The sequence below is a fragment of the Pseudoalteromonas aquimarina genome, from assembly GCF_049257255.1.
In the GTDB taxonomy this organism is placed as follows: Bacteria; Pseudomonadota; Gammaproteobacteria; order Enterobacterales; family Alteromonadaceae; genus Pseudoalteromonas.
On sequence record NZ_JBMMUG010000003.1, the window covers coordinates 1 to 57671 of the forward strand.

The 57671-nt window shown below is 39.5% G+C and carries 57 protein-coding genes and 1 pseudogene (1 of these 58 running past the window's edge); 46 read left to right on the forward strand and 12 right to left on the reverse strand.

Translation table 11 applies throughout. The annotated features are described in order from the left end of the window. Positions 1-6079, reverse strand: a 6079-nt coding sequence (locus AAEU29_RS07920; RefSeq protein ID WP_421972812.1) for a DUF4214 domain-containing protein, incomplete at its 3' end; no start/stop codon positions are given. A 684-nt stretch (positions 6080-6763) separates the two neighbouring features. Between AAEU29_RS07920 and AAEU29_RS07925 the strand changes: the two genes are divergently transcribed. Then, complete coding sequence (locus AAEU29_RS07925; protein ID WP_421972813.1) at positions 6764-7756, forward strand: YncE family protein; 993 nt, start codon at positions 6764-6766, stop codon at positions 7754-7756. Positions 7757-7833: 77 nt separating this feature from the next. Here AAEU29_RS07925 and AAEU29_RS07930 read toward each other — a convergent pair whose 3' ends face one another. Then, positions 7834-8400, reverse strand: coding sequence for an excalibur calcium-binding domain-containing protein (locus tag AAEU29_RS07930; protein WP_421972814.1), 567 nt, complete (start codon positions 8398-8400; stop codon positions 7834-7836). Positions 8401-8682: 282 nt separating this feature from the next. Here AAEU29_RS07930 and AAEU29_RS07935 point away from each other — a divergent pair, with 282 nt between their 5' ends. The 5 genes from AAEU29_RS07935 (at position 8683) to AAEU29_RS07955 (ending at position 15955) form a co-directional block, all read left to right on the forward strand. Next, positions 8683-9939: an efflux RND transporter periplasmic adaptor subunit gene (locus AAEU29_RS07935; RefSeq protein ID WP_421972815.1), complete on the forward strand. Its 1257-nt coding sequence runs from the start codon at positions 8683-8685 to the stop codon at positions 9937-9939. Between the two features lie 10 nt (positions 9940-9949). Beyond that, complete coding sequence (locus AAEU29_RS07940; protein WP_421972816.1) at positions 9950-10690, forward strand: ABC transporter ATP-binding protein; 741 nt, start codon at positions 9950-9952, stop codon at positions 10688-10690. Next, entirely contained in the window at positions 10687-13119 is a 2433-nt protein-coding gene (locus AAEU29_RS07945; RefSeq protein ID WP_421972817.1) for an ABC transporter permease, read from the forward strand. The genes AAEU29_RS07940 and AAEU29_RS07945 overlap by 4 nt, the downstream gene beginning before the upstream one ends. Before the next feature lie 245 nt (positions 13120-13364). Then, a complete protein-coding gene (locus AAEU29_RS07950) occupies positions 13365-14690 on the forward strand; it encodes a sigma-54-dependent transcriptional regulator (protein WP_421972818.1) in 1326 nt (441 codons plus the stop codon). Then, entirely contained in the window at positions 14690-15955 is a 1266-nt protein-coding gene (locus AAEU29_RS07955) for a sensor histidine kinase (RefSeq protein ID WP_421972819.1), read from the forward strand. The genes AAEU29_RS07950 and AAEU29_RS07955 overlap by 1 nt, the downstream gene beginning before the upstream one ends. Positions 15956-15960: 5 nt before the next feature. Here the strand turns inward: AAEU29_RS07955 and AAEU29_RS07960 are convergent, their stop codons facing one another. Beyond that, positions 15961-16809, reverse strand: coding sequence for a LytTR family DNA-binding domain-containing protein (locus AAEU29_RS07960; protein ID WP_421972820.1), 849 nt, complete (start codon positions 16807-16809; stop codon positions 15961-15963). Positions 16810-16954: 145 nt separating this feature from the next. On the opposite strand from AAEU29_RS07960, the gene AAEU29_RS07965 reads away from it, so the two are divergent. The 14 genes from AAEU29_RS07965 to AAEU29_RS08030 all read left to right on the forward strand — a co-directional run bounded on the left by AAEU29_RS07965 (position 16955) and on the right by AAEU29_RS08030 (position 28011). After that, positions 16955-17374: a DUF2141 domain-containing protein gene (locus AAEU29_RS07965; RefSeq protein ID WP_421972821.1), complete on the forward strand. Its 420-nt coding sequence runs from the start codon at positions 16955-16957 to the stop codon at positions 17372-17374. Positions 17375-17385: 11 nt separating this feature from the next. Continuing rightward, the gene (locus tag AAEU29_RS07970) at positions 17386-18906 is read left to right on the forward strand and encodes a carotenoid oxygenase family protein (protein ID WP_421972822.1); all 1521 of its coding nucleotides are present in this window, start codon (positions 17386-17388) and stop codon (positions 18904-18906) included. A 79-nt stretch (positions 18907-18985) separates the two neighbouring features. Further along, positions 18986-19714: an SIMPL domain-containing protein gene (locus tag AAEU29_RS07975; RefSeq protein WP_421972823.1), complete on the forward strand. Its 729-nt coding sequence runs from the start codon at positions 18986-18988 to the stop codon at positions 19712-19714. A 79-nt stretch (positions 19715-19793) separates the two neighbouring features. Beyond that, entirely contained in the window at positions 19794-20099 is a 306-nt protein-coding gene (locus AAEU29_RS07980) for a Fis family transcriptional regulator (RefSeq protein WP_421972824.1), read from the forward strand. Between the two features lie 31 nt (positions 20100-20130). Continuing rightward, on the forward strand, positions 20131-20529 hold the full coding sequence (locus AAEU29_RS07985) for a hypothetical protein (RefSeq protein WP_421972825.1): 399 nt from the start codon (positions 20131-20133) through the stop codon (positions 20527-20529). A 31-nt stretch (positions 20530-20560) separates the two neighbouring features. Further along, positions 20561-21100 (forward strand): isochorismatase family protein, encoded by a 540-nt coding sequence (locus AAEU29_RS07990; RefSeq protein WP_421972826.1) that lies wholly within the window; start codon positions 20561-20563, stop codon positions 21098-21100. A gap of 63 nt (positions 21101-21163) precedes the next feature. After that, positions 21164-21394 (forward strand): DUF2798 domain-containing protein, encoded by a 231-nt coding sequence (locus AAEU29_RS07995; RefSeq protein WP_421972827.1) that lies wholly within the window; start codon positions 21164-21166, stop codon positions 21392-21394. A 118-nt stretch (positions 21395-21512) separates the two neighbouring features. Beyond that, positions 21513-24212, forward strand: coding sequence for an Ig-like domain-containing protein (locus AAEU29_RS08000; protein WP_421972828.1), 2700 nt, complete (start codon positions 21513-21515; stop codon positions 24210-24212). A 1-nt stretch (position 24213) separates the two neighbouring features. Then, on the forward strand, positions 24214-24681 hold the full coding sequence (locus AAEU29_RS08005) for a hypothetical protein (protein ID WP_421972829.1): 468 nt from the start codon (positions 24214-24216) through the stop codon (positions 24679-24681). A gap of 28 nt (positions 24682-24709) precedes the next feature. Beyond that, positions 24710-25144: a YtoQ family protein gene (locus AAEU29_RS08010; protein WP_421972830.1), complete on the forward strand. Its 435-nt coding sequence runs from the start codon at positions 24710-24712 to the stop codon at positions 25142-25144. Then, positions 25141-26226 (forward strand): alkene reductase, encoded by a 1086-nt coding sequence (locus tag AAEU29_RS08015; protein WP_421972831.1) that lies wholly within the window; start codon positions 25141-25143, stop codon positions 26224-26226. The genes AAEU29_RS08010 and AAEU29_RS08015 overlap by 4 nt, the downstream gene beginning before the upstream one ends. A 65-nt stretch (positions 26227-26291) precedes the next feature. Continuing rightward, positions 26292-26768: a hypothetical protein gene (locus AAEU29_RS08020; protein ID WP_421972832.1), complete on the forward strand. Its 477-nt coding sequence runs from the start codon at positions 26292-26294 to the stop codon at positions 26766-26768. Further along, on the forward strand, positions 26769-27311 hold the full coding sequence (locus tag AAEU29_RS08025; RefSeq protein ID WP_421972833.1) for a GNAT family N-acetyltransferase: 543 nt from the start codon (positions 26769-26771) through the stop codon (positions 27309-27311). Between the two features lie 4 nt (positions 27312-27315). Further along, positions 27316-28011 carry an aspartate/glutamate racemase family protein gene (locus AAEU29_RS08030; RefSeq protein ID WP_421972834.1) on the forward strand — a complete coding sequence of 232 codons (696 nt, stop codon included), beginning with the start codon at positions 27316-27318 and terminating at the stop codon, positions 28009-28011. Between the two features lie 36 nt (positions 28012-28047). On the opposite strand, the gene AAEU29_RS08035 is transcribed toward AAEU29_RS08030, so the two are convergent. After that, a complete protein-coding gene (locus tag AAEU29_RS08035) occupies positions 28048-28638 on the reverse strand; it encodes a carboxymuconolactone decarboxylase family protein (RefSeq protein ID WP_421972835.1) in 591 nt (196 codons plus the stop codon). Positions 28639-29033: 395 nt separating this feature from the next. Between AAEU29_RS08035 and AAEU29_RS08040 the strand changes: the two genes are divergently transcribed. Beyond that, positions 29034-30668: a trypsin-like serine protease gene (locus tag AAEU29_RS08040; protein ID WP_421972836.1), complete on the forward strand. Its 1635-nt coding sequence runs from the start codon at positions 29034-29036 to the stop codon at positions 30666-30668. 46 nt (positions 30669-30714) lie between these two features. Here the strand turns inward: AAEU29_RS08040 and AAEU29_RS08045 are convergent, their stop codons facing one another. Continuing rightward, the gene (locus AAEU29_RS08045) at positions 30715-31920 is read right to left on the reverse strand and encodes a hypothetical protein (protein ID WP_421972837.1); all 1206 of its coding nucleotides are present in this window, start codon (positions 31918-31920) and stop codon (positions 30715-30717) included. Positions 31921-32116: 196 nt separating this feature from the next. Here AAEU29_RS08045 and AAEU29_RS08050 point away from each other — a divergent pair, with 196 nt between their 5' ends. From AAEU29_RS08050 to AAEU29_RS08150, 21 genes and pseudogenes are all read left to right on the forward strand, one after another. Next, positions 32117-32698, forward strand: coding sequence for a MarR family winged helix-turn-helix transcriptional regulator (locus AAEU29_RS08050; protein ID WP_421972838.1), 582 nt, complete (start codon positions 32117-32119; stop codon positions 32696-32698). Between the two features lie 304 nt (positions 32699-33002). After that, the gene (locus AAEU29_RS08055; RefSeq protein WP_421972839.1) at positions 33003-33359 is read left to right on the forward strand and encodes a zinc ribbon domain-containing protein; all 357 of its coding nucleotides are present in this window, start codon (positions 33003-33005) and stop codon (positions 33357-33359) included. 40 nt (positions 33360-33399) lie between these two features. Next, complete coding sequence (locus AAEU29_RS08060; protein WP_421972840.1) at positions 33400-33801, forward strand: hypothetical protein; 402 nt, start codon at positions 33400-33402, stop codon at positions 33799-33801. Between the two features lie 245 nt (positions 33802-34046). Next, positions 34047-34493: an RDD family protein gene (locus AAEU29_RS08065; protein ID WP_421972841.1), complete on the forward strand. Its 447-nt coding sequence runs from the start codon at positions 34047-34049 to the stop codon at positions 34491-34493. A 78-nt stretch (positions 34494-34571) separates the two neighbouring features. Further along, positions 34572-34904, forward strand: a complete 333-nt coding sequence (locus AAEU29_RS08070) for a hypothetical protein (RefSeq protein ID WP_421972842.1) — start codon at positions 34572-34574, stop codon at positions 34902-34904. 99 nt (positions 34905-35003) lie between these two features. Continuing rightward, positions 35004-35462: a hypothetical protein gene (locus tag AAEU29_RS08075; RefSeq protein WP_421972843.1), complete on the forward strand. Its 459-nt coding sequence runs from the start codon at positions 35004-35006 to the stop codon at positions 35460-35462. Between the two features lie 110 nt (positions 35463-35572). Beyond that, positions 35573-36058: a P-loop nucleotide/nucleoside kinase family protein gene (locus AAEU29_RS08080; protein ID WP_421972844.1), complete on the forward strand. Its 486-nt coding sequence runs from the start codon at positions 35573-35575 to the stop codon at positions 36056-36058. An 857-nt stretch (positions 36059-36915) separates the two neighbouring features. Further along, positions 36916-37203 (forward strand): annotated as a pseudogene (locus AAEU29_RS08085) (DUF2750 domain-containing protein); the annotation flags it as partial. Positions 37204-37325: 122 nt separating this feature from the next. Then, the gene (locus AAEU29_RS08090) at positions 37326-37904 is read left to right on the forward strand and encodes a hypothetical protein (protein WP_421972845.1); all 579 of its coding nucleotides are present in this window, start codon (positions 37326-37328) and stop codon (positions 37902-37904) included. A 57-nt stretch (positions 37905-37961) separates the two neighbouring features. Continuing rightward, positions 37962-38333: a hypothetical protein gene (locus AAEU29_RS08095; protein WP_421972846.1), complete on the forward strand. Its 372-nt coding sequence runs from the start codon at positions 37962-37964 to the stop codon at positions 38331-38333. A 44-nt stretch (positions 38334-38377) separates the two neighbouring features. Continuing rightward, on the forward strand, positions 38378-38764 hold the full coding sequence (locus AAEU29_RS08100) for a hypothetical protein (RefSeq protein WP_421972847.1): 387 nt from the start codon (positions 38378-38380) through the stop codon (positions 38762-38764). A gap of 85 nt (positions 38765-38849) precedes the next feature. Further along, complete coding sequence (locus tag AAEU29_RS08105) at positions 38850-39218, forward strand: ribonuclease E inhibitor RraB (RefSeq protein ID WP_421972848.1); 369 nt, start codon at positions 38850-38852, stop codon at positions 39216-39218. A gap of 136 nt (positions 39219-39354) precedes the next feature. After that, positions 39355-39771: a hypothetical protein gene (locus AAEU29_RS08110; protein WP_421972849.1), complete on the forward strand. Its 417-nt coding sequence runs from the start codon at positions 39355-39357 to the stop codon at positions 39769-39771. Between the two features lie 91 nt (positions 39772-39862). Then, on the forward strand, positions 39863-40480 hold the full coding sequence (locus tag AAEU29_RS08115) for a class I SAM-dependent methyltransferase (protein ID WP_421972850.1): 618 nt from the start codon (positions 39863-39865) through the stop codon (positions 40478-40480). A 286-nt stretch (positions 40481-40766) separates the two neighbouring features. Beyond that, positions 40767-42950 (forward strand): OsmC domain/YcaO domain-containing protein, encoded by a 2184-nt coding sequence (locus tag AAEU29_RS08120; RefSeq protein WP_421972851.1) that lies wholly within the window; start codon positions 40767-40769, stop codon positions 42948-42950. Between the two features lie 228 nt (positions 42951-43178). Next, positions 43179-44792 (forward strand): diacylglycerol kinase family protein, encoded by a 1614-nt coding sequence (locus AAEU29_RS08125; protein ID WP_421972852.1) that lies wholly within the window; start codon positions 43179-43181, stop codon positions 44790-44792. Positions 44793-44829: 37 nt separating this feature from the next. Then, positions 44830-46215 carry a sigma-54-dependent transcriptional regulator gene (locus AAEU29_RS08130; protein ID WP_421972853.1) on the forward strand — a complete coding sequence of 462 codons (1386 nt, stop codon included), beginning with the start codon at positions 44830-44832 and terminating at the stop codon, positions 46213-46215. A 15-nt stretch (positions 46216-46230) separates the two neighbouring features. Then, positions 46231-46437: a histidine kinase gene (locus AAEU29_RS08135; protein ID WP_421972854.1), complete on the forward strand. Its 207-nt coding sequence runs from the start codon at positions 46231-46233 to the stop codon at positions 46435-46437. Positions 46438-46442: 5 nt separating this feature from the next. Further along, on the forward strand, positions 46443-47933 hold the full coding sequence (locus AAEU29_RS08140) for a sensor histidine kinase (RefSeq protein WP_421972855.1): 1491 nt from the start codon (positions 46443-46445) through the stop codon (positions 47931-47933). Then, the gene (locus AAEU29_RS08145) at positions 47926-48372 is read left to right on the forward strand and encodes a response regulator (protein WP_421972856.1); all 447 of its coding nucleotides are present in this window, start codon (positions 47926-47928) and stop codon (positions 48370-48372) included. Before AAEU29_RS08140 ends, AAEU29_RS08145 begins: the two co-directional genes overlap by 8 nt. Before the next feature lie 9 nt (positions 48373-48381). Beyond that, positions 48382-50331 (forward strand): response regulator, encoded by a 1950-nt coding sequence (locus AAEU29_RS08150; protein WP_421972857.1) that lies wholly within the window; start codon positions 48382-48384, stop codon positions 50329-50331. 181 nt (positions 50332-50512) lie between these two features. On the opposite strand, the gene AAEU29_RS08155 is transcribed toward AAEU29_RS08150, so the two are convergent. The 6 genes from AAEU29_RS08155 to AAEU29_RS08180 all read right to left on the reverse strand — a co-directional run bounded on the left by AAEU29_RS08155 (position 50513) and on the right by AAEU29_RS08180 (position 54748). After that, positions 50513-50743, reverse strand: coding sequence for a hypothetical protein (locus AAEU29_RS08155; RefSeq protein ID WP_421972858.1), 231 nt, complete (start codon positions 50741-50743; stop codon positions 50513-50515). Positions 50744-50777: 34 nt separating this feature from the next. Continuing rightward, on the reverse strand, positions 50778-51416 hold the full coding sequence (locus AAEU29_RS08160) for a hypothetical protein (protein ID WP_421972859.1): 639 nt from the start codon (positions 51414-51416) through the stop codon (positions 50778-50780). A gap of 54 nt (positions 51417-51470) precedes the next feature. Next, positions 51471-52199 (reverse strand): hypothetical protein, encoded by a 729-nt coding sequence (locus AAEU29_RS08165; protein WP_421972860.1) that lies wholly within the window; start codon positions 52197-52199, stop codon positions 51471-51473. A 153-nt stretch (positions 52200-52352) separates the two neighbouring features. Continuing rightward, on the reverse strand, positions 52353-53459 hold the full coding sequence (locus AAEU29_RS08170; protein WP_421972861.1) for an EAL domain-containing protein: 1107 nt from the start codon (positions 53457-53459) through the stop codon (positions 52353-52355). Between the two features lie 147 nt (positions 53460-53606). Beyond that, entirely contained in the window at positions 53607-53963 is a 357-nt protein-coding gene (locus AAEU29_RS08175) for a nuclear transport factor 2 family protein (protein WP_421972862.1), read from the reverse strand. Positions 53964-54178: 215 nt separating this feature from the next. Continuing rightward, positions 54179-54748 carry a BON domain-containing protein gene (locus tag AAEU29_RS08180; RefSeq protein ID WP_421972863.1) on the reverse strand — a complete coding sequence of 190 codons (570 nt, stop codon included), beginning with the start codon at positions 54746-54748 and terminating at the stop codon, positions 54179-54181. Positions 54749-55014: 266 nt separating this feature from the next. On the opposite strand from AAEU29_RS08180, the gene AAEU29_RS08185 reads away from it, so the two are divergent. The 4 genes from AAEU29_RS08185 (at position 55015) to AAEU29_RS08200 (ending at position 56946) form a co-directional block, all read left to right on the forward strand. After that, positions 55015-55908 carry a mechanosensitive ion channel family protein gene (locus AAEU29_RS08185; RefSeq protein ID WP_421972864.1) on the forward strand — a complete coding sequence of 298 codons (894 nt, stop codon included), beginning with the start codon at positions 55015-55017 and terminating at the stop codon, positions 55906-55908. 139 nt (positions 55909-56047) lie between these two features. Further along, positions 56048-56494, forward strand: coding sequence for a PA2169 family four-helix-bundle protein (locus tag AAEU29_RS08190; RefSeq protein WP_421972865.1), 447 nt, complete (start codon positions 56048-56050; stop codon positions 56492-56494). 35 nt (positions 56495-56529) lie between these two features. Continuing rightward, complete coding sequence (locus AAEU29_RS08195) at positions 56530-56700, forward strand: DUF1328 domain-containing protein (protein WP_421972866.1); 171 nt, start codon at positions 56530-56532, stop codon at positions 56698-56700. A gap of 54 nt (positions 56701-56754) precedes the next feature. Then, positions 56755-56946, forward strand: a complete 192-nt coding sequence (locus AAEU29_RS08200; RefSeq protein WP_421972867.1) for a hypothetical protein — start codon at positions 56755-56757, stop codon at positions 56944-56946. A gap of 88 nt (positions 56947-57034) precedes the next feature. Here AAEU29_RS08200 and AAEU29_RS08205 read toward each other — a convergent pair whose 3' ends face one another. Beyond that, positions 57035-57671, reverse strand: partial view of a hypothetical protein gene (locus tag AAEU29_RS08205; RefSeq protein WP_421972868.1) — the 3' portion only. Its footprint extends 62 nt past the window's final position; the window shows 637 of its 699 coding nt (coding positions 63-699); the start codon falls outside the window, past its right edge; its stop codon occupies positions 57035-57037.

The window sequence follows — 57671 nt, forward strand, 5'->3', positions numbered from 1 at the left end:
TTCCTACAGCATTCGCTTTCGTAACTAAGCCATCAATAGACCAGAACTCTGATGATAAATCACGGTAAGCCTGTCTTACAAAATCACTGTCACTGTTTACTGGGTCATTATTCGAAATCTGACCATCACTGCCTTCAACAAATTCAACAATGTCTGGAATTTCATCACCGTCAGTATCCACTTTCATATCAATACTTGTTTGGTGGCGTAAGTAGTATGCACGATTACCTAACAAGGTTTTAACATACGACATTAGCCCGTTTGCATCATTTTTATACCACGTTGTATAGGTTGTCACTTCACTTTCTGTTAATGCGCGTTTATTTAAAATTAAGCTTAATACACGCACCCGCTGCTCTGAGTCCTTCTCCGTCGATGGCGTCGTGGTATATTCCGCTGAGTTTATAAAGTTCAGCATTAATTGCGCACGGCTAATTGTTGCTGCATCTAAACGACCTGCCCAATAAGCTAATCCATTCGTATTAGGATCTCGCCCTAATACGTTTTGATAGACTAAGGTAACAAAAGCCTCACTGCTTAAGTCATTACCATAGCGGTTAGTAAACTCCGTTGAATTAACAAAATTGGTTACCATTGCTAATTGGGTCATTCGCCCCGTGCTTAAAACTTCTCGATAAAAGGTTGCCCCTGATAGGTTTACTTCTCTATCCAGCACCGCTTTATAGGTTCTACCGATAAAGCCCATCAAAGCAAAGTCTGAGTTAGAATCTAATAATAAGTCATGATAGAGCGCTGCTGGGCTCAACGTTCCAGCTTCAACTTCTGCAATTTTGTTGTCTAACTCGGTGTTACCAGCACCTAAATCTTTTAAATATGCTACTGGAAAATGCCTATAAGACATCGTATCTACATAAGCCTGTAGCACTAAATCCCGACTTATGTTTAGAACATCATTATCTTTGATTTCAACATTCTTAGATTCCAAAAATTCCAATACTAGAGGTCGACCGTCATTGTCTGAATCTGTCCAAGCATCTGAGTGGTTACTCTTGTTTAAACCAAGATATTGTTCTAAGTCATCAGACCAGCCATCTCTGTCGGTATCATTATTCGTAAGAGGATAGCTATCATGACCATCCGGTACACCATCATCATCCGAATCAGGCTTTGTTGGATTTGTTCCAAGCTCTAAATGCTCAACTCCATCAAGTAAACCATCACCATCCGAATCAGGGTTATATAAATTTGTACCTAAGCTTCTCTCAAGAAAATCTGATAATCCATCCCCATCCGAGTCTAAATTTGGCGTTATTTGGACACGCTGAGACCAATTACTACATATATACTCATCACATGCTTTTAAATACACTGACACTGTATTTGTTATATTTGAAAGTTGAATGTTGAGACTACTTGTTGTTGCAGCTAGGACTCCATTTCCTCCATTGGGCGGCGCAATAAAAACCTTGTAATGTGTAGCATCTGTTACTGCATTCCAAGATAATGCAATTTTTCCTGTTGCTTCTAACGCTTGAATTGAGGTAATTGAAGGACTACTAAGCGAGTAATGTAGGGACCTTTCTTCAACATCTGAATCAGTACAGAGCCCATTAGCAGAACAATAATTTACAAGTATCCTAAATGCACCCAAATGGTCATTTGAAATCAACGTTGAATAGCCAATTGATTCCGGTTTCAGCTCAGATTTAGCAAGACTTTTTTCGAAAACTACTTCTTGCTTAACCTGAGAGAAAGCTTTAATTTTTACTAAATCAAAATCATCTCTTCTTAAATTTAGACGAAAATCAACCTTATTGTCTTGATAAGCATACATTTGTTCTTGAAAGTATGTAGGTCTAATATGTGAAGCGGATAATGGCTCTCTAGCCTTAATAGAAAAGTCATTAAACAGCACTCGACCATTATCATCTGATCCAAATTTAAAATATTTAAAATATTTGTCTAATTCAGCATCAACAACACCTTGATAAACCAACTCATCATCAACAAAAAGACTAAATTGACCATTTTCAAAGTGAGTGATTTTTACCTTATGCCATGTCTCATGACGCAAACTATCAATTGGTATAATCGTTTTATTCAAAATATTCAGATTAAATGAATCAACTAAATAACTATCTCCAGACAAAGAGCCACAATTATTTGAGTAATTTGTTGGTGGAGATACATATGCAATTTTAAATAATGTCGCCGATGACAAAGTTGTGAAATTTGGCATATCACTATTAATCGCAAATATATCATTACATCCTAGAGAAGAAATGGCAGAGATTGGAATATATAAATTAAAACCTATTTCAACCCCTTTGCCAGTGTAAAACTTTTGATTAACTCGCAAATTTTTAAATGAAAATGCATTATTTTTACCAGCATAGCTGTCATATTTAGCATTAACATTAGAAGGCGCTGCATTGGCCACATCTTCAATCCTATCTGTGTAAGCGGAAAGGCCAACTCCGTTAATCGAAATAACATCAGAGCAAGTATTTGTATTTTGAATACATTGCATTACATTAAATTTAACTGTGGTGTTTTGATAGCTTGGATTCAGCGATAAATGTATGGAGTTGCCATAATTTCGCAGTACTTTTTCCATCAAGCTACCATCAAGAGGAGAGATGTAAGAAACACGATATTCTAACCAATCGATTTTTCTAGCTGGCTTTAGCTTAATCACCTTAATTTCGTCATTTGAAGCAAGCATTTCAGGAGGAGGTAACTCACTTGGATAAGCTTCTAAATAAAAACGCCTAGGTGATGAAAATAACTCGCAAGCATTGTTTGATGAACAACTTTCTACCCAAAAATAATATTTCTGCCCGCGAATAGGATTGGCAAAATGGAAATAATAACTGCCTTCATCAACTGGTTGTTTTACACCGTCAACAGAAGTAGATACTAACACCTTATAGTTGAAGGTGTTATTTGGTCTATCTATTTGTATATTAACAGTGTTATTGTAGTCGCTATAACTAAGACTATTAATTGAAGCTAGATTAAACGTTGAGTTTTCTGGTGTTTTACCAGAGTAAAATAGTTCAGGCTCACTCCATTCAGAACACCCTTTCGCTGTACAAGCACGAACAACATAATAAACCGACTTGTTATACTCTTGGTTCATTTCAAAGTTAGGGGGTGTTCGCCTTTCACGCGAATATGAAGAGCCAACAGCACTAGTGCGATCTCCTATTTCATAATAATCAGCACCTGTAACAGCCTGCACATTGACAGTTAATCGAACATCTTTGTCATTTTGAGTAGAAGATATACTCGTTATCGTTGGTGCTTGTGGCACCATATCTGATGAAGATGTTGTTCCTGTAATTACATCACTTAATGGACCACAACCAATATAATTACACCACTGTGCTCGCACATTTATTTGGGTCCCTTCTCTTAACCAATCAATAGAAAAATTAAGCACTGAACTTGTTGAATAAATTGAACGTTCTATTGTTTTAAATAAAACGAAGTCACCTTGTTCATTCTCAGTAAAAATTTTTAAATATTTAGATTCAACACTTGAAATATCGAGCGCTCTGAAGTCTATTTTATTAAAATAGTAGTCATTATCTGCCTCTAAATTTGGCACATCGGAAGGTGGTACCAGGTTTTCAGAATTAAGGCGCATAACTTTAGTAATGACACCACTTTCAACATAATGTCCATGTTGCTTTGCCCGCAACTGAAATTGCGTTTCAGCCCCCATATTAACTGGCACAATGAACGCATTTTCAGAACTTTTTAATGTTCTCTTTTTGCTGCCGTTAACAAATATTTCTACTTCACTAAAATCATACTCTGATAAATCCCATGTAAGTTTTGCTTGTGACGATGCCTCAATAAGCTCAACATTAAAGTTGAAATCAATGCCCAAATGGGATGTATTTACATTAAAAACAATCTCAGATTCATCACAACTTTCTCGGTTACACACTTCTAAACTGTAATAAACTACTGAAGCATCATCAGGCAAAGCATCTTCATATAAATGAGTCTTATCGCTCCCATCATTTGTAAAGGAATGGATAAGTTGCTTTTTTGCAAATGGAGCAAAACGCTTAAAAAGACGTGCCTCAGTGCCTAAACGGAGATTCCTTTTGGTTATGACAACATTTTGGCCTTTTTGAACAATATTAAAATCGACATTAATTGTACCAAAATAGTAAAGCGTTAAAGCGCCTGAATAATTTGCGATCTCTTCGCCATGTTGATTAAAGGCTTTAACATACAATGTCTTTACATCGCCGGTGCTGTTAGAATATTTTGCAAAATTTTTCCAAGCAAATTCTGTTGAAGTTGTTGTAGCTAAGAGCTGTTCTTTATGCATTACGTGATAATAGGCTGCGCCCTCGGCTTTTAACCAGGAAACATCAATTTTATCAAGATGATAATTGTATTTTACATTTAGTTGGTTAAGTTGTTTTGTTACATCAATTTCAAGCCAATCAGAATACTCATCACACAGGTTAAATGCACATGGTTGCACCTTCATGTATACATAATTATTTTGATTTCTAACGTAGTAATTAGTTGAATTATCCCCAGATACAGAATTTAGAACATTACCATCATAATCAATACTTTGAATTTTATATTCAGTCACACCTTCAATGGGATGCCATTGAAATTTATTACTACCAATATAATCAATACTCGTGATATTGCCCGTTGGTAATAGCGCTTTATTTTCAGTTACTTGACCTGAATTACAAATAAAATAACGGTTACATTGTTTAATCGTTATTTGATAGTAATCGTCCGTTTCAGGTTTAAAAGTATATTTGCTTTCAGATGGACGAACCCTAGTGATAAGTCGCGATTCTTGTTCTGATTCTTTTTTTACAAAAATAGCGGCATGTTGCGAGTTATGAGTTTCAAATTCGAGTTCTATCGCTCCAACTTTGTTAGTCGAAACTAATGGTTTTGAAACATCTAAAACCGTCGTTTTCCTCATTTCAGTTAAATCAGTCCTCTCTAACAGAGACGATCCTGTCGAGTAAGACCTATTTGGACCTTGAAAAACGACACTATCTGAGTAAAAAAGTGCCATTCGATTATTCACAGATGACGAAGCATTACCATTTAGAGACAACTCTTCACGCGTGACTAAATCAAAATAATGGAGCTGATTACTATACCCGTAAGGGGTGCTGTTATATGTATAACCTGTTTGATAAATTACAGCCGTTCCACTGAAATTTACATCTCTAATCTCTTCAATCCTAGATAAACTCGGAATAACATCATAACCGGCTTCATTTATGTCCTTTAAATAAATATATTTCGAGTTTGACTGGAAGGAAATAACCTTATTTCCATCTCCTGACAATCTATACTTGAAAGAGTGAGGTTGCCCTGGGAAATATTCCAATCTGATGATACTTTCGGAAGATACGGTGTAGCGATAAAGGTAGTTAGCTTCAATGAACGGCTCTATTGACTTGCCACTTAATAATAAATACTCACCATCATCGGATAAATCATGAATAGTTAGCTGAGAGAAATCAGATATTATTAAATCAATTTTGTCAGTCGCAGTATTGTAGAAGTATAGTGCCAACGTAGTTGACTGTTTTTCCTCTAAAATATTCGTTGCGTTTGAAGAAAAGTAAAAGCCACCTTTTTTAAGCAGCCAAACATTCTCAATACCAAGATCTAACTGTTCACCATCAAAGCCTAGTATTCGTTCAATACTCTGGGTAGCGCGGTCAAAACTAAAAATATCATTTTTATTATTGGTGTCATCTAAAACAAAATCATCATCTGCAATAAAAAATAGCTTTTCATTATTTGGAGATAAATTAAGTCCAAATAAAGCACCTGTCACCTCCTTTGGCAGAGGGAGTTCTTGAAAATTCGCAGCTCGGCGATCTCGCAAAAACAAATAAGGTTTATGTTTACCTAACTCATAATCATACTCTTGAGTTGTAAAGGCAACAAAATTACCATCATCGCTAGGCAAGGAGTAATTTGATACTCTTTCTTGATTCCCTTGAACAACATTAAAATATTCATGGATGTTTTGTTCTTGCGAACTTGCCTGGAAAGTGATTGCCAAACAAAGTAGAAATAAGCAAATTCCTTTTTTGAGCATAATGTAATCCGTTTTAAAGATAATTGATTTATTTGAAATTAAAGCTGCGAATATTACATTAGTTTGGAGTCAATTAGAATATCTAAAACGCATGTAAAGGAATATAAAATCAACACTTAAGTACCAAAAGTCGCAATTGCAGTATTGAAATAACCCTGACAATAGTAAGTAGTAATATGAAGAAGTTACTTGATTAAGTGGGCTTTTTGTCCATCGAGTTTCATTAAAATAAGTTACAATAATCCACTAAATTCAATAACGTCGTTCTAATTTTGCTATCTTATAGCAATGGTTTATCAATTTACTCTAGATTCTACTCCTAGAGCTACTCAAACATTAAAGCCCGGTAATATCACTCCTAAGTGTGGACCTACCCCCATTCAAAAAACTTTAAACTTGGATTTAATATTCTATCAATACATTTAAATCTTAGTTTTCAAGCAACCTTAGCGAGTCATAAAGTCGCAGCAGCCTATAAATACATTTGCGATTACATCAGTTAGGAAATGGATCATATCAACCCTATCAAAAAATATGCCGTAATAACTTTGGACATAAAAATGCTAAAGCAAAATCACTAAATACAACTTGCAAACCCTAAAATTTCTTAAAGGTACTTTTTGCTATTCAGGTGTTTATTATTTAGTCTAACCTCAAACTAAACGGGGATAGCAAAGGTAGGCGATGACGTTATCACATTATTTAACAGCCATACTCATCACACTTAATGTAATAAGTTTTGGCCTAATGGCAAACGATGACTCGCTTTCAGGTACGTTAGTTGTGGTAAATAAAAAAGCAGACACGGTGAGTTTTATCGACTTACGAAGTCGTCAAATCAAAGCCACTCAAAGTACCGGAAAAGGTCCTCATGAAGTTGCCATAAATGACAATGCCACCACAGCAGTTGTCACTAACTACAATGGCGGTAACAGTTTAACCATATTCGATATTAAAACCGCAAAAGCGACTAACACCATCAGCCTTGCCAAACATCCCTACCCCCACGGCATTTTATATTTAATAGGTACAAATAAGGTTGCAGTATCCGCAGAAGGCTCAAACTCGGTGGTAATTGTCGATATCGATTCGGGCAACATTGAAAAAGCAATTAACACTTTTCAAAAAGGCTCGCATATGGTCGCACTCGCGCATGCTAACAACCGCGTTTACACGCCCAATATGCATGACGATACTGTTTCTGAAATGGATATAAACACGGGCAAATTATTAAGGACAATTGCCACATCTGAAACGCCCGAAGCTATCACCATTAATAAATCGGGCACTGAGCTTTGGGTCGGCAGCAATAAAGATGGCTTAGTTAATGTTTTTGATCTATCAACCGAGAAGGTAATTAAGCAATGGCGGGGCTTTAAATTTCCTTACCGTATTTTACTCACAAAGGATGAAAAATACGCCGTTGTTCCTGATTACAAAAACAATACCTTAACGATTTTTGATGCTGTAAATAAAACACAGCTACACCAAATCACATTCAATAATATCGGGCCAAAAGGCGTTACCTTTCACCCTAACGATCGCACTTTGTTTTTATCGGCTTACAGCAAAAACAAATTACTCGCGATAGATATTCCGAGCGGGAAAACCTTATTTGAACTACCTACAGGTAACGGCCCTGATGGTATTGGTTTTTCACCGATTGTTTTGGAGTGATTTTGGATAAAAAAAGACTAGCGAAGTAGCTAGCCTTTTATGAAGTTTTAGAAGCAGAAAGAACTCAATTTTGCAGTTCAGAGTAATTGAAAACGGCTGTCATTTTCACAAGGGTTTCCGTCCCTATCACCATCCATTTTTGTGTTTGGGCAATTTCTTATAAAAAAAACGGCTTCAGCTCGTGAATTCATCTGGCTACAATATTGACGCCCATCACATTTAAATCGGCTAGGCTCTCTTTTAGCCTCAAAAGGTTCAACTAAATTTGGTTTTTGAAAATAACTATCTTTCTCCACCACTGTGTTTTGCGCACTAAACCTATCATATAAAGAAGTTAAAATAACGGTTAACAGTACAATACTTATTAACACGCTCAAAAGCGAAGATGGCTTCCTGCCACTTTTCATTTTACGGGAGAAATCAACTTTTTTTGCAGCGACTCCTTCGATGCGACAATTTACTGCTCTGCTCTTACCATCATTCTGTTTTTCAATATCGAAATGAATGAAATCACCAACTTTAGGCTCTCTGGACATGTGTTTAAGGCTTGAAATATGTATAAAGGTGCGCTCAATTTGATTCCCTTCGCTCTCAATAAAACCAAAACCTTTATCTATTTTCCATACAACAAGCTTACCCCGCATTTAGCAACATCCTTATTAAAAGTAAAAACACGGTTATGATAGTCACTTATATGAATTTAAACAATTGAAAATTAAGAGTTTAAATTAAATAGTATTTACAAAGTAGCAATCACATCTATGAGCTTCAAAGCGTCTTCCTAATTTTCCCACTTTTAATTCCCATTCCCACTCAAGGGAAAACCTAACTTTAATAAAAAAAAGTAAACAACTGATTTTATTAACTTTAAATTATGGCACAGCGTTCGCTATAGCTAAACTATCAAAAGTTATGAAGTTAGTCAGATGGATATTAAACAAAGCCTTGCAGGTAATAATAAAAAGAAACGTTGGCCAATGCCGCTTGCGATTATTTTATCGCTCAGTTTAGTAGTGGGGTTTGCATCCACCTTTAGCGATGGGGATGCAAACATAAACCGTAATGAGTTACTGCTTGCAGACGTAAGTAGTGGACCACTTAAGTTAACGGTGTCGGGGTTTGGCCAACTGCGCTCTAAATACAGCCGCTTTATTACTGCGCGTTATCAAGCACAAGTAGAGCAAGTATTTCACCTACCGGGTAGCCGCGTTGAAAAAGATACGGTGATTTTACGCCTTTCAAATCCCACGCTTGAGCAACAACTAAACCGTGCTCGTTTAACGCTTGCTCGTCAAAAAGCAAATTTCGAAGCGTTAAAGCTTAGCCAAAAAAGTGAAAAGCTAAACCTTGAAGCAAATCTAACTTTGCTTGAAAGCGAACTTGCCAACGCCAATTTGCGCGCAGAAGCAGAGCAAAAACTAATTGAGCAAGGCATTGTTTCTACCCTAGATTACAAACGCTCGCAATTAGCGGTATCACAACTGAGTAAACGCGTTTCTCTTGCCAAACAGCAGCTTAGCCAAGCGAGTGATTTACACAACCAACGCTTACAAGTTGAGCGCGAATTAATGCGCGAATTTGAGCTTAGCTTTAATGCAGCACAATTGGATGTCGATAAACTCAACGTCACCGCGGGTATCAATGGCATGCTGCAAGCGGTCAATGTAGAGCAAGGTCAATCTGTGCAAATGGGCGCACCACTTGCAGTAGTCGGCAGTGAGCATCAACTGCTTGCCGATTTAAATGTGCCAGAGCGCGAAGCAAGCCGCATTGAAGTCGGTCAAAAAGCAAGCGTAAACACCTTCGCAGGTACGGTATCAGCTGTGGTTAATCGTATTAACCCAATCGTCAGCGATGGTCGCATTACTGTAGAGCTTGAACTTACCGGCACCTTACCAAGCAATGCCCGCCCACAGCTCACCATTGAAGGTGATATTGTCACCGACGAGCTTAATCACGCTCTTTATGTTCGTCGTCCAAGCTTTGTAAGTGGCGATACGCAAAACCATATTTTCATTTTAAACCCTGCCGACAATCAATTGGTTAAAACCCAAGTTGAGTTTGGTAAACTAGCCGGCGATAACATTGTTATCAATTCAGGTGCAAATGCCGGTGACACCCTTGTAATTTCAGACAGTTCTGATTTTAAACACTTGCAAACAATAACGATTACAAATAATTAAGGAAGCAATCATGGAAAATACACCGGTAATTGAACTGACTAATGTGTCAAAAATATACTTTAGCGACGACATAGAAACTCACGCATTAAGCGATATCAACTTACAAATTCACAAAGGTGATTACATTGCCATTAGCGGCCCATCAGGCTGTGGCAAATCAACCCTTTTAAGCGTGATGGGGCTGCTTGATGATATCACCAGCGGCAGCTATAAAATTGAAGGTGTTGATACCAGCAGCCTTAATATGGATACCCTTGCAGAGCTCAGAAATTTGCATATTGGCTTTATTTTCCAATCGTTTAACTTAATTGATGAGCTTAGTGTTTACGACAATGTAGCGCTGCCGCTGTTGTATCGCGAACCCGCTTTAAGCAAAGCTGACATAGATGCCCGCGTGAATACTGCACTTAAGCAAGTGGAGATTGATCATCGTGCAAAACATAAACCAAATCAATTATCAGGTGGTCAGCAACAGCGTGTTGCGATTGCACGCGCCCTTGCTGGCAGCCCAAGCATTTTATTAGTGGATGAACCAACGGGTAACCTCGATTCGAAAAATGGTGATGCGGTAATGGCGTTACTTGCCGAACTAAACGAACAAGGTACTACCATTTGCATGGTAACCCACGATCCGCGCTATGCAGGCTACGCCAAAAAACAAGTAAAACTGCTCGATGGCAAAGTGCTCAATACTGGCAAAGAAAGCGTGTCAGCGGTTGATGTAACAACACAGTTGGAGGCGCATGCATGAGTGCCCAACGCCTAACCAAACAAATAAAACATGCCAGCAGTTCGCTGCTGCAAGCGCCAGGGTTTACCAGCGCCATTGTGCTCACTCTTTCGCTCACGCTTGCCTGCTTTTTTGTAGTGATGAGCTTATTTAGCAGCTACTTTATAAAACCACTTAATGTCGATGACGAAGCGCGCTTAGTGGTAGTGGAACAAGACAACGTCTATTCCGATAAAAATAGCCCAGGTTATCAAAGCTTTCAGTCGATTATTCACTGGTATAACAACCACGACAATTTTGACAAAGTCGCCGCAATTAACATTGGTGAAGACGTAATAATGAACTTGCCGGGTCAGCCAAAGTTAAATATGACCTTTGCCAGCAACGACTATTACGACATTACCAATATGCAACTTGCTGCAGGCCAACATTTATCACCACAAAAACGCCTTGATGATAAAAGTACCGAAGTACTGATCAGCTATTCAATTTGGCAAACCTATTTCGATGGCAGCAAAAGTGCAATCGGGAAAACAATCGAACTCGTTCATGGCCAATATAAAATTGTTGGCGTGGTAGCTAAAGACTACGCAAACCCATTTATGTTTAACCGCAGTAAAAGTGATTTATGGTTTCACTTTAGCGGTGATTCACGCTTTTATAATGAAGATCGCCCAAGCCCGTGGTGGAATTTATTTGGTAGCCTAAAACTTATTGGTACGCTCAAAGCAGGTGAAACTCCTGAATCTACCAAAGCCTACTTGCATGCACGTATCTTGGAAATAAAAAGTGATTGGAAAGCAGAGTTTGATGAAGTTGACGACATTGTGCCAATTGTTACACCGTTTCGCGAAAAAGAGCTTAACGGCAACGATACGTTAGCAATTTTTATGTTAGTGGGCGTAGTAAGCCTAGTACTGATTGCACTATTAAATGTTAGTAACTTGTTTATTTCTCGCGCCGTAGTTAAGCACAAACAACTCGCACTGCAAGCTGTTTTAGGTGCCAAACGCAGCGTAATATTTACCAGCATTTTAGTGGAATCAAGCCTGCTGATGGTGGTATCGGCACTTGCGGGCTTATTTTTTGCGGCTTGGGGTATCAAACTCTTTAAGTTTTTAAGTGAAGGTCATTTACCACTTGTTAGCGCCATTAATCTCGATCTTACCGTAGTCTCTTCTGCCGTAATCTGCTGTGTGGTATTTGCTTGGTTATTTGCTTTTATTACCAGCCGATTAATCAACTTTGGCCAGCTTAGAACGCAAATTCAAAGTTCAGGTAAAGGCGGCGTAAGCCAAATTAAAGGCAGTACTGTAAAGCTGTTAATTGCGCTGCAACTGTTTTTAGCAACGGCCCTTGTAATTGGTGCCACCATGGCATTAAACAAAACGTTAGAAACTCTGTTACGACCGCTTGGCAGTGAAGTTGATAACCGCTACAGCACCATGCTCTTTATCAACGATAGAGAGCGAACTCTCGAACAAAAATACAATGACTTAGAAAAAATTCGTGCAGCAGTAGCAAAAATCGATGGTGTTGTTAAGGTAGGCCACGGCGACAGCCCAGTAAACGACGGACTTCGCTCAAGCACAGTAAAAGATATGTCAGGTAAAGAAACAGTCTTTATTCCACAAGCTTGGGTTGGCCGCGATTACTTTGATATTACAGGCCTTAAAATTATTGAGGGGCGCACCTTTAGTGAAGCTGCTATTCGCGGTGAGAAGCACGAGTTTTTAGTCTCAAAAGCCGTTAACGATATGCTCAAACCTGGTGGCAGCTTAGTTGGCGAAAAGTTTTTAAGTTTTGATCCTGAAAACCCTGTTGAAGTGGTCGGAATTACTGAAAACTTTAATCATCCTAAGTTTTTTGATTTACACCAAGGCCGTCACTTTTGGTGGGCTGCACAGCCGTATGCATTTGGCTTAATCATTCAAATGGAGCAAGGAAAAACCTTAAACCGAGAGCAGCTGTTACAGGCAGCGCGTACTGTTGATAGTCGCATTGGCCTTTGGAAGTTCGATTTTCTGGAAGATGAATACGCCAAAATGGTTCATATGGAACGAATCACATTAAGCTTAAGCATTGTGTTGGCTCTCTTTACCTTAGTACTTGCAGGTATTGGTATTTACGGTGTACTTAGCTATAACCTAGGTCTGCGTCGCTACGAATACGGTATGCGAATGGCACTCGGTGCAAAACGCAAGCGTTTGTATCAGCAATTGTTGTCAGACACCTTACTGCCTTTAGCGTTTGCTTTTATTGCCGCATTAGTGGTGATGGTAGGTGGGTACATGTTGTTTAAAACACAATTAGCAAATTGGTTGCTTCTCAATTGGCTATGGCTCAGTATAACTGCCATAAGCATTGTGATTTTTGCCTTGTTTGCCACATTATTCCCAATGAGCAAATTAATTAACGCAAAACCAATGGCAGCATTAAGAGATAATTAACCTCAATTTGGGGTTAATACCTCTAGCCTTAGCCCGTTAAGAAAACCTAGCGGGCTAATACCAATTTTATTAATTATTTGATCATTCTAGCGAGTTAAATGACACATAAACTGCGTTTTAAAATTCTAAAGTAGAACAACTACATGTCGAATTATAAGCCTTGTTTCTGAGCCATTTCTCTGTCGCAATAAATAACCAGCTAATTAATGCAATTGGTATAGTTTTAAAGCTATAAAAATAAAATTATGAAAAAAATACTGATTATTGATGATCATATAGATGTGCGTTTATCGGCGCGCATTGTACTTGAAAGCCATGGCTACACGTGCACAGAAGCCGACCACCCAAGTGTAGGTTTAGCCCTTTTAAAAAATCAGCAAATCGATTTAATTTTGCTTGATATGAACTTCACCAAAGACACCACCTCTGGCGAAGAAGGCCTTGGCTTTTTAAAAGAGCTGAAACGCCAAGAGCTGACAATTCCCGTGATAGTTATCACCGCATGGGCAAAAGTAGACTTAGCAGTTAAAGCCATGCAACTTGGCGCATCCGACTTTGTTGAAAAACCATGGAAAAACGCCAAATTACTCGAATCTATTGAAAACCAACTAGCGACAGAAAATACCAGTGATAACCAACTTAGCAGTGGCTTTTTAGCATTAGGCGAACAATCTAAAACCCTAATTAAAGCTGCAAGCCGCATCGCTAAAACTGACGCAAATGTGTTGATCACCGGCGAAAATGGCTCAGGTAAGAGCCTACTTGCAAAGTACATACACGATAACAGCCCACGGGCAAACCACGATATGGTGAGTGTCAATATGGCTGCAATTCCAGATAATTTATTTGAAAGCGAATTATTTGGCCATAAGAAAGGCGCATTTACCGACGCCAAAGAAAACCGCGAAGGGCGCTTTTCTCTAGCAAACGATAGCACCTTATTTTTAGATGAAATTGGCACTTTGCCAATGCCATTGCAAGCCAAAATGCTGCGCGTTTTAGAGACTGGTGAATTTGAAATACTCGGCAGCTCAAAAACACAAACCAGTAATGCACGCATTATTTCGGCAACTAATGCCGACCTTGAAAAAGCCATTAACAATGGCGAATTTAGACGCGATTTATTGTTCAGGCTCAACACTTTAGTGCTAACAATTCCGCCGCTTCGCGAACGCCATGACGAAATTGCCTTACTCGCCAATCACTTTATCGAAAAACACTGTCAGCGCTATGGGTTTGAGCCTTTACTACTTACAAATACCGCGTTAGAAAAACTTAAAGCACATAGTTGGCCGGGCAATGTACGCGAGTTATCACACGTATTAGAGCGTGCAGTGATCATGACCGATGGCGACAGTATTGATGCAACACATTTGCAACTCGAACTCAGCACACAACATGAAAGTGTGCCACTGATGAACCTAGAGCAAGCTGAAAAGCTGATGATCAATAATGCGCTCAAGCACTTTGATGGCAACGTTATTGCTGCAGGCGAATTTTTAGGGTTAAGTAAATCAGCAATTTATCGCCGCATCGAAAAATTCAATATTAGCGTTAAAGAGAGCAACTAATGCAAAAGCACTCGTTAGAACGCACGGTCATTGCACTTTTTACGCTACCTTGTTTGATTTTATTAGGGCTGTTAATTTTTTTAATTGTGCACTTTAAGCTCGATTTTCTTGAAGGCACAACACTGATTATTGCTCTGCTCGCCCCAAGTATTGTGGTATTTACCGCACTGTATCACCGATTTTTTAATACCCTCGACAGCGTTGCTGTGCAGCTTGATGGCTTAGCGAATGAAGAGTTTACGGTATGGCACCTTGCTAAGTACTCAGCAGGTCGCGTTGCTGGGCTTAAACGTGATTTACACACCATTGCCAAGCGCATTCAAAATAAACGCCATGAATACGCACAAAACGAAAGCTTTATTTTTGACTTTATTAACGAACTTGAACTCCCCATTATTGTAATTGATAGCCAATCGCAGGTTTATCACCATAACCAAGCGGCATCTAACTACTATCAAAAAACCAATTTACTGGGTAATGACCTAACAAGTTTAGGACTGAGTGTCGATGCCGACAAATGGCAACTTGAGCAAAATAATCAACGCCACAAAGTCGTTGCACACGCACTTAACCGCGGTAATCGTCATTATCGTTTATTGGTATTTGTATCGATTGAGCAGTCTTTAAGACACAACGAAAAAGAGGCCTGGCAAAAACTAGTAAGAGTACTTAATCACGAAGTGCGCAACTCACTTACGCCGATTTATTCAATGGCGCAATCACTGCAAGAATTGCCAAAACTAACGCAGTCAGACTTGCAAACCACCATGCTTAACGTAATTGAAAAACGCGCTGAACACTTGTTGGAGTTTGTTGCAAGCTACTCCAAACTGTCTCAAATCCCAAGCGCAAAACTTGCCAGCGTTACCACAGATGAAATAGCCAAACGCTGCGAAGCGCTATTCCCCGAAGTCGATATCATCATTGAACAAAATGGCACTATAACCTGTGATATTGAACAGCTCGAACAAGCGCTACTCAACCTTGTAAAAAATGCCAATGAGGCAAATTTAACTGCGAACTCGTCTGGCGTAACTATTCGGATTAGTCAAACCGATAATTGGCAGATTGCCATTGAAGACAACGGAATTGGTGTTGATTTAAACGACAACTTATTTGTGCCGTTTTATTCAACTAAACCTGAGGGCTCAGGCATTGGTTTAGTGTTAAGCCGTGAATTAATACGAAACCAAAACGGTGAGTTAACACTTACAAACAAAACCGAAAAGCCAGGTGCGATTGCACTTATAAAATTTCAAAATTAATGGTGTTATTTAAGATCTAACACCGCTTTGGTATTGGCTAAATAGGTTTGCGACACTGGCACTTCAGTACCATTTTGCAAAACAAGAATAAGCTTGCGCCCGTCTTTTTTAGTATCTACCACTGCGTCTTTGGCAACCCACCAAGAGCGATGTGTTTGAAAGCCGTCATAATGCTCAAGTTTCTCGAGCGCATCTTTAAAGCGCATTAATAACAGGTGTTCGCCTTTATCTGTTATTACATTTAAGTAGTGGTCGTCCATTTGCAAACAAATTAACTTGCCGCGTTTGGCAATGGGCAGCTCATTAATCAATGATTCGATTGGTTGGCTTTGAATGGTATCGACTTTTTCAGATTCAAGGGCCAGTTCTTCGGCACTTTGTTTTAACTGCTGGCGCTGCTGCAACATCAGTGATTTGATTGAACTTACCCCTGCAATAATACCGCCAATAAATAAACTCGCTAAAAACGACAGCGGCAGTGATTGCCAATAATTGTCAAACGAGTCAAAAAATTGGGCAATAATAAACGGCGCTAATAACCCCATTAAAAAGCTCGCAGCAAGTGTCGAAATCACTAAGTGCATTGCTGAATTATTAATGGGTTCGGGTAAAACTCGAATAAGCCATCGTGACAAAAAAAACATGGTTGGTGAATAAACCGCGTAGCCCGTAAAACAAATCACCGTCCAAAAAGTCCCTGCGTACACCATATCAACTTGATGCATACCAAACGGTCTTAAAAAGGTTAAAAACATTACAAAAATCGCCACAACCAGCGCATCAGTGAGTATATCCCTCACTTGCCAAAACTCTGTTAAATACTGATTTTGTTGATTTATTTCACGATTCGCCAATTGAACACCATTACTTTTGACTTATTTTACGAAGTTTTCAGCTGCACTGACGAAAGCGTCATTGTTGCATTAAAAAAATCACTTTAACGTTTACCTCACGAGCAAATAACCGCTCGAATTATTTACTCAAATATAAGGACAAACAATGAAACTTTTAAAACTATGCGTAATTGCTTTAAACCTTTTTATTCTACCTATATACGCGCAAACCGTGCAATTTAATATTGAGGCGGTTAAACACAGTAACGGCAAACTCTTTGTGCAGTTGTTCCAAGGAGAAGAAAACTACAAAAAAGGCAAAGCTTATAACGCAACCATTGTGAGCGCTAAACAAGGTAGCGTAACGGTAACATTTAACGATGTTGCACCGGGTGATTACGCCATTCGTTTTTTCCATGATGAAAATGATAACGGCAGCCTAGATACAAATATGTTTCGCATTCCCGTTGAAGGTTATGGCTTTTCGAATGATGCGACTGTGAACTTTGGCCCACCAAGCTATCGCGAAATGGCATTTGCAGTTGCTGATACCCCAGTTACTAACAGCTCAAAAGTAAATTACTAAGGAAAGTCATCATGCAGCGAAGAGACGCAATTAAAAGCTTATTAGGTCTATCTGTGGTAGCTGGCTGCTCTGCGCTGCCAACCTTTGCAAATTTGCCACAGGCACACAACGACCTTTTAAAACTTAACGCTGAGCTTTTTAAAAAAGCAAAAGCTCGCAATCCCAATTTAATTGGCTTTGAAGGTGTAACTCATGATTTACCTTTGCAACAGCTAACTATTGAAGGCGCGGTGCCTCGTGATTTTAGAGGGGCGTTTTATCGCAATGGTCCAGCGGTGCATCAGCGCAACGATCAGCGTTACCTGCATCTGTTTGAAGGCGATGGCATGATCCAACAATTTAACTTTACTGAGCGTGGCATCACCCATCAGGGCAAATTTGTGCAAACAGCTAAATATCAAAAAGAGCAAACAGCCAATAAATTTTTATTTTCAGGGCCAGATAGCAAACTGCAAAACAGCTTATCGGTTAATAGCCCTGATGCAATTAACACAGCCAACACCAATGTGATCCCAGTAAATGGCGAGCTTTGGGCTCTTTGGGAAGCAGGCTCTGCAACGGCACTTGATGCCACCAGCCTAGCAACCAAAGGGGTTGTCAATTTAGGCGACAACACGCGCTATGGCAACAGCTTAAAAGGCCTGCCTTTTTCGGCGCATCCGAAAGTTGAGGCCGATGGCAGTATTTGGAATTTTGGCAGCACCATCAATGGCGACATTGTGCTCTACCACATCAATAAATTCGGTATCACACAAAAAGTGAATTTGCTGCAAAGTGGCTATCGCGGCGGCATGCTGCATGATTTTCTAATTACACAGTATCATGTACTCATAATTTTGCCATCGCTTGAACGAGATAAAACCGACGAGCGCTATTTTGGTGCTATTCGCTTTAATAAACAACTACCAATGCGCGTATTGGTAGTTGATAAAAACACCCTTACTTTAAAACTCGAATACCAGTTAGATGCTGGCTTTGTTTTTCACTTTGGTAACGCATGGGAAGATGCAAAAGGCACTATTCGCTTTGATGCAAGCCTTTACCCAAATATTGAAACCTTGCATTACATGAGCGATTTAATGCGCGGTGAAACTAGTGAAGCAGCCCCTGCCAACACCGTATTGTTCACACTTCATCAAAATGGTACTAGCGATAAGCAAGTAATTGATGGCATCAGTGAATTCCCTCGCGTGTACGACCACTTAACAGGGTTACAAAATAATTTACTAGTGACCTTATCATCAGTAACAAGTGATGTGTGGAGCGACAGTGTGCGCGTGGTAAATGTAAATAATGGCAAGCAAGATACCTTTGTTTATGGCGAAGACTTTCTGGTTGAAGAGCATGTGATTGTTGATAAGTCACAACAAGAAGGAAACGGCTATTTAGTCGGCACAGCGCTTCATGTGCCGTCAAAACGAACCTGCGTTAATATTTTCAAAATAGGTCATGTTAGTGATGGGCCTATTTGCCGCGCATGGCTGCCTTACACCTTACCACTTGGGTTTCACGGTAATTTTATGGCGGTTTAACAATTCTTCACAATGCTTTATGGTGAACTTATTTATAATTCGTATCTCAAAACAGAGACTTATTTAAAAAGGACGCACCATGAAGCCATTGTTTTATCTATCGCTATTAGCCCTTTCAAGTTTTGCATTTGCCAACAGCCCGTTGCCCAATCACCGACATATTGCCATTACAGGCTACGGTGAAACTTCAGTAAAACCCGATATCGCGATTTTGCATTTATCGGTAGAGCATACTGATAAAAAAAGTGCTGAAGCGAAAGCTGAAGTAGACAAGCGCTTTAATGCACTCTTAAAAGGCTTAAAAAAGTTTGATATCAAAGAAAGCGACATTGTTGCATCGCGCATTGCCACGTCACCACGCTATGAATACTCTCAAGAGCAACGTAAACAATTGCATGTGGGTTATTCAGCTAATCGCACCATCAAAGTTACGGTAAACGATTTAAACCTGTTAAGTGATGTAATGGACTTAGCACTAAGTGTTGAAGTAAATCAAATCCAACATCTTGAGATGGCATCATCAAAAGAAGAAGAGTTACAACAAAAAGCCGTTGAACTTGCCATTGAAAACGCAAAAAGCAATGGCGCTGCACTTGCCAACGCATTTGGTGCATCACTTGGCAAAGTTTATAGTATTGATGCTCAAAATCACGAACAAATCAGACACTACAGTAATATGGAAAAAATGGGCAGCGCCCGAATGATAAGTGCCGATATGGGCTCAGTATCGCCAGGCACTTATCTTCAAGATGAATTAACCTTTAAAGCCACAATTAATGTGGTATTTGATATTAAAAGTAAGTCATAACATTTGTTTTCATCTAACCAATAGTAACTTGCGGAGCAATGGCACCTCGTTGCTCAGCTAATTTTTAACATAAATAATAATGCGCAAATCAGATAAAAAAATTGATAACTCTATTCGCCAAGCACTAACTGCACTTTGCGAAAACCACTTAAAAGATCTTTTTGGCTTTTGTTGGATTACTCATACCGTAAACTACCAAAAGTTCCCACAAAGCCTGCAAATCACTTGTGTATTTGAACACGACGACGCTTTAAACCATTTTATGCTAAGTGATGAATTAAATAGCACCAAAGCACGTATTTTTAATGCGCTTAGCCCGTTAGATATTAAGCAAAATATACTAAACCAATGCATTCACTTTACCACCCAGCAAAAAGCGCCTTAACGGCGTTTGGCATTATTAACTAGGAACTCTTATGCTACGACTTTTTAGCCTTTTATTATGTATCTTGCCATTTTTAGTGAGCGCCAACGAAGATGTGATAAGCGTTGACCGCGTGGTACCCAATAGCATTGAACTGGCGTTTCCCAATGAGCGCAATATTGAGCCTGAACTCAGTGATTTTCAAATAAACAATTTTATTTTAATGAGCAACGATGAGGGCGAGCGCTTTGCCGTCGTCACGATTAAAAACCTATCTAGCGGTTCACGTACGTTAAATCACAACCATTTAATGGCGCAGGTAAGTAACGGTGCACGTATTAATCCATTGCCGTTTAAACACGCCTTTAATGGCGATGAAACCGTATCACTCACTATCAATTTTGGTGAAAGTAAATTTCCTTTACTGACGGTTTATACCCGTACAAAATAGCTAAATACGGCACAAATAAGGAAGCCTAAAGATGTTAAATTGCCACAATACCGGTTTAATCATTGTTGATATTCAAGGAAAATTAGCCACATTAATGGATGGCGGCGAGCAATACATTAATCACTGCCAAGCACTTATTGGCGGTGCCAAAGAGCTCAATTTACCGATTATTTGGCTTGAACAAAACCCTGAAAAACTGGGTAACACGCACCCTAACATCGCTTCTTTATTAAATGGCATCAACCCGATTACCAAATACACTTTCGATGCCTGCCGTGAGCCTAACTTTCTTGCGGCCATCGCCAAAGAAAACAAACCCAATTGGCTCGTTTGCGGTATTGAGGCGCATATTTGTGTATATCAAACTGCCGCGAGTCTTTTGCAAAATAACTACCAAGTACATTTAGTGAATGACTGTATTGCATCGCGCAAACTTGAAAACAAACAGCTCGCAGTTAATAAATTGCAGCATCTGGGCGCACGCATTACGGGCCTTGAAATGGCGTTATTTGAACTGGTCAAAGACTGCCGCGATGAGCGTTTTAAAATCATTTTAAATTTAATTAAGTGACCTTCTCGCTGACAAACCAATTATGTTAGGCTGTGATGGTGTATCTAATAAGTAGTTTGAATAATGATCCCGAGTAAGTATCAACGCTTTGTTTTTGCCTTTTTTATGGCGCTTTTAATGTCATGTTTAATGTCGTTTGTTATCACACTATTTAATGTTGGATTAGCTGATAACGTTCTGACTATTTGGTTAAAAGCATGGGCATTCGCCTTTGTTGTTGCCTTTCCAGCAGTAACATTAGTAGCCCCCGTTGTGGCAAAGCTTACTCAAATTTTTATTGCAAAAGATACATAAATAAAAATGAAATAAACCATTTAAAAACATAATATTACATTTCATCACATTAACTAGACGATTGCTTTTTTTTACGGCAGTATTAAACGCTTCTCAATTATAAAAATAAAGGAATATAATGGAAGCTCGTTTGTTTAAATTATGCTTGATCTCCTCAAGCGTTCTACTTGTCACCGCTTGCGGATCTGACGATAAGAAGAATGAAGCACCGACTATCTCGAGTAATATTGCAGCTAGCTATGCAGAGCGTAGTGACGTAAATATTGCGATTACACTTACCGATAAAGATGGCACTATAAAGTCTTCAAATGTAGTACAAAGTAGCGGTCCTACAGTTAATTTTACTTACGCAAATGGCAGTCTCAGTTTTACAGCACCCGAAGTTACCGTTGATAGCTCTGTCGCATTTACTGTCACCGCAACTGATAACGATAACGCTCAATCAACCCTAAATATCAGTACTAACATTGCAGATGTAAACCGAGCTCCATTAGTAAACCTAAATAAAGTTGATGTTGAGTTTAATCAACTACTTGAATTTGACTTAGGCATTACCGACCCCGATGGTGATGACGTTCAAGTAGCAATCAAAACAGCACCTGAAAATGGCGAATTAACATTACTTGAAGATAATCGTTTTACCTATGCACCTAGCTTAAACAATACAAGCGACCAACAGTTTGAAATTACCCTAAGCGATGGTGATTTAACGACAACAAGCATTATCAATATTGACTTAATTGATACCAGCGCGCCCGTGATTCAATCTTACACACCTGAATTAAACGCGAAGATGATTGCAGCCTCATCTCAAATCGAAATTGCATTTGATGATGTATTAGCGGTAGATAGTTTAACCGTAAACAGCGATACCAACTGTTCAGGCAATATCCAGCTGAGTAATGATGACTTTGTTACGTGTGCACCAATTAGCCTTGCAACTGCATCTACAGATACCAGCAACACAGTAGTTACGCTTACACCAAGTGCAGCACTTGCTTATGCCAGTGATTATCAAGTAAAAGTAACTAATAGTGTTACCAACTTCCACGGTACTGCGCTCAGCGCAGAAGTAAGCTTCTCATTTAGAACTGAAAACCAAGATCTGCTTATATCGGAAGTGTCATCATCTAAATGGTGGGATGATAATCGTTGGGTAGAAGTCTATAACGGCACAGCAAACCCAATTTCTTTAGCCAACTATCAGATTGTTGCAGAAAGCATTAACTACAATGATTGGAGTGATACTGGCATAAGAGCATTCTCTTTATCTGATAAGACCCTCGCACCAGGCGAATTTATGGTTCTACAAGCAAAGCATGGTAACGGTTACTGGCAACAAAGCGTTGCTGAATCCGCGCAGCTAATGTTAATTTCGGACGAATCAAATATTCATCCTGAATGGTATTACGCCGGTGGTTTTGTTGAACTACAAACAACAACGGGTACCACTATCGATTTTGTGAGCTTTGGTGAAAATGCATATTTACCTACTGATGAAACACAATGGCTAGCGGGCACAAATGCATCAGCGATGGAAGAAAACTTAGGCATGAGTGTAGTACGCTCACAACTTGATGCTGACACAAATTCAGCTGAAGATTGGCAAGTAAGCTACTACATGACTCCAGGTGGGCAAAACGACATTGCCTGTAATACCGACGAAGATAATGACGGTATCCCAGACTGTGCTGAACAAGAAGGTGCAACCTTTGCCGGTTTACCTTTATATGAGTGGGGTGCACGTGCAGGACAACGCGACCTATTTATCGAAGTTGATTACATGGAAAGTAATGACCCAGGTGTTAAGCTTCATCGCCAAGCGCTCGATTCGGTAAAAGCAGCATTTGCAGCGCAAAATATTGCCGTACATTTTGATGCTGGTGATTTATTTCATCAAGCTGAAGGCATTTCACCTGCCGACTATGATTTAGGTGGTGGTAACCAAGTTGCATTTTATGCACAAACCAATTTTATTGGATCTGAACAAGCACCAAGTGTACTTGATCATAAAGTGAAAAATTTTGATATCAAACGCCGTCCAATTTTCCACTACATGCTAATGGCAAATAGCCAAAATGAAGATGGTTCAGCTGGTTCTTCTGGCTATGCGGAAATTAATGGTAACGATTTTATAATTACTATGGGTAACTGGGGTTTTAGCTTAGAAACTGAAGTTGACCGTAATATCGTATACAACATGCAAGCGGGCACGATTATGCATGAGCTTGGTCACAACCTAGGGCTTGGTCATGGTGGTAATAACCACACCAACAATAAACCTAATCACTACAGTGTGATGAACTACTTATATCAACTAAATGGCTTATCTACCATTGGTGATAATGAAGGTGACCGCTACCATCGTCGTTTTTACTACGGCAATGCAAATTGCTTCCCTGATGGTAAAGAACTAACTTACGGTTTTACATCTGCACCAAGTGATTTCAAAATTAGCTATTCGCATGGCACTAACGCTACGATTGATGAAATGCAAATCGACGAAAGCCTTGGCTTAGCAAACCCGCAATCAAACCCAGTGGATTTTGACTGTAATGGTAGCAGCTCTGATACATTAGTTAATTTTGATCTTAACAATGATGGCAGATTATCATCAGATCTTAATGACTTTGATGAGTGGAGCAACCTAGTTCTTGACTTCACACGCTATTGGAGTGGTGCAAATGGTGGTGCTACGCTTTCAACACATGAACAACAAAAGCCACAAAATGTTATGGACTCTGATGTTCAAGAAATTATTGTCGAGCAAGCGCCTTCTAAGGCATTGTTAAAAATGATTTCAACTGCTGGTAAATAAAATGAAAAGAGTAGCAATTGCACTATTTTTGTTACTCTTGGTGGGCTGCTTTGATAGCAGCTCGCCAGACTGGCAACTCTCAGAAACAGGATTAAGTTACAAAACAACACCTGTCGATTTTAACAATAAAGCACTATCAAATTGCGAAGATTGCGAATTTAAACAAGTAACACAACATTCACCGCTTGGGCCATCAAAGCTTAGTTATGTTTACCAGCATGACAAACTTATTGCTGCATTTGGCAAAAGTGCAAATCAAGAAATCACTTTTCCAAATAATTCTGGTAAAACGGTGTTTAAGGTAAAACAGCAAAATGATGTTTGGCAGCTGCAAAGCGATACACAAAGCTATGCTTTAAGCGAAAACCAAGTAACAACCATCAGTGTGTATGGTAAAACATATCAACTTCTACCTCTAAATTTAGAAAGTAAAGAGCTTGCATATATTTGGTTAAAACAATCATCATAATTGGTCATTAATAATTTTTGGGGAAACAATGAAAGTATATTTATCAGGTGAAATTCACAGCGACTGGCGCGAGCAAATAATTTCTGGCTGCCAATCAAAAGGCCTCGATATTACCTTTGTTTCGCCCAATACCGACCATGAATCCAGTGATGCTGCAGGCGATTGCCTAGGTGAAGAAAGTAATTCATTTTGGCGCGATCACAAGTCGGCAAAAGTTAATGCAATCCGTATTCAAAACGCTATTAAATCATGTGATTTAGCGATTATTCGCTTTGGCGATAAATACAAACAGTGGAATGCGGCGTTTGATGCGGGTTACTGCGCAGCATTAGGCAAACCTTACATTACACTTCACAGCGAAGACATTGTGCATGCACTTAAAGAAGTAGACGGTAGCGCACAAGCCTGGGCAACTTCGCCATCACAAATTGTTGAGATACTAGCGTATACCTTAAAGCCATGAGCCAGACACTATTTGATAACCTGCAACTTGGTGGGCTCACCCTACAAAACCGAATAGTAATGGCACCGATGACCCGCTCTCGAGCCACGCAACCGGGTAATATTCCTAACGATTTAATGGCAGAATATTATGCTCAACGTGCCAGTGCGGGCCTGATTATTACAGAAGGTGCACCTATTTCACCCGTTGCACGCGGTTATTCGCTTACACCCGGTATTTATACTGAAGAGCAAATAACTGGCTGGCAAAAAGTAACAGAGGCGGTGCATGAACGCGGTGGCAAAATTTTTATTCAGCTGTGGCATGTTGGCAGGCGCTCAAGCACTGCGATTGAAGGCTTACAGCCCTTGGCACCTTCAGCACTTAAAGAGCCCGATAAAGTATATGGCCCAATGGCTAATGGCGAGCTAGGCATGATAGACACCACAATGCCAAAAGCCATGGATCTAAGCGATATTCAAAACACAATTGATGACTTTGTGATTGCTGCTAAAAATGCCATGCGAGCAGGGTTTGATGGCGTTGAAATTCATGGTGCACATGGTTATTTGCTTGATCAGTTTATGCGCCGATATGCCAATCAGCGTGATGATCAATACGGCGGCTCAATTGAAAATCGCATTCGCTTAACTGTCGATGTTTGCAACGCCGTTGCCAATGCTATTGGCAGTGATAAAGTGGGGCTGCGTATTTCACCATTTGTTTCTAGCAGCTTCCAACAGCATGACAGTGAGATGCCAAAACTCACTCTTGCACTTTTAAAGGCGCTCGCACCGTTACACTTAGCTTATTTACATTTATCTGAAAATATTGGCAATCACCAACCGATTAGCGACTCATTTAGAAAGCAAATACGATTGCTTTATCCGCACCCGATAATGCTTGCCGGCGGCCTGACACAAAAACGCTCCGAGCAGTTTCTAAAGCATGGCTTTGCAGAACTATTCGCGTTTGGTACAGCATATATTTGCAACCCAAATTTGGTAGAAAAAATGGCGCAAAACTTGCCATTAAACACCTTACCAAAAAATGCTCACAATACTTTTTATGGTGGCGGCAAAGAGGGTTATACCGATTATTGAAACATTTGCAGTTTCAAATAAAAGCAATTACTCTAAAAGCTCTCACTCATCTACAAGGAATCAAGATGAATAAAAAACTCCTTTTAATTTCACCTCTTATTGCAAGCTTAACGGCGTGCGCAATGTTCCCTTTCGAAAAAGAAGTACAAGACGGTCATTTCCGCGTTGAGAATTTCAGTTACGATCATATGAATGACACCAAAGAATACGTGTATTTAATGTGTCATAACAAAAAGCCTACGGGTTGGATTGCGGCAAGGCAATACCCTGCTGGCGAGCACGACCTTTGGGTGAAAGCAACATATCAAAATGTCGGTGTTTTACACTCTTACCGTGAGGCTTACGTTAACTTCAAAATGGATTTTCCTGAAGGTGGAAATTACCAGCTTGCTCACGAAATTAACAATGAAAACATTTCGGTATGGCTACAAGATGTAGAGACTAAAGAAAAAGCCTCTGAAGTAATCACAAAGCCGCTTGCTCATCACAATGTGGGTGATAACGGTAAGCTCATTCAGCAATGCAAACAAGGTACTGTATAAATGCAATTTGAGCGTTTAGGGCAACATTCTCCTACTGAAATAACAACATTATTCACTGATGTGTTTAGTAATTCAGAAGGCGCAAATGCGGGCTTACAAATCGGTGCATTAACTGATGAAATGCAGCGTGAATGTAATAGTGATGAATTAATGCCCTTTATCGCTCATCAGCAAGGTTCTTTATTTGCTGCTGTGTTTTTTAGCCAGCTTTATTTCAAACACCCTACCCAAATTAAAGCGATGATCTTATCGCCAATGGCAGTGGCGTCATCGCAACAAGGTAAAGGCATTGGCCAAGAGTTAATCCGCTTTGCCTTAAACGACTTAAAAACTCATGGCGTTGACTTTGTAGTGACCTATGGAGACCCACGTTTTTACAGTAAAACGGGTTTTGAACCGATTTCAGATAAGCAACTTACCCCACCATTTACGCTGTCTTTCCCGCACGGGTGGCAAGCGGTTTCTTTAACAGGTAAGGCGCTCAGTGAACTGGTTGGTGAAATACACTGTGTTGCGCCACTTAACCAAGCTGAGTATTGGTAATACAATGAAAACAATAGGCCTTTTAGGTGGCATGAGTTGGGAGTCAACACTCAACTATTACAAAGCAATTAACCAAGGTGTTAAGGCTGAGCTTGGCGGTTTAAATAGCGCACAAATCTTGCTGTACAGTGTTAATTTTGATCACATCGAAAAGCTACAACGGGCAGGCGAATGGCAGCAAATGGGCGATATGCTCAGTAAGTCAGCACAAGATTTAGAAGCCGCAGGTGCCAATTGCTTGCTTATTTGCACCAACACTATGCATAAAGTGGCGCATCAAATTGAGCAAGCGATTAAAATTCCATTAATACACATCGCTGATGCCACAGCAGCGCAGCTAATCAATGATGGTATTTCACGCGTTGGATTACTTGGTACCGCATTTACCATGGAACAAGGCTTTTATAAAAACCGCCTCACAGAAAAATTTGGTATTGATGTTGTTGTGCCAAATGAAAACGACCGCAGTTTTGTGCATCGCGTTATTTATGATGAGCTCTGCTTAGGTGAGATTAATCTTGAGTCAAAAGAACGCTACCTAAACATAATTAATAAGCTTTATCGCCAAGGTGCACAGGCAATCATTTTAGGCTGCACTGAAATTGCATTATTGGTGTCACAAAACGATACCGAAATTCCGCTTTACGACACCACAACTATTCACGCAGATGCTGCAGTGAAATTTGCACTTAAAAACTAGCTTTTAAGTGCAACAGTCTGTTTTACAAAAGCTCAATTATTGGTGTTTACCAACCTGCCAGCCATTGTGTGTTAGGTGCTCTTTGCCTGCAGCAACAGCGCCCGCTTCCATGGTGGTACCCATGCTATCATTCCAGCGGTTCAAGTAACCAAACAATGAAATTACACCCAAAATTTCAACAAGTTCGCCATCATCCCAATGTTCTTTTAAGTTAGCCGAAATCTCGTCATTAACTGCATTAGGCACACTGGATGCTGCTAAGGCAAATTCAAAGGCGGCTTTTTCTGCATCACTGTATAAATCCGATGTTCTAAATTGCCAAATATGCTTTAAACGCTCATCGCTGCCGCCATAACGCTCGGCCGCTAAAATGGTATGCGCTTCACAATAACGACAGCCCGTATTAGCACTGGTGATATAGCCAATTAATCGCTTTTGCTCTGCTGATACGCGCCCTTCGTTTGCCATTACGGCTTTATTTAAATTAATAAATGCACGGGCAATTTCTGGGCGAATTTGCATGGTTAATACGCTATTTGGGCAAAAGCCTAAGGTTTCGTTAAAGAACTTTGCAAGTTCTGCCACTTCGCTGTCGTGATCCGGTGATAAAGGGGTTACTAACGCCATGCTTGTCTCCTGTTGATTATATTTATGTTGCATATGCAACATAAATATAATCAAGCCAATGGCCACTGTCTATCATTTTAAAAACTTAGTTTTTTATAACCAAAATTACTAACCAAGTATGAATTACTGAAAAGTCTAACCAAATTTTTATATTTTTTAAGATTAGTTTTTGCTTTCACCTTGCTAATAACGCGTTAAACAATCTGTTTGAACGTGAGTTCAAAATATACAATGTAAATAAATTGTTACACACCATCTTTAGGCACTCTCTTGCCTGTATAAAAATAAAGCAAAAATACAAACTGGAATGACCAGTTTATAAATTAAACCAAAAATTGATTCTGAGATGTATCTGAGATTTATTTGTATGCAACAATAACAACAAAGGAAATACCATGAAGATTAAACTTCTTTCGCTGTCCTTATTCTCAACTTTGCTTGCGTCAAGTTACAATGCAAACGCATTTATTGAAGTAAAACCAAACATTGTTGGTGGATCAGAATCAACGCCCTACTCTCGCCCTTATCAAGTCGCACTACTAATGAATGGGCGCCAAGGTTGTGGTGGTACATTAATTAGTAAAGATTGGGTGTTAACCGCAGCACACTGCCTTGATAACGCTTCAACAGCATCATTAACAGTACGTGTTGGCGCACACAGCATAAGCCGTAACGATGGCCAAACCATCGCTGTATCTCAGATAATAAATCACGAATATTGGCGTGGTGCTAATGGCATTCGCAGTGGTTATGATATTGGCCTACTGCGCCTTGCATCACCTGCTAGTAGCGAATATACCCCTGCCAAACTCCCTACACAGCAAATTGAACAAACTTATGCCGATGTTGGCGACCGCGTAACGGTTTCTGGCTGGGGACTTACTTACAATCAAGGCTCACCAAGCGATGTACTTCGCGAGGTACAATTGCCTGTTATTTCTAATAGCAGTTGTTCTAGCCAGCTCAACTACAACATACCAAATTCGGTAATTTGTGGCGGTGGTACAGGTGGCGTTTCAGCATGTAATGGCGACAGTGGTGGCCCATATGCGGTAAAAGTAGGTAATGATTTTTACAGCATTGGTACGGTAAGTTGGGGCATTGCATGTAGTGGCGCAACAGCATTTACCCGTACTACCAGTTACCTTGATTGGATCAAACAAAAAACAGGCATAGGTGATGACACAACCGACAACACACCAACTGCTAATTTTAGTTTCACAATTAATGGCTTAACTGCACAGTTTAGCGATTCATCAAGTGATGATAATGGCATAAACAGCTATCAATGGGACTTTGGTGATGGCAGCTCAAGCCAGCAGCAAAACCCAAGCCACCAATATCAGCAAGCGGGTACCTACACCGTAAAATTAACCGTGGTTGATACAGCAAATCAAAGCAACAGCTTAACTAAGTCGGTTACTGTGTCTGAGGGTAATCAATCTGGCTGTGATGGTTTAACTGCATGGTCGTCAACGCAATCGTATGCACTGGGTGACAAAGTAAGCTTTAATGGTCGTAAATACGAAGCTACTTGGTGGTCTACAGGCGCACAACCCGATGTTTACAGCAATGTATGGCGTGACTCAGGTACCTGTGGCACAACAGGTGGCGACCAAGCACCTAGTGCTGATTTTAGCTTTAGCGTAAGTGGCTCTACTGTGCAATTTAGCAACCTTTCATCAGATGACAATGGCATTACAAGTGTCGATTGGCGCTTTGGTGATGGCAATACATCGCAAGCGACAAGCCCTTCTCACAGCTACGCTCTAGCGGGTACTTACACTGTGACGTTGACAGTGGTTGATAGCAGCGGTCAAACCGACAGCATTGCAAAAACGCTTACAATTACAGACGGCAACCAGGATAACTGCCAAGCCCCAACATGGGACGCGTTACAGGTGTATTTTGCCGGTGATCAGGTATCGCTTAACAACAAGGTATACCAAGCAAATTGGTGGACTCAAGGCGAGAACCCTGAACAAACAGGTCAATGGGGCGCATGGTCATTAGTTGGTCAGTGCCAATAAACTAAAAGGCGCCAATTGGCGCCTTTTTTCATTTTTAAACCTGCGGTTATAACTGGTGTTCAAAGTACACACGGTAGGTTGACGACCAAATTGGGTGCTCCACTTCCAATAAATAACAGCAAAAGTCATTGGCATTTAACTCAGCAAAATTAAACAAGTAATCTGTCATAGCTTGCATATCACCTTGCAGTGGTGTGCCATTTGGCACAATTTTTAACTCCGGGAATTCCGGCAGTTTTTCGGTCCACATATCATCGGCGCGTAATTTACCTTCTTCTACCTTTTGATTGCCTGCATAACAGCCTACATTTACTAAGCTTTGCATCGCCAATTTCTTTTCTAAAAACACCAACATAAACAGCTTTTTAGTGGGTGTTTTTATAGAGATACTGGTTGAGCTGCAATTGCTTGTTGAGTTAAGCGGATTCGATAATTCATCTGGGTTACTAAATAAAAAAGTGGCATCAAACTGCGTGCTTTCGGGCAAGTTATTAAACACAATACCCGAATTACTCGCAGAGTAGCTTGAATACGCATCAATTAACCCAGGCGTTGAAAACTCTTCTACTACACCCACCTGAAATGCCCCTTTTTGTACCCGAGAATCACCACAAATTGACTCTGGCGATGTAAAGTTTTCAGGTTGCGGATGCGAATAAAATTGAATAAACGGCTGCGCTTCAATGGCGCGTGAAATCCCTTTTTTCGAAATAAGGGCAACTTCATGCAAATATTGGGTGTTAAGCTCGTTCTCGCGCAAAATATAGCAGGCAAATAAACTATTAATTGAGGCACCTAATAACTGCTTTGACGCCAAGTAATGTTGCTCGCGTTTTTCATTAGATGTAAGCGCCCCATGGTTTGCTTTACTTTTAACAACACTGTTGCCCAATAAACGCTTTAGCTCAGCATGGCTGCGCGCATATTTTTTAAGTACCTTAGCAAACACTTCAACAGCTTTTTGCGCCTCTAACAGCACGCTATGTTCAATATTTTGCTGCGCTGCTTTTTGTAAAAACTCTTCTAAGCCTGCTATGCCTGGGAATAAACACAAAGCGTCTTTGCCATCTTTACTTTTATTAATGCCTTCTAAAATGCGCTGACAGTTTGAGCGGTTAAAATCAAGCCAACGCGACATACCATTAATAGAGCCTGCCGATTGCGGAAAATGCTGCACCACCTGCCTAAGTACGCTTTTTAAATTATCGCCTGTTCGATTTAATAAAATCAGATCTTCTTTTTCTAATGTCATTATTATTAATAAAAAAGTAAATACCCCAATAATCTATCACGAGCTTTGTGACCATTCACCCTTAATCATTAAAACCGTAGCGATTAAAAATAAAGCAAGCAGCAGCCACTTTGTCGCAAATTGCAAAACATTTAGATATGCTGCTGCAAAGAAGTCTGAACAAAAGTGCCAATGCACTTTTATTTTGGGAAAAAGCATGACAAGCAATTCGCGTAAAACGGCATTCAATTTAAACAGTAATGTATCTGGCAGTCTCGACCTATACAACCAAGTGCCCTACCGAATTGCCACCGCAAGTAACTTGCTCGCGCTCGATAGAGACGCCAACGTAAAGCACATCACCCACCTAGATACACGCGCCATTCGCGTACTATTAAATATTGGCTCGTACGGCCCAATTAATGCGGCTGATATTGCTTACCAAACACGGCTCGACCCTTACTCAGTTACGCGCGCAATCAATGGCCTGTTAAAAGAAGGGCTTATACAAGCCGCCAACGACCATACCACCAGCCGCAGTAAATTTGTTGAATTAAGCGAAGCTGGCACACCCATTTACCAAAATATTGCTAACTACATGGCCAAACGCTGTGAAGATGTACTGGATGGCATTAGTGATGAAGAGCAAACATTACTGATGACAGTACTTGAGAAAATTGAGCTCAACACCGAGCGCATGCTGGCACAAAACGCGCAAACACTAAAAGACAATGGCGGCACCCCCACGCGCGACCAAAGTGAACAAATTCGTTGGTTTAAACGCACACAAAAGACTTAATCAGAGCACTAATCAAAGAGGACTATTAAAAACTTTGGTTCAGTATAAACACGCTGCATAAAGTAAGCTTTGAGTCTTACCCCGTATTTATAGAAAACTAGCACCTTATGCTATTCAAATGTTCGAGCGATTAAGCTAGGCCAATCAAATAATTGCCAAGCCTTACGTTGTAAGCCTAAAGCTATACTGATAATCTACTGAAATTATTATATAAAAATAATTAGCTAGGTAATTTTTAAGGGATCAATAACAACCTTAAATCGCCATGCACTCAAATAAGCTGTTATGTTTCCAAGGAGAACGGATGCAATTTCTAACCAATATGTTTCAAGATCTTCGAATATCTAAAAATTCTGTTGAAGGTAGTCAAACAAAAATTCGTTCGTATCAAAATGAAGCGCATGTTGACACTCTTTCCGAAAAAATAGACCAACTTTATATTATGAACTTAGCTGCGTTAGAGCTATTAAATGAATTGGGCATTTCTCAAAAACAAATTATGGAGAAAATTGAAGAAATCGATCTTCGAGATGGTAAAGCCGACGGCAAATTAGCACAGCCAACTGAGTGTTCTGATTGTGGTCACAGAATTTCAAAGCGTCGTACAAATTGCTTTTATTGTGGAGCAAAAATAAATAATTTAGGTTTCAATGCAACATAACAAGCCCCCTGAATCGGCGTTACTTCTCAAGGAGTAAAATGTGAGTTTCGAGTTAATTTCCCTACTTATTTTCATTTTCTTTTTGGCGTTTATATTTTTTTCATTTTCTAAATGTAGCGGGTGGTTAAAACTGAGTAAGAAGTATGAGGATAGAAGTGAGTTTGATGGCGTGATAATCAAAAATATATCAGCTAAATTTGTTAAAAATATTTATTTCAATGGAATATTAAATATTGGTGTTAACGACAAATTCCTTCATTTATCGATAAATCCATTTTTTAAACTCTTTACGCCAAGTTTGCTTGTACCACTCGACGATCTGTCTTTTTCATTTGAAAAGCGTAATGCAATATTCAAATTTAAAATAAAATTTAAAGAGTCACCTGATATATTTTTTTGTATTACAAAAAGAAACGCTGAAAAATTGGGACTAGAGATATAACAGACCAATAAAATTATGGCGCTAAAACCAGTTTACTCGGTTCTGCGTTATTTCACTCATTTGAGTCAATTGTTATTTAGCCGCTTGGCAAAATCGTTAGCCATAAAAAGAGACAGAGGACGTTTTACCAAAGCAAGCGCATATGCTTAACATTGTTCACGTAACAACATGATGTTAATCTACTGAAATTATTAAATAAAAGCTTTTTGGTATTTTGAAATACTTACCAACAAATGGAGATGAAAGTGAGTAGTACTGAAATGGAAACTTCCGAATCACAACACCAATATGTCGGTTTTTGGGCACGTTTTGGCGCCTCAATTATTGACACAATCTTAGTCATAATGATTACTTACCCTTTGCTCTATTCAATCTATGGCAATGAGTTTTGGGAAACAGATCTATTCATAATGGGACTGCCCGATTTTATAATTAGCTGGGTTTTCCCAATAGCTGCGACTGTTCTTTTTTGGGTTTATAAATCAGCCACGCCAGGCAAAATGGCGTTAAAAGCTAAAGTAGTAGATGCTAAAACAGGCAATGCGCCTTCCACTCAACAATCAATTATTCGTTATGTTGGCTACTACATTTCATTATTTCCCCTCGGCTTAGGCTTTATTTGGGTCGCTTTTGATGCAAAAAAACAAGGCTGGCATGACAAAATTGCAGGCACAGTAGTCGTTCGTCGATAGAAATCAACGACTGTGACCTTATTGATTAACGCTAAATCAGCCTCTTAACAGCGCGTTTAATTACCGAATGGAATCAAGGTGAAAACACTCAAAAGAATTCTATATATGCCGTTTGAAGCATACCTTTATGGCTCTGCTTATTTAGTTCATACATGGCTATATATTCAGATAATTTTTTCTTCGACTGCAATTTTTGCAATGATAAGTTGTGTTAGCTTTTCATTTTTAGAAATTGAACACGCTCTGTATATAGTTTACGCATCATCATTTTTAGGCTTCATTTTTGGCATCTTATGGGCCGAAAAAGAAAGGAAAACACATGGAATTATCAACTTTCACGGTTATTTACTTTCCACACCTGAAATTGAAGGGTGGAAAGATAAGCATGGTAAACCAGTTGATAAACGGTAATTTAACAAACTAGGAAAATATTAAACTAACGCTTGTTTTATGCCCATGTTAGTCAAATTAAAACCGCCTATTTGAGGGCGTTAAACTTTAAGGAAACCCATGAAAAGATATTTTATTTCAACTTTATTCGTTTTTTTGTCGTGTAATGTATTTGCACAGGATGCAAAGCAGGTTTGTAATGAGTTAAAGCCTGTTGTGATGGATTTGCAAAAGCAATCTCCTATCGATGTTGACTACATGACTAAGTTAATTGGCGTTCAGGCAATTTACGCAGTTAATCGTTGTTTACTCAATTACAATTACATAATTAACTCTGAATCTTTTTTAAATGAAATGATGCAGACTAATAATCAAACTAAAGAACAAAACGTATCTTTTTTACAAACACAAGATGGTTTAAATACCATGCAGTCAGTTTTTGATGGTATTGCCAAAAATGCAGCAAATGCGCACTTTAAACCATTCATCAATATTAAAGGTGTGACTATTACTTATTCGTATTCATTTGATAATACGGATATTCCTTCTGTAGTCGCAACTGTGATGGAAAATAAATAAAAACGAGCGAATTGAAAGTCGAATAAAGCTTGCCGCTATTTTACTGAGCTTTATAACTTAGCCAATGGTTGCTTAATGCTAAGGCAGCGTTATACGTAAATGGAGTTAATATGAAAAACCAAGGAAAACTGTTCTTCTTCTGCGGCAAGATGGGTGCAGGAAAATCGACAAAAGCTAAAATGGTCGCTGCTGACAATAATGCCGTGCTTCTTTCAGAAGATGATTGGTTAGCTGCACATTACCCCTCGCAAATTCACACCTTTGACGACTACATTAAATACGCAAACATCATTAAGCCATTTATCAAAATTCATGTTCAAAGCTTGCTAAAAACTGGGGTTAATGTGGTTATGGATTTTCCAGCCAATACCACAAAGCAACGCGCATGGTTTGTGGCGCTTTGCGCCGAAAGCAACACTCAATATGAGCTTTGGTATTTAGAGCGTACTGATGAAACCTGTTTAACCCAAATAGCTAAACGCCGAATTGAACAACCACAAAGAGCAAAGTTTGATACTGAAGCGGTTTTTCATCAGGTAACCCAATATTTTGAAGCGCCAACAGCGAGTGAAAACCTTAATCTGGTATGTGTTTAATCACACGCATTAAAGCTGTTTTAATTAAGGTTAGTTATGCTATGAAATTTAGATTTATTGCTGCCATTATATGCACCGGCCTATCTTTTATGGCGATAGGCTTGTCATTAAAAATAGCTTTCCCTTTATTCATTCCTGCATGGGCATTATATGGTTTAATTTTATTTTTTGGGTAAGGGATAATCGCGCACCAAAAGCACTCGTTGTTATAGGGTCGCTGGTTGGCACTTTATCAGTCGTTTTTTCAGCGTTCACCGCTCTCTTTTGGGCGTTTCCATCAATATTATTAATGCTCCATGTAGCAAAGTGCTCTTTTTGGCCGCAAACACCTGCAAAATAAACATTTAGTACTCTTGCACACCTAAGTGCTACTACTTAAAACGGCTACAACTTGGCTAAATAATAAAACGTGTTTTGTGTAAGCAAACTCATATTTTTAGTTAATTACCAAAACGGTACGTTATGTAACGCTACCAAAGGCTCGATTACATAATTAAAATTTACAACACCTTGTTATAGTCAAATAAATTGATCACTATAAATTATAAAACCAGTCCTAAGGGCACAATTAAGTGTTGACGCGGTTAAAACCTACCAAGTTTTACATTGTTAGTGTGAATTTATGCTGATAATCTATTGAAAAAAATAAGATAAAGTTACTTATTGTTATGCAAACTTTAGGTTGTAGATAACTTCCTTAAATTGAAACACGCACTAATAAGCTGTTACGTTGCTCTTGAGGCTAATTGATGACATACCAAATCCACGAAAAAGAATTACAAAATGTCTTAAACCTCAATGCTAAAGAGCGATATGAACATTTCATAGGCAAGACCTGCGATTAGGAGGAGGTTTGGTTACTTTCCGATTCAAAACAATGTGTATTGAAAGTTGCCGTTGAAGGTATCGAATATATCCCAGTGTGGCCTCACCCTGATTATGCTATAGCATTTGCTAAAGACTCATATTCAGAATATAGGCCAGCTCAACTTGATATCTATAGCTTTGTTGATAGTTTTCTGAAAGAGTTTGTTGGGCTAAATATAAAAATTGGCGTTCTTCCTAATCTTGAAACTACGGTTTGGTTAATGACACCTGAAGACCTACAGGAAGATATTTCAGACGAGCTTGAGCAGTATGAGTGAGCTACATAACAAAGTTGTAAACATGGACAAAAACAGTTGGCTTTGTTCGTGCCTCACAAAGTTTTAGCCAACTTTTTTAGCCGGTTACAACGGCGTTAAGGTTACAAGGAATATTTTCGAGTATGGCTGATATTGATTCAGTATTAGAGCAAGTAAGAGAACATTATTTATCAGCATATGTTGTAGCTGCTCGTGATTACAAAATTAAATTTGATCCATCCAGTCCGGAAGTACTGTTGGAAATTGGTGGAAGAGAGGAGCTACCTTACCCGTATAGATTGTATAGAATGGATCTTATGAGTGGTGCTGTAGAGCCGCCAAACATGACTGACTTCAATCATGATTCACATTTAACTTTTGCACCAATTCAGTTTACCGTTTCTGGAAAGCTTGCAGTGAGGTTATCTTCTATTTCTTGGAATGCTGTGGAGTTTGAAAGCTCGTGTTTCGCTCGTGAGAGCGAGTTACTATCAAATTGGGCTTTAAAGTGGCTGGATGTAGATGAAATCAATGAAACTGATGAACATGGTTTTGGCGGTTACATCCATTCAATTACATACCCTGAAATAGAAAGTGGTAAATGTTCTTTTTCTGTTGATTTTGGCTCAGCGTCAATTGATAGTTTTTATGAGCTTATCAATGTGTTCCTTAATCTTGGTGTAAAAGAGTTGTCCATACATTCAGGTTCTTACCATGTGTAACCCTAACAAGCGCATAAACTCAGATTCGTGCTGCTGTGGCGTTACAAGGAAGGTTCGGTGATTCTATTTAATTCAAATATCATTGATATTTTACAAAAGGCTCTCAATGAGCAATGCCTAGATTCAACTTTATTATCTTCTTATGGTATTGGATTTATATTCGGTGAAGTAAATTTACATTGTCATGAGCGAGTTATTGCTCGTATCAACGGTGAAATCTATGAATGGGACGACTCACCTAATAGTGCGCCGTGGGGGAGTTTAGTTAGGCAACAATTTTCAGATGTTAGTTTAACTTCACCCAACTTTCTTAAAATTGCCTTGCAATCAGGCGACTATATCGAAAATGAAACGGTAGAAAACCAATATGAATCGGTCATTATTTACTTTCCATCCACAGGCAAAGAGATAATAATGGAAACGTTTTAGTAAAAACACGCATTAAGCGCGGGCATTATATGGCAAAGGAAGCTATGCGATTCATCCTCACAATTTCACTCTTATTTCTAGCTGGTTGCGCCAACGTTCAATACCTGCCTGAAGACGGGCTTGTAAAAATAGTAACTCAGAAATTAGTACCTACAGAAGATTGCAGTGGCCAAGGCATTCGTGCAGATTCAGCAAAAGCCTCTGAGAAACGTCATTTGCTAGATAACGAGATATTTTATGTATCTCCCGGTAAATGGGAAATTGCTTACTACCCAACCTATGAGGAATTAAAAAATGGTATATGTGAAGAAATGGAAATGCTAATAATTCATGGAGAGTTCACTATTTCTCATGAGTTTAAACAAGGCTTTAGTTACTTCATTTACCTCAACAAAGAACGTGAAGTAGGCATTAAGCAAAACGCCATATAACAAGCTAATAAATAAAGAAAAAATAGTTTCAGCTTTAATTTTCATATCATGTTTTCTATTTAGCGACTTAGTTGCAGGGAATCAGATGCAAGAAATACCTGGAAAAAGTATTAGTCTCGATTCATTGGAGAATATGTTTACTAACATTCAAAAAGAGACTAATTGGGACACCAACAAAACTTTGTTATGGGGATATTTTTTCACTCATAATGAACCTAAAAAACTAGAAGAAGCTTCAGTAGTTTTAGAGAAAAAAGGTTACAAAGTCGTCAGTATTTATCTTTCAGAGAAAGATAATTTGAATGACCCCGATTTATTTTGGCTCCATATTGAAAAAGTAGAGATTCACACGCCAGCAACCCTTGATGCACAGAATAACCAGTTTTATATCTTTGCTCATGAATTCGGATTAGATTCATACGACGGTATGGATGTTGGACCTGTAAGTAAATAAACACCTTACAAGAAGGGTGTATCATCCATACAAACGCATTAAGTGAGGGGATGCTAACAGCTGAATGATTTCCGCTTCACATTTTAACAAACAATTATAAGTCCCTGATTGGGAGTAATTTTAATAAGTGAGTATAATGAAATATTCTAGAATTGTGCTTTTTTCAGTAGGCTTGTTTTTATTGTCGGTTGTTTTATCAGCTACAGCGACATTAATTGTAGGTTTTGATGAAGCGGTTCAAAGTGTGTATTTCGACGTTTCTCTTCACGCTATATCTTTTGCAATCTTTCTATTTGCTTACTTTTATTTGGGCTATAAGGAAACAACTAGCCCATATAAGCAAGCTTTTTTAGTAGCGGCTGGTTATTGGTTCATTGAACTCGGAGTGGGTGTGCTCCTGTACATTTTATTAGAAGTTCCGATAGAACCTTTAATATATTTAATTACTGCTTTGCCACATGTAATTGCGACTTTATTAGGCACGCTACTTGGGATTCAATTACGCCTTAAAAAAGAGTTGAGCGCGAACACATATAACAAGCAATTACACTAACATTATTGGCAACAGATTATTTCGCCTCATAGTTTAGCAAGCTATTCTTAGCCTCTGAATGGGGCAGCACCAAACCAACTCAGGAAATACCATGCACAAAAAATCTCATTGGGAAACGGTTTACACTACTAAAGAATCAAATGCGGTGAGTTGGTTTCAGCCCCATGCGGTGACCTCAATAGAATTTATAAACCGTTTAAATCTTGAAAAAAGTGCTGCCATTATTGATGTGGGTGGTGGCGCGTCAACTTTGGTTGATGACTTGCTGTTAAATGGGCACACAAACCTAACGGTGCTTGATTTATCTGGGGCTGCGCTTGAAACGGCTAAAAAACGCATTGGTGATAGTTCAGCAAATGTAAAATGGATTGAAGCGGATATTACAGACGTAACACTGCCAAAACAGCAATTTGATGTATGGCATGATCGCGCGGTATTTCACTTTTTAACAACGCCTGAAGAGCGCAGCGCTTATATTAAAAACGTGCTGCATGCGTTAAAACCGCATGGCCACATTATAATTGCCACATTTGCAGAAGATGGCCCAGAAAAGTGCAGCGGTTTGCCTATTGTGCGCTACAGTGCTGAAAGCTTACACGGCGAATTTGGTGAGCATTTTGTGCTTAAAGAACAGCTCTATGAAACCCATAAAACACCGTTTGGTACAACGCAAGAGTTTGTGTTTTGCCACTTTGAAAAAAAGGGCTAGCAAGGGTGTAGGCACATATCGCGTTCTCGCCCTCTCCCTATCGCCCTATTTACTTTGTTTTGTCTTCGCTCTTTGCAGCAAACACATTATTCACTTGCTTCATTCACTGCCTTAATTTACTCCCTAAAATAAGTCACCAAATGTGGCAATAGATAAGCTGAACTTGGGAAAACGTATTTATTTTCCGATTTTAGTGAATTAAGCGCTAAAAAAGCGGATAATTACAGCCATTATGTTTGCCTTGCTGCAACCACCTATTCGCGGCGACACACTTGGAACCTAATTCATGGAAATCAAAGTAAATTATCTTGATAACTTGCGCTTAGAAGCGCTGTTTGACGACTTTAACGTTATTGCCGATCAGCCTATTCGCTATAAAGGCGATGGTAGCGCACCTGGTCCATTCGATTATTTTCTTGCCTCATCTGCGCTATGTGCGGCGTATTTTGTAAAGGTGTACTGTAACGCGCGCGATATTCCAACTAACGATATTCGCCTGTCGCAAAACAACATTGTTGACCCTGAAAACCGTTACAACCAAATCTTTAAAATTCAGGTAGAGCTACCAGAGAGCATTTCTGACAAAGACCGTGAAGGTATTTTGCGCTCTATCGACCGTTGTACCGTTAAAAAGGTGATTCAAACAGGCCCTGAGTTTGTAGTAGAAGCAGTTGAAAACCTCGATGAAGACGCGCAAGCCATGTTAATGGGTCAGCCGGAAGGCGACGCCAACACCATGATTTTAGGTAAAGACTTACCGCTTGAGCAAACCATTCAAAACATGACCAAGATTTTAGAAGACTTGGGTATGAAAATTGAAATCTCATCGTGGCGTAACATTGTACCAAACGTATGGTCGCTTCATATTCGCGATGCGGCATCGCCGATGTGTTTCACTAATGGTAAAGGCGCAAGCAAAGAAAGCGCGCTGTGTTCGGCACTTGGCGAATTTATTGAGCGTTTGAACTGTAACTTTTTCTATAATGACCAGTTCTTTGGTGAAGAAATTGCCAATAGCGATTTTGTGCATTATCCAAATGAAAAGTGGTTTAAACCAGGCCCAGATGACGAGCTACCACACGAAATTTTAGACGACTACACGCTGGATATTTACGACCCAGAGCAAGAGCTACGTGGCTCTAACCTAATTGACACTAACTCAGGTAATGTTGAGCGCGGTATTTGTTCAATTCCGTACACCCGTCATTCAGATGGCGAAACGGTTTATTTTCCGTCAAACCTGATTGAAAACTTATTTTTAAGTAACGGCATGAGCGCGGGTAACAACCTTGCAGAGGCCAAAGTACAGTGTTTATCTGAAATCTTTGAGCGCGCGGTAAAACGCCAAATCATCGAGCAAGAAATTGTATTGCCAGATGTACCAGAAGACGTACTGAACAAATACCCAAGCATAGTTGCGGGTATTAAAGGGCTAGAAGAGCAAGGCTTCCCAGTCGTCATTAAAGATGCCTCACTTGGCGGTCAGTTCCCTGTAATGTGTGTTACCTTAATGAACCCGAAAACGGGCGGCGTTTTTGCCTCTTTTGGTGCGCACCCAAGTTTTGAAGTGGCGCTTGAGCGAAGCCTTACTGAGCTATTGCAAGGCCGCAGTTTTGAGGGCTTAAACGATGTACCTAAGCCAACCTTTAACTCTATGGCAGTACAAGAGCCAGAAAACTTTGTTGAGCACTTTATTGATTCAACAGGCACTATTTCTTGGCGTTTCTTTAGTGCGAAGCACGATTACGAGTTTGTGGAATGGGATTTCTCAGGCACTAACCAAGAAGAGTGCGATGCCCTATTTGGTATTTTAGAAGACCTTGGTAAAGAAGCATATGTTGCTGAATTTACTGGCCTTGGTACCGCATGCCGTATTTTGGTACCGGGTTATTCTGAGGTTTACCCAGCAGAAGACTTAATTTGGGATAACACCAATAAAGCACTTTTATACCGCGACGATATTTTAAACCTGCATTCACTGTCTGACGATGAGCTAGCTGATTTAGTTAATCGTTTAGAAGAAAGCGAGCTCGATAACTACATTGATATTATTACCCTAATTGGTATTGAGTTTGATGAAAACACAGTGTGGGGTCAGCTTACTATTCTAGAGCTTAAGCTATTAATTTACTTAGCATTAGGCGATTTAGAAGAAGTAAATAACCTCGTTGAAAGCTTCTTACAGTACAACGATAACACCGTTGAACGCGGTCTATTCTATCAAGCGCTACACGCGACACTGCAAGTAGCACTTGATGACGAACTTGAGTTTGAAGACTACCAGCATAACTTCACGCGCATGTTTGGCGAGGAAGTAATGAACGCGATTATTGGCTCTATTAATGGCGATGTGCGTTTTTATGGTTTAACACCAACTAACTCGCAGCTAGAAGGCCTAGATAAGCACCTACGCTTAATCGAAAGCTACAAAAAGCTGCACAGCGCTCGCGCAAAATTAGCGGGTAAGTAAAGCGTTATAAAATTAAAAAGCCCGATGTATTCGGGCTTTTTGTATCTCTTTTTTAACTAATTTGTACCCTGTAAATTTTACACACTCACCTGTTCTACCCTTTGTAAATTTTTCAAACTGGTAGTTTTTACACACTCCAAATTTAATTAAACAACTGAAATATATAAACAAAATAAAGGTATGATTTTTGTAACACCTAAGCTTTAAGGATTATGAGGTGTTAGGAACATGCATGTTACGCTAATTTATTTTTTACTCGTTTCACTTGCTGCGGGTTTAGTTTTTATATCTCAAAGCCCCATTTTTATTTTTGCCAGTAGCTGGATTTTTTTAGCGCTGTTAATCGTTTTTTCTGCGTATTTGCTTGAAAAACCGCATCTATTTCGTAAACGTGCTACAGGCCAAATCCCACTATTTTTTAAGCTACTGTTACTGCCTTACTTATTGGGTGCACAAATTTACAATGCGTGGCAACGCAACAAAGACTCAGTGCCTGCTTTACAACAGGTTGAAGACCAGATGTTTATAGCGTGTCGTTTATTTCCAAGCGACATTCCAATGCTTAAATCACACGAGATAGGCGCAATTTTAGATGTAACCGCTGAGTTTGACGGGTTAAATTGGTCTGCTGATCAAGAAGGTCTGTATTATTTAAACTTGCCGGTGCTTGATCATCACTCACCTTCGCGCAAACAAATTCGCCATGCACTACGCTGGATTGAAGCAATGCACTCGCTAAACAAAAAAGTGGTGATCCACTGTGCGCTTGGACGTGGCCGTTCAGTATTTTTACTGTGCACCTATTTGTTATACAAACACAAACTAAGTGCCCATAAAGCGCTTGATAAAATAAAAGCATTACGCCAATCAGCGCGTTTAAATCGCTCGCAAAAAAAGCGTTTAAATGCTATTGCACACATTGATTTTTTAGCTAAAACACAAGTTTTACCGCTGGTTATTAATCCTGTTTCGGGTGGTGGTAAATGGTACCAGTACGACAATCAAGTGATTGGCTTTTTAACCCAGCGCTATTTGTTAGCTTTTCATTTTACTGAAAAAAATACCAATGTAAGTGCGCTAACTCATAAGTTAAAACGTAAATACTCATCGGTAATTGCCTGCGGTGGTGATGGCACAGTCACTGCGGTGGCTCACGCACTTACCAACAGTGATTGCCATTTAGGCTTTATTCCCCTTGGCACAGCTAATGCGCTTGCCCATGTTTTATTGGGTGTGCAATCTAAATTTGATCCAATTACGCCTGCTTGCGAGGCCATTGTAAGAGGTAAGTTAGAGCAAATTGACACCATCCAGTGTAATGAACACACGGCACTGTTATTGGTGGCATTTGGTTTTGAAGAGCAGATGATCAGCTTTGCCAATCGTGAAGAAAAAAATCACGGCGGACAATTTGCCTATATTAATGGTTTTATTAACGCGCTTTCAGAAGGTAAAACTCAAAAAGTTAGCCTTGCGGTTGACCAACAAGCTGCCCAAGAAGTGGAAGTAACCAGTATTGCTATTGCAAACGCTGCGCCCTTTTCAACGTTACTTGCACAAGGTGGCGGTGCGCCCAACTATCAAGATGGTAAGTTAGATCTTACCGTGCTTAAAGCTGGAGAAAACACAAGCCAAATATTAAGCATGGCGCAACTGGTTTTTAATAGCCTAGAAAGTAACACTGCAATAGCACAAGACACGCTAAAACATACCTTGTGCAAACGGGTTTGTTTACAGCAACACGGTGAACCAGTAAGGTATAGTATTGATGGTGAAATTAAAACGTGTGAAACATTAACCGTTGAAATAAAAGAAAAATCATTATGGATTATGACAAAGTAGCCATGCCTATTTTGTAATGCAGTACATAGAGGACAGTATGAAAACAGTTTTATTGGTAGATGACGACACCGAATTTAGTGAACTGGGTGCGCGTATTTTCGAATACATTGGCTGTGAAGTTTACACCGCACAGAGTATTGCTGAAGCAAAAGAATGGCTGGCAAGCACACGTTTTGATCACGTATTTTTAGACTTTATGCTGCCAGATGGTAGCGGCATTCACCTTATCGACTTTATACGCGGCCAGAACATTAACGTTAATATTACGCTAATTACTGGCCACCCTTCGGTAAAAACTGCGATTGCGTCACTGTGTGATGAGCAAATCGACTATTTAACAAAGCCTATTCAAGCCGACGATGTTAAAGGCGTTTTATTTAAAGAAAACACCTCAAATAAAAGCGCTAACACAAGCATTAAGCGCCATTTTGGCTGCTTAATTGGTGAGTCAACTGCTGCAAAAAACTTAGTTACCATGATTGAGCGCGTGGCTAAAACCAACGCCAATGTTTTGCTGATTGGCGAAAGTGGCGTTGGTAAAGAAATCGTGGCAAAAGCCATTCATAACGCCAGCCAATGCCAAGGTGAACAAGTGTCAGTAAACTGTGGTGCAATCACCAAAGACTTAATTGGCAGTGAGCTATTTGGCCATGAAAAAGGCGCATTCACAGGGGCTGTAGCACAGAAAAAAGGGGTGTTTGAACAAGCGGAAAACGGCACTTTGTTTTTAGACGAAGTTACCGAAATGCCAATTGATATGCAGCCAAACTTATTGCGCGTGCTCGAAACGCAAAAGGTAACTCGTGTTGGCGGTAACAAACAAATCCCTGTTAATTGCCGCGTGGTGTCGGCAACCAACCGCACCATGGCTGAAATTGCCGAAAAGAAAGTGCTGCGAGAAGATATTTATTTTCGCTTAGCGGTATTTCCAATTGAAATTCCGCCGCTTCGTGAGCGCAAAGAAGACATTGCGCTGTTAAGCGATTTTTTTCTCGCCGAGCTTAATAAAGAATACAAAACGCAGTATCAATTTTCACCAAGCAGCAAAGAGGTTCTTTATGCGCATCATTGGCCGGGTAATATTCGTGAGTTAAAACACTGTATTCACCGCGCATTTATTATGGCGGAGCCAACTAAGCAATGTATCAATATTGATAAAATTGAGCCTTCGCCGTTTGCGGGCACAGTAGTGCAAACACAGTTAGCGCCAAGTGCTACACAAGTAACACACGCTAGCCAACAGCCAATAGTTAATGCCCCTGAAATTGATGTAGGTAAGACCATAGAAGAAGTCGAAAAAGAGCTTATTTATAAAACACTTGAATCCGTGGCTGGCAATAAAACATTGGCAGCTAAACTGCTTGGGATCAGCACCAAAACGCTCTATAACCGACTAAATGCCTACGACGAGCCACAGCAATAATCCATGGGAGTAACAATGACAAACTCAAACGATGAACTAAACACCTTAGTGCACGATGCGAGAAAACCACTAAACCATATTTCAATGCATGCCGAGATCATTAAAATTCTCAGCGAAGATGCAGCTAAGCACCCTGAAATTTGCGATGCCGCTAATAAAATAATTGCCGCTTCAAAAGCCTGTAGTGAGTTGCTGCAAGTTATTTCTGAGCGAGCTAAGTGAGCCACATGAACGCATTTTTAAATCGCATCATTCATAGTATTGGCTTTGCTTGGTGTGCCTTTTCTATTATTTTGCTTGGCATTGGCGCAATTACCTTTGTTGGCCTTAAAAATAACCGCGACATTGCAACAATTCAGCAGAGTTTTCAAAATACGTCTAATGTGATGTTGGCGATTGACCGCTTGCACATAGATATTTTAAATGCCGAATCAAGTCAGCGCGCTTATTTAGTTACCTTGCTAGAAGAAGATTTAGCCCCTTATAAAAATGCGTTACAGCAGTTTTCAGAAAGCTTACAACAAGCTCGCGATATTCGCTCAGAAAGCAGCATTCAGCAGACCCGTATTGATAATTTTGTACGTTATGCCGAAGCCAAGTTTGCGCTAGTTGGTGCAGGTATTCGTCATGTTCAAACAAATGCCGATCGCCCACCTAAACGCCTGCTAAAAGACATCCAAATTGATAATTTAGATTTACGTACCATTTACCAAGAAATTATTGATAACGAAACCGTTATTCGTAATCACTTGCTAACACGATTAAACAATGCGCGCATTGCCTCTGAAACCAACCTTATTTGGTTTGCCGTTATTAGCATTGTCATTAGTGGCCTTTTTTTAGTGTTATTAATTAAACACTTACGAAACGTAAAAGAAAACGCGCAAGAACTTGAGAAAAGTAACGAACTGCTTGAAGAAAAGGTACTTGAGCGCACACAAGCACTTGAGCTGTACGCTGAAGAGCTTGGCCGCAGTAACCGCGAGTTAGAAGATTTTGCGTTTATTGCTTCGCACGATTTACAAGAACCGCTACGAAAAATTCGGGCTTTTTCAGCACGTATCACTGAGCTGTATAACGATAAAATTGACGACAAAGGCAAAGATTACCTATTGCGCATGGACAACGCAGCTGCGCGCATGTCATTACTAATATCTGATTTATTGGCACTATCGCGCGTAACCACCAAAGGTAAAGCGTTTAAAGAGGTCAACTTAGACGCCTTGGTAGATGGCGTGATAGATGATTTAGAAATTGCTATTTCTGAATCTGAAGCACACATTAACATCGACACGCTGCCAGTAGTTAAAGGTGATGAAAGTCAGCTGCGCCAATTATTTTTAAATTTACTGTCTAACGCACTTAAATTTAAACGACCAGATAACCCACCAGTTGTAAGCGTTAAGGTGGAGCAGTACCAAGCGCCAGCCACCCACCTAGAAGACATCACCAGTGATTGGTTAAAAATAACCATTTCAGATAACGGTATTGGCTTTGAGCAAAACTACAGCGAAAAAATATTTACGCCATTTCAGCGTTTGCACAGTCGCACAGAATACCAAGGCACAGGCATAGGTTTATCTGTTTGCCGCCGTATTGTGGAACGTCATGGCGGGCAAATTACTGCACAGGGTGAAGTAAACAAAGGCGCGACTTTTACATTGGTATTACCGGTATTGGCAACGTCATTTAATATAGAGGAACAACACAATGCTTGATCAAGAAGTTAGGCGCATCAATATTTTAATGGCCGATGATGATGAGGATGACCGACTACTGACGCAGGATGCGCTTGAGGAAAGCCGCGTTTTAAATAACCTTTATTTCGTAAATGATGGGGTTGAATTATTAGCTTATTTAAATAACCAAGCGCCATTTGAAGACACCCAAAAATACCCGCGCCCAAGCATTATTTTGCTCGATTTAAATATGCCGCGAATGGATGGCCGCGAAGCACTAAAACGCATTAAAGAAACCCCGCATTTACGTGCTATTCCCGTAGTAATTTTAACCACTTCAAAGCAAGAGGAAGATAAACTGCGCGGCTACGACTTAGGCGCCGCTTCTTACATAACTAAACCAGTTACGTTTGAAGGGCTTGTTGAACTGATGAAACAATTGGGCAAATATTGGATTGAAATCGTCGAGCTACCGTAAGGAAATCCCATGGAAAAGCTAAATCAAGTAAAGGTGTTATTGGTTGAAGATGATGAAGATGATTACCTGCTAACAGTTGATTACCTAGAGCAAATTCCTAATTATCAATTTGATGTGACCTGGCTATGCGATTATCAAAGCGTGCTAGATTTGCTTGCCAAAAAACACTTTGATTTATGCTTTTTAGATTACCAATTAGGTACCCATACAGGCTTGTCGATTTTAAAAGTAGCGAAATCGCTCAAGCTCAGCACGACCTTTATGATGCTAACGGGGCAGTCTGATGAAAACTTAGATGCCCAAGCCCTCGCTTTTGGGGCGGATGACTTTTTATTAAAATCAGAAATAAACAGCCCACGTTTTGTACGTGCCATACTGTATGCTTTATCGCGCCGAGATTTAGAAAGCGAGCGGCTTGAACGCTTTAAAGCAGAAGCAGAAAGCCGCGCAAAAGACCGTTTTATGGCGCACCTAAGCCATGAGTTACGCACCCCGCTCACATCAATCATTGGCTATACTCAACTTCTTCGCGAAAACCAACAGCACAGCACAATAAAACCAGAGTTAGATATAATCCATAACAACAGTGAACACTTACTTAACCTATTAAACGATGTGCTGGATTTATCGAAAATAAACGCCAGCAGTTTATCCCTTGAAAAAGAAAATACGGCGCTTGGGCCACTGATTGCCGACCTACAAAGTGTATTTTCTATGGAGGCGGCCAAAAAAGGCATTGCGCTCAATATAATAACTAAAGGTGATTTACCAAAAACCATCAACACAGATGCAAAACGACTAAAACAAATTTTGATAAATTTGGTATATAACGCCATAAAATTTACGCCTAAGGGCAAAGTAGATGTGGTGTTTGAACTTTTAAAGCAGAACACTCAATACCATTTAAAAGTGAGTGTTATCGACACCGGAATTGGCATTGCCAATGACAAATTAACGCAAATATTTAAACCGTTTGAACAAATACAAGATACCATCACACGTACCAAAGAAGGTGCAGGCCTTGGTTTAGCAATCAGCGCCGCCTTAGTTAAATTATTTGGCGGCGAGATAAATGTGCAGTCACAGTTAGGTGAAGGCAGTACTTTTAGCTTTTCTATTCATTTAGGCGAGCACATTGATACTTGCCAGCCCTTAGACTTGGCGCTTAATCAAAAAACACAAACACCCACTTTGGCACCCACTCTCTCTGGCAATGTGCTTATTGTGGAAGACTTACCTGAAATTCAAACCCTGCTTAATAATATTATTTCAAGTACTGGCGCTTGTGTTACTTGTGCAAACAATGGCCGTGAGGCGGTTGATTTACTCAGCAGCCAACAGCAGCAATTTGATATTGTTTTTATGGATTTACATATGCCTGAGATGGGTGGCAAAGAAGCCATAATCGCACTGCGTGAACGGAATATTCATTCGCCGATAATTGCCCTTACCGCTGCGGCACAAAAAGATAATATTGATACATTGCTGGCACTTGGCTTTGATGACATTATCACTAAACCGATAAACACCGAATTGCTTTATCAATCTTTGCAAAAACACCTCGAAAATACCCCAAGTAAAACCTCAAACGCAGCAACTTCAAACTTTGCGAATCGCTCTGAAAAATGCATTTTAGTGGTAGAAGATGATAAAAACGCCCGTGATTTAATGTGCTTATTATTGCAATCACTTGACTGTGAAGTGCTTGGCGTTGGCAGTTATGGCGAGTGTGTTGAGCTACTTAAACACGATAGCCAATTCGACACCATTTGCCTTGATCTAAACTTAAGTGATGGTTCAGGGCTAAGCCTTGCAAGCATAATTCGAGAACATAATTGCGACGCGAATTTAGTAATTGTCAGTGGCAGCGAGCCACCAGCAGAGCAACTTGCAGAACATCAAATTGAACATGTCATTTTAAAACCGGTATCGTTAAACGACCTTAAAAACGTGATTTAACAAACCTAAATTGAAAACTTATTTCAGCGATAGCCTATTAAGCAAAAATTGATTTTCCTTAGATTCAATCAGTTGAGAAGAGAAAAAATAACGAATCAAACAGCTTTAAGTATTGGCGAAATGGGCACGGATTATTTAAGTAATTCAGAGCCCACTTATGCAGCTAAAATTTTACTGTTTTTTAGCCCATTGCCTTGTTAGCGCTTGGGTTGTTTTGGTTTATATCATCCTTTAAAACCAATACAGCAAGGTAAATAAAACCAAGCGGTGGAATTAATGAAAGTAATACGCCAATAAGCGCAGCGAGTTTTGGCGAATTGGTTTTACGTTTTCCTAAATAAAAACTCAAAAAACCAACAACTAAAACAGAGATAACAACTAACTCACCAATCAGTGTTGCATTAATATTCATGTGTTAATGTCCTTATAAACAATATGAAAAATGACTATATCTGCTTTTCTATCTTTTGTGAATTTTTTGCTGGGATAACCACTTTTTCTTGGCCTAATCCACCAATTTCAAATAGTTCAAAGCCATATTGCTTGGCTTTATAATTTACAAAAGCAAGTACCTCGGTACTATCTAAATCAAACAAGTTTAGCTCGACGCAAACTTCGCGATGTTGGTTTTGATCTTCAAACCATACCCTTGTGTTGCCTTTTATAATTACAAACCCTGCGCGTTTTACGTCTTGCCAAGCGATGGTATTTTCAGTGTTTTTTTCTATTCTAAAAACACCTGCTTGGTCAATTTTACACACATCCTTTTGATGAGCCTTAAATTTCTTTTTACCAGAGTAGTAAATAAACGGTAAAGTCGCCAACAGTATCGGCCCGCCGTAGCGCCTGATATCGTGCGGGTTACCGTATAAAAAACCATAAACCCCAATAAGACCTACCGTTAAAACAAACAAAGCCATAGCAAGATTATTATCTTGATACTGAGCATTAAATTCAGCGGTTTCAAACCACTGCTGTATGCGAGACTTAATTTCAACCACGCGCTCTGGATAAGCGTTTTTATCTATGCTGTTTAACGCTTCTAAGAGTGATTTATAACTGTAGTTTTCGTAATTTGGTTTCATCAAAAGTCGTTTTAAATTATTTATAAGTGAAACTACCGCAAATTTAAGTTGTGTTTATAAATTCATCCACCACTGGATCATTTTTTGATCGTTCGCTTGTTCAGCAAGCTTTATATTATCAACAATGTAGGGTTTTAAAATCGCGTAAGCATCTTCACGGCTGTGGGTTTTTAATAACACATTGCGATATGCGCGGATCAAGGTGTAGCGCTGATATGGAATGGCTCTGTCGTATTTTAATTCAAAAAGCTGATCAATAACGTGCTGTGCGCGGGTGAGCTCGCCGTCTTTTGTTAAACGGTGAAGCCACTGCGTACCAATATTTATCGCGGCGTTAGCATCATTACACTGGCCGCAGTATTCACTTTGCCAGGTTTCATGCATGTAATTTGTAATATAAAACGCGTACAAAGGGTAAAACTCATCCACTGTGCCACGGCCTAAAAACCCCGCCATCTCTTGCACATCATTGCCGCGATTTTTCAACATGCGGGCGTAAAGTACTTTAAAGTCGCGTTTATATTTATCAATGCCGGTATTTTTATCATGATACGCTTTCATTTCTTCGGGCGTATAATTCATTGGATCTAAATATTTAATCGGCACCGAATGCCACCAATCTGGCTTTGGTACAGCAGCTTCAAACTCAGGCCACGATGGCCAACTTTTTTGCTGCTCTTTTTCACGCTCAACCAGCTCTTGATAGCTTTCACCACAGCCTGTGGCAAGTAACAACCAAGTGAAAGACAATAAAAAAGAAACGAGTAATCGGCTATGGCGCATAAAATTCCTTGTGGCACACCAGCAAAATAGTTATCGCCAGTATATAACGGAACAAAGAATAATCGCGAAAGTTCTTTTTATTTCTAAAATCTAGCCTTAGCAAAAAAGAAATTAGTAAACAAAATAAGCCTCAAACCCCATTAAATATTCAAATTAATTAATACCCGTTAAGGTATTATCGATTTGGCTTTGTTCTTCTTGGCTTAAGGTTGAAGCATAAAATTGCGGTTTAGCTAATAAAAACCCTTGGTAATAATCAGCACGATAGCTTTGTAGGATTGCCAGCTCTTCTTCACTTTCAATACCCTCTGCAATTACTTTTGTGCCATTATCGTGCGCCAGTTGAATAAGGTGTTTAACTATCGTTTGTTTGTAAGGGTCGTTATGTAAGTTGCGCACTAAATCCATATCGATTTTAACGTAATCGGGGCGGTATTTATGCAGCATGTTAAGCCCAGACCATCCCGAGCCAATATCATCTAATGCCACACCGAAACCGGCATTGCGGTAAAAGTTTAAAATGCCACGCATTACCGATTCATCTGAGGCAGTTGTGGTTTCGGTAATTTCAAAAACCACATCTTCAGGGCGTATACCTAAGGCATTAATGGCCGAGGCTGTTGCTCGTAGGCAATACGATGGGTCGTAAATACTGGAAGGGTTGAAGTTTATAAACAATTTGCCGTTTAAACCTGACTTTCTAAAATGTCCTACCGCTGAGCGCCTCGCTATTAGGTCAAGGGAAAAAAGTAAGTCAGAACCTTCTGCTAATTTAAACGCATGTGATGGCGGCACAATATTATTAAATTCATCTTTAATGCGAAACAGACCTTCAAATGCAAAAGGCGAAGGGTTGCCTTGCTCATCTAATGAAAAAATCGGCTGAAAGTGCGTTTCGTAACGATGATTTTCTATGGCTTGAATAATCCACTCGCTGTTTAAGCGATTAATAAGCACACTTGCTGGCACAATTCGGCCAATATCGCTAAATGTAGGCTCGCCACCATCGGTTGTGGTGATTTTAGAAGCATTTAATTCATTAGGCTCAAACTCACCAAAAAGCCCCAGTAAAAAACGATTTACCTGCTCTTTTTTTACCTCAACACGAATGCTGTGTGAGTCTGTTTGTGCTGCGGGGTAATTTCCGTTGCCACAAAAAAGAATAGCTTTATTTACACTCTCAAAAGTGGGCAAAAATAACCAAAACGTTGTTTTATCAAAAAGGTAGTTTTCAATTCGCTCGCAATCTGCACAAAACATTGTCCATATCCTAAATTAGCCATGTGTTAGCTATACGGCAGAAATTTGAAAATGGTTTAACAATAACTAGAGCAAACATACGTATTTACACAGTAAAACGACCAGTACGGTACGTGTAAATTCCCTTTTATTATTTAATAACAAATTTTAAATCAATTGCTTATTAAAAACTTTAAACTCCCCTTTTTGAATCAAATTATTGTGAATATGGTAAATGCACAACATTTCGACTGTGCCTTTTCCCTCAGGAAAGTTACGTGTAATGAGTTCGTGGTCGATAACCACATTGTCACACACAATGCGGTTTATTAGCGCTGCATGTAAATCTGGCTCGGCAAACCGAATACGCATATTTTCGCGCATTTGCTGGTGCCCTGATGCCAATACCTCACCATCCGTTGAAAACTGAATTGCATTTTCAGCGTATGTATTAAGCCAAGCATCTAGGTTTTTATTATTGTATGCATCCAGCTGATTTTGAACAATTAATTCGGCACTTGTCACGTTAACACTCTTATTAAATAAAACGAGAGCGCATATTAGTATCAGAGAAAACAACTCCCCGCCATATTAGATTTTATCCTTCGTCTAATTACGCTGAAAAACGGGTACAAAAAGTATCTTTTTAGCTGGAGCTCGGCGCGAATCAATAAACAGTGCAACAAACAACAAAAAAGCACCCGAAGGTGCTTTTTAAAAATGCAGTAAAAATGGTTTAATTAAGATTGTTTTACAACACGAAGTTCGTCTTTAACTGTTTCAACATCGTCTGCATTTTTAGCAATGTTAATTGCTAACTGCTTTTCAGCTTCCGAATCTACTTCACCTGTAAGGGTTACTGTTTGCTTTTCAACATCAACATCAATGCTGGTGCCGCTAATGTCAGTATCAAACAGTAGGCGTGTTTTGATTACAGTTGCAATTTTTGCGTCAACAAAATCAGACTCTAATTTGCTCTCTTGCTGCTCTGATTTGCTGTTTTTATTTGGAATAACCGTTAATCGGTTATCTACCTCTGTTACTCCATCAATGCCCATCACAAGCTCTTTCGCAAGCTTTTTGTCTACTTCGTGATTAACCTTACCCGTCAGTGTTACAACACCTTTATCAACGTCAGTATTAATATCAAACGAGTTTAGGTGAGTATTAAACAGCAATGTGGCTTCAGCTTTACCATCAATCCATGCATCGCTGGCTTCTTTTTCCCACTTGTTTTCTTTCGCATTTACTGAAAGCGCAGTGGTTGATAATACAGTAACTAGTGCAAGTGTGTTTAATGTACGATTCATAATAAATTTCCTTTTTTGCTGGGTTCGATATACTTTTTGCATTTCGCATACCAACTATATTTTACATAAATATCAAAAACTTAAATTCAAACTAATTTTCAGCAATGTAGCTTTTACACAACTACCGTGAAAAATCTTCCGGCATTTTTTACATAAATTTGAAAGCGTTTCAGCACCAAAACAAAGCAACCCTTTAGTGCATGGTTGTTTTTGAGCCATGGCATACAACCTGCGTAATAACGTTATTACTTTATAAAGGAGTTGTTATGTCGATTACATTGGAAAAATTTTGGTCTTTAATAAATGAAAAGCTCACTCACTGGCTTGAAATCACCATCAAAAATTTACCTAACATGGTGATTGCTTTGCTGATTTTTATTGTCTTTTTGCTGCTCGCGAAATGGCTATCCGTATGGATTAAAAAATTACTCAATCGCATTTTTGAGTCATCGCAAGTTGCAGGTCTAATTACTGGCATTTGTCGCATGGTGGTCATTATTGTGGGCTTCTTTTTTGCGCTCGATATTATGGGGTTGTCAAAAGCGGTGGCGTCGTTACTGGCAGGTGCAGGTATTATTGGTCTGGCGATTGGTTTTGCATTCCAAGATATGACCGAAAACTTAATTGCAGGCATTGTTATGGGCATTCGCAAACCCTTCAAAGTGGGCGACATTATTGAAGCAGGAGACACTTTTGGCACTGTACAGCGTATTAATTTACGCAATACCTTAATTGAAAACTTCTACGGCCAGCTCGCCATTGTGCCCAATAAAACCTTATTTAAAAATGAGCTACTTAATTACTCGCGCCTCGCTAAAAGACGCATTGAAGTAGCTGTGGGCATTTCGTATGCCGACGACGTAAATAAAGCACGTGACGTAATTTGTAGCGCAATAAATCAGCTCGATGGGGTTATAAATAAAGATGAAACCGCCGTTTATGCCAGTGAATTTGCCGATAGTTCGGTTAATTTACTAGTGTGGTTTTGGATTGATTACCCTGGCCAAATCGGCTTTATGGAAATGCGACATAAAGCCATTGCCACAATTCATAAAACACTCGAGAAAAACGACATTCTTATTCCATTCCCTATTCGTACTTTGGACTTTAATGCAAAAGGTGGACGCTCTTTGCAAGAGTTACAGAGTCAAGGCAAGTAAAAACTTCACAGTACCTGTAAATGTGTCACAGGTACTTTTTAACAAAAACAATAACCAACTGAATTTATTAGTTATTTTATTTGGCACATGCTATGCAACAGTAACCATGAACCATTTAGAAATTTTAAAAGGAGCATTTATGTCAAACTCTGATTACAACTTAACCCCAGTAAAAGAGCTTGTGAAAGTTTTAAATGGCGGTATTGAATTTTACAAAGCAGCCAAGTCAAAAGTATCGAGCCAAAGCTTAGAAATTATCTTCGAGCGCATGATCTCTGAAAAAGAGCGCGCTGCCGCTGAATTACAAACCTTTGTGGTGATTGATGACGGTGAAATTGAAACGGATACCGACACTATCGTGTCGCTACGTGAAACTTACACTAAGGTACTCTCGCTAATAAGCACGGATAAAGAGCACACTTATATTTCGCAGCTTGAAGAAGTTGAAGACCGCGTGCTTGAAAAAATTGACTCTGCGCTAAAAGAGCCCTTACCAGCGCCTTATTTCAGCACATTGAAGCTGATACAAAATAGCATGCAAGCATGCCACGATGAAATGAAAGCATTACAAGAAGTAACCGCTTAATTTCAATTAACTAAACCGAATTTTAAGGAGGATTTATGCTCGGTTGGTCACTTACATTTGTTGTTTTAGCGATTATCGCAGCGTTACTTGGTTTTGGTGGCATCGCAGGTGCCGCAGCAAGTATCGCGAAAATACTGTTCTTTGTTTTTGTTGCGCTATTAGTGCTGTCTTTAATCTTACCCAGAGTAAGGCCGCCTCGCATTTAGTATTAACGAATAACGCGCCCACTTTACAGATTGAATATTAGAAGGAAATTAACCATGAATACATTAATGACGATGTTAAAAGTAACTGCAATTTCTGCACTATTTGCGCTAACAGGTTGTTCAGAAGGCCCTGCGGAAGATGCTGGTGAACGCATTGATGACGCCATCACGGATGCAAAAAATAAAGCCGAAGATTTATGTGAGAAAGCTAAAGAAGAAATCGGCAGCGAAGACAAAAACTGCTAATTCACACACCAATTAAGTGTGAAATTGATTAAAACCTATCCCTAACGAGCCTAAGCGACTATCCCAGCCAGATAGTCGCTTTTTCGTTTTAGTCGATTACGTTAGTTGTTAACGCATTAAACCGTGCTAGTAGTTTGTCGAGCACAAACGGGTCGCTGTTTGCGTGATCAAAGCTAATGCTTAGCGGCACAAAAGGTTCGCCATTTATTGTTTTGCGCTGACCAAAATAAAATAAAGGACGCCCTGTTTTTAACTTATTACGATGAATTTGAAACGATGAAAACGCCATGTTTGGTAAGTTGCCAATAAATGGGCAAAGCGCCCACACTTCTTGCGGTAACACTTCTAATTTTGCGTTATTGCAATCCACTGATTGACGGTAATAACGGGCAAATTCAGGCCACGAAAGCAACGTTACATTTTCTAAAATCACATCTTTAAAACGCAGCTCTCCGCCTACTGCAATCGGGCAAAAAATGGGTAAATTATCAAAACGATACCATTTACCGTTAATGTTTCGGGTAGAGAAAATCCACTCGCTTTTAAGCGCTCTTGCCAAGCACCAAATCAAAAACCCTTGAAACGAAGCGCCTTCAGCCGACGAATAATAACGCTGATATGTCTCTCTTGCTTTTGCTAAAGGCAAATCAAGGGTGATTGATAAGTAAGGGTCGCTTACAAGGCTATCATCATGAAAATAATCCATTGCCCAGCGCTCGTAAAAC

What these genes read in the sequence shown, in the direction of transcription:
- AAEU29_RS07995 (WP_421972827.1), top strand. Translation starts at nt 21,164, where the DNA reads ATGATCCCGAGTAAGTATCAACGCTTTGTTTTTGCCTTTTTTATGGCG.
- AAEU29_RS08000 (WP_421972828.1), top strand. Translation starts at nt 21,513, where the DNA reads ATGGAAGCTCGTTTGTTTAAATTATGCTTGATCTCCTCAAGCGTTCTA.
- AAEU29_RS08110 (WP_421972849.1), top strand. Translation starts at nt 39,355, where the DNA reads ATGAAATATTCTAGAATTGTGCTTTTTTCAGTAGGCTTGTTTTTATTG.
- AAEU29_RS07975 (WP_421972823.1), top strand. Translation starts at nt 18,986, where the DNA reads ATGAAGCCATTGTTTTATCTATCGCTATTAGCCCTTTCAAGTTTTGCA.
- AAEU29_RS08090 (WP_421972845.1), top strand. Translation starts at nt 37,326, where the DNA reads ATGGCTGATATTGATTCAGTATTAGAGCAAGTAAGAGAACATTATTTA.
- AAEU29_RS08075 (WP_421972843.1), top strand. Translation starts at nt 35,004, where the DNA reads ATGAAAAGATATTTTATTTCAACTTTATTCGTTTTTTTGTCGTGTAAT.
- AAEU29_RS08035 (WP_421972835.1), bottom strand. Translation starts at nt 28,638, where the DNA reads ATGGCGTTAGTAACCCCTTTATCACCGGATCACGACAGCGAAGTGGCA.
- AAEU29_RS08115 (WP_421972850.1), top strand. Translation starts at nt 39,863, where the DNA reads ATGCACAAAAAATCTCATTGGGAAACGGTTTACACTACTAAAGAATCA.
- AAEU29_RS08170 (WP_421972861.1), bottom strand. Translation starts at nt 53,459, where the DNA reads ATGTTTTGTGCAGATTGCGAGCGAATTGAAAACTACCTTTTTGATAAA.
- AAEU29_RS07970 (WP_421972822.1), top strand. Translation starts at nt 17,386, where the DNA reads ATGCAGCGAAGAGACGCAATTAAAAGCTTATTAGGTCTATCTGTGGTA.
- AAEU29_RS08025 (WP_421972833.1), top strand. Translation starts at nt 26,769, where the DNA reads ATGCAATTTGAGCGTTTAGGGCAACATTCTCCTACTGAAATAACAACA.
- AAEU29_RS08155 (WP_421972858.1), bottom strand. Translation starts at nt 50,743, where the DNA reads ATGAATATTAATGCAACACTGATTGGTGAGTTAGTTGTTATCTCTGTT.
- AAEU29_RS07955 (WP_421972819.1), top strand. Translation starts at nt 14,690, where the DNA reads ATGCAAAAGCACTCGTTAGAACGCACGGTCATTGCACTTTTTACGCTA.
- AAEU29_RS08120 (WP_421972851.1), top strand. Translation starts at nt 40,767, where the DNA reads ATGGAAATCAAAGTAAATTATCTTGATAACTTGCGCTTAGAAGCGCTG.
- AAEU29_RS07990 (WP_421972826.1), top strand. Translation starts at nt 20,561, where the DNA reads ATGTTAAATTGCCACAATACCGGTTTAATCATTGTTGATATTCAAGGA.
- AAEU29_RS08180 (WP_421972863.1), bottom strand. Translation starts at nt 54,748, where the DNA reads ATGAATCGTACATTAAACACACTTGCACTAGTTACTGTATTATCAACC.
- AAEU29_RS08105 (WP_421972848.1), top strand. Translation starts at nt 38,850, where the DNA reads ATGCAAGAAATACCTGGAAAAAGTATTAGTCTCGATTCATTGGAGAAT.
- AAEU29_RS08190 (WP_421972865.1), top strand. Translation starts at nt 56,048, where the DNA reads ATGTCAAACTCTGATTACAACTTAACCCCAGTAAAAGAGCTTGTGAAA.
- AAEU29_RS08195 (WP_421972866.1), top strand. Translation starts at nt 56,530, where the DNA reads ATGCTCGGTTGGTCACTTACATTTGTTGTTTTAGCGATTATCGCAGCG.
- AAEU29_RS08185 (WP_421972864.1), top strand. Translation starts at nt 55,015, where the DNA reads ATGTCGATTACATTGGAAAAATTTTGGTCTTTAATAAATGAAAAGCTC.
- AAEU29_RS08030 (WP_421972834.1), top strand. Translation starts at nt 27,316, where the DNA reads ATGAAAACAATAGGCCTTTTAGGTGGCATGAGTTGGGAGTCAACACTC.
- AAEU29_RS08160 (WP_421972859.1), bottom strand. Translation starts at nt 51,416, where the DNA reads ATGAAACCAAATTACGAAAACTACAGTTATAAATCACTCTTAGAAGCG.
- AAEU29_RS08165 (WP_421972860.1), bottom strand. Translation starts at nt 52,199, where the DNA reads ATGCGCCATAGCCGATTACTCGTTTCTTTTTTATTGTCTTTCACTTGG.
- AAEU29_RS07945 (WP_421972817.1), top strand. Translation starts at nt 10,687, where the DNA reads ATGAGTGCCCAACGCCTAACCAAACAAATAAAACATGCCAGCAGTTCG.
- AAEU29_RS08050 (WP_421972838.1), top strand. Translation starts at nt 32,117, where the DNA reads ATGACAAGCAATTCGCGTAAAACGGCATTCAATTTAAACAGTAATGTA.
- AAEU29_RS07950 (WP_421972818.1), top strand. Translation starts at nt 13,365, where the DNA reads ATGAAAAAAATACTGATTATTGATGATCATATAGATGTGCGTTTATCG.
- AAEU29_RS07930 (WP_421972814.1), bottom strand. Translation starts at nt 8,400, where the DNA reads ATGCGGGGTAAGCTTGTTGTATGGAAAATAGATAAAGGTTTTGGTTTT.
- AAEU29_RS07985 (WP_421972825.1), top strand. Translation starts at nt 20,131, where the DNA reads ATGCTACGACTTTTTAGCCTTTTATTATGTATCTTGCCATTTTTAGTG.
- AAEU29_RS08020 (WP_421972832.1), top strand. Translation starts at nt 26,292, where the DNA reads ATGAATAAAAAACTCCTTTTAATTTCACCTCTTATTGCAAGCTTAACG.
- AAEU29_RS08055 (WP_421972839.1), top strand. Translation starts at nt 33,003, where the DNA reads ATGCAATTTCTAACCAATATGTTTCAAGATCTTCGAATATCTAAAAAT.
- AAEU29_RS08150 (WP_421972857.1), top strand. Translation starts at nt 48,382, where the DNA reads ATGGAAAAGCTAAATCAAGTAAAGGTGTTATTGGTTGAAGATGATGAA.
- AAEU29_RS08045 (WP_421972837.1), bottom strand. Translation starts at nt 31,920, where the DNA reads ATGACATTAGAAAAAGAAGATCTGATTTTATTAAATCGAACAGGCGAT.
- AAEU29_RS08200 (WP_421972867.1), top strand. Translation starts at nt 56,755, where the DNA reads ATGAATACATTAATGACGATGTTAAAAGTAACTGCAATTTCTGCACTA.
- AAEU29_RS08130 (WP_421972853.1), top strand. Translation starts at nt 44,830, where the DNA reads ATGAAAACAGTTTTATTGGTAGATGACGACACCGAATTTAGTGAACTG.
- AAEU29_RS08140 (WP_421972855.1), top strand. Translation starts at nt 46,443, where the DNA reads ATGAACGCATTTTTAAATCGCATCATTCATAGTATTGGCTTTGCTTGG.
- AAEU29_RS08080 (WP_421972844.1), top strand. Translation starts at nt 35,573, where the DNA reads ATGAAAAACCAAGGAAAACTGTTCTTCTTCTGCGGCAAGATGGGTGCA.
- AAEU29_RS07940 (WP_421972816.1), top strand. Translation starts at nt 9,950, where the DNA reads ATGGAAAATACACCGGTAATTGAACTGACTAATGTGTCAAAAATATAC.
- AAEU29_RS07925 (WP_421972813.1), top strand. Translation starts at nt 6,764, where the DNA reads ATGACGTTATCACATTATTTAACAGCCATACTCATCACACTTAATGTA.
- AAEU29_RS07980 (WP_421972824.1), top strand. Translation starts at nt 19,794, where the DNA reads ATGCGCAAATCAGATAAAAAAATTGATAACTCTATTCGCCAAGCACTA.
- AAEU29_RS08015 (WP_421972831.1), top strand. Translation starts at nt 25,141, where the DNA reads ATGAGCCAGACACTATTTGATAACCTGCAACTTGGTGGGCTCACCCTA.
- AAEU29_RS08125 (WP_421972852.1), top strand. Translation starts at nt 43,179, where the DNA reads ATGCATGTTACGCTAATTTATTTTTTACTCGTTTCACTTGCTGCGGGT.
- AAEU29_RS08100 (WP_421972847.1), top strand. Translation starts at nt 38,378, where the DNA reads ATGCGATTCATCCTCACAATTTCACTCTTATTTCTAGCTGGTTGCGCC.
- AAEU29_RS07965 (WP_421972821.1), top strand. Translation starts at nt 16,955, where the DNA reads ATGAAACTTTTAAAACTATGCGTAATTGCTTTAAACCTTTTTATTCTA.
- AAEU29_RS08040 (WP_421972836.1), top strand. Translation starts at nt 29,034, where the DNA reads ATGAAGATTAAACTTCTTTCGCTGTCCTTATTCTCAACTTTGCTTGCG.
- AAEU29_RS08010 (WP_421972830.1), top strand. Translation starts at nt 24,710, where the DNA reads ATGAAAGTATATTTATCAGGTGAAATTCACAGCGACTGGCGCGAGCAA.
- AAEU29_RS08135 (WP_421972854.1), top strand. Translation starts at nt 46,231, where the DNA reads ATGACAAACTCAAACGATGAACTAAACACCTTAGTGCACGATGCGAGA.
- AAEU29_RS08005 (WP_421972829.1), top strand. Translation starts at nt 24,214, where the DNA reads ATGAAAAGAGTAGCAATTGCACTATTTTTGTTACTCTTGGTGGGCTGC.
- AAEU29_RS08145 (WP_421972856.1), top strand. Translation starts at nt 47,926, where the DNA reads ATGCTTGATCAAGAAGTTAGGCGCATCAATATTTTAATGGCCGATGAT.
- AAEU29_RS07935 (WP_421972815.1), top strand. Translation starts at nt 8,683, where the DNA reads ATGGATATTAAACAAAGCCTTGCAGGTAATAATAAAAAGAAACGTTGG.